General features: G+C 57.5%; 40 protein-coding genes (2 of these 40 cut by a window edge). 6 read left to right on the top strand and 34 right to left on the bottom strand.

Annotation, left to right across the window (positions count from 1 at the left end):
• From F1529_RS03845 to F1529_RS03755, 19 genes are all read right to left on the bottom strand, one after another.
• Positions 1-254, bottom strand: partial view of a PhoX family phosphatase gene (locus F1529_RS03845; protein ID WP_155132254.1) — the start only. Its footprint begins 1903 nt before the window's first position; the window shows 254 of its 2157 coding nt (coding positions 1-254); the start codon lies at positions 252-254; its stop codon lies off the left edge, out of view.
• A gap of 252 nt (positions 255-506) precedes the next feature.
• The gene (locus tag F1529_RS03840; RefSeq protein ID WP_155132252.1) at positions 507-1799 is read right to left on the bottom strand and encodes an adenylosuccinate synthase; all 1293 of its coding nucleotides are present in this window, start codon (positions 1797-1799) and stop codon (positions 507-509) included.
• 41 nt (positions 1800-1840) lie between these two features.
• The gene (locus F1529_RS03835; protein ID WP_007149078.1) at positions 1841-3016 is read right to left on the bottom strand and encodes an ATP phosphoribosyltransferase regulatory subunit; all 1176 of its coding nucleotides are present in this window, start codon (positions 3014-3016) and stop codon (positions 1841-1843) included.
• Positions 3017-3208 carry a DUF2065 domain-containing protein gene (locus F1529_RS03830; protein WP_039926404.1) on the bottom strand — a complete coding sequence of 64 codons (192 nt, stop codon included), beginning with the start codon at positions 3206-3208 and terminating at the stop codon, positions 3017-3019.
• 118 nt (positions 3209-3326) lie between these two features.
• The gene (locus F1529_RS03825; RefSeq protein ID WP_155132250.1) at positions 3327-8138 is read right to left on the bottom strand and encodes a CshA/CshB family fibrillar adhesin-related protein; all 4812 of its coding nucleotides are present in this window, start codon (positions 8136-8138) and stop codon (positions 3327-3329) included.
• A 4-nt stretch (positions 8139-8142) separates the two neighbouring features.
• The gene (locus F1529_RS03820; protein ID WP_370456946.1) at positions 8143-11022 is read right to left on the bottom strand and encodes a hypothetical protein; all 2880 of its coding nucleotides are present in this window, start codon (positions 11020-11022) and stop codon (positions 8143-8145) included.
• Between the two features lie 13 nt (positions 11023-11035).
• The gene (locus tag F1529_RS03815) at positions 11036-11656 is read right to left on the bottom strand and encodes an OmpA family protein (protein ID WP_230457701.1); all 621 of its coding nucleotides are present in this window, start codon (positions 11654-11656) and stop codon (positions 11036-11038) included.
• Complete coding sequence (locus F1529_RS03810) at positions 11653-17880, bottom strand: hypothetical protein (RefSeq protein ID WP_155132248.1); 6228 nt, start codon at positions 17878-17880, stop codon at positions 11653-11655. The genes F1529_RS03815 and F1529_RS03810 overlap by 4 nt, the downstream gene beginning before the upstream one ends.
• Positions 17881-18071: 191 nt before the next feature.
• A complete protein-coding gene (locus tag F1529_RS03805; RefSeq protein ID WP_155132246.1) occupies positions 18072-21062 on the bottom strand; it encodes a DUF11 domain-containing protein in 2991 nt (996 codons plus the stop codon).
• 179 nt (positions 21063-21241) lie between these two features.
• Positions 21242-21679, bottom strand: coding sequence for a DUF11 domain-containing protein (locus F1529_RS03800; protein WP_230457700.1), 438 nt, complete (start codon positions 21677-21679; stop codon positions 21242-21244).
• 374 nt (positions 21680-22053) lie between these two features.
• Entirely contained in the window at positions 22054-23118 is a 1065-nt protein-coding gene (hflC, locus tag F1529_RS03795) for a protease modulator HflC (protein WP_039926407.1), read from the bottom strand.
• Positions 23118-24290, bottom strand: a complete 1173-nt coding sequence (gene hflK / locus F1529_RS03790; RefSeq protein ID WP_155132244.1) for an FtsH protease activity modulator HflK — start codon at positions 24288-24290, stop codon at positions 23118-23120. The genes hflC and hflK overlap by 1 nt, the downstream gene beginning before the upstream one ends.
• A 37-nt stretch (positions 24291-24327) precedes the next feature.
• The gene (hflX, locus tag F1529_RS03785) at positions 24328-25701 is read right to left on the bottom strand and encodes a ribosome rescue GTPase HflX (RefSeq protein WP_155132242.1); all 1374 of its coding nucleotides are present in this window, start codon (positions 25699-25701) and stop codon (positions 24328-24330) included.
• Between the two features lie 133 nt (positions 25702-25834).
• Complete coding sequence (gene hfq, locus F1529_RS03780; RefSeq protein WP_007149110.1) at positions 25835-26116, bottom strand: RNA chaperone Hfq; 282 nt, start codon at positions 26114-26116, stop codon at positions 25835-25837.
• A 246-nt stretch (positions 26117-26362) separates the two neighbouring features.
• Positions 26363-27349 carry a tRNA (adenosine(37)-N6)-dimethylallyltransferase MiaA gene (miaA, locus tag F1529_RS03775; protein WP_155132240.1) on the bottom strand — a complete coding sequence of 329 codons (987 nt, stop codon included), beginning with the start codon at positions 27347-27349 and terminating at the stop codon, positions 26363-26365.
• 73 nt (positions 27350-27422) lie between these two features.
• Positions 27423-29294, bottom strand: coding sequence for a DNA mismatch repair endonuclease MutL (gene mutL, locus F1529_RS03770; protein WP_155132239.1), 1872 nt, complete (start codon positions 29292-29294; stop codon positions 27423-27425).
• Positions 29295-29395: 101 nt separating this feature from the next.
• On the bottom strand, positions 29396-30748 hold the full coding sequence (locus tag F1529_RS03765; RefSeq protein ID WP_155132237.1) for an N-acetylmuramoyl-L-alanine amidase: 1353 nt from the start codon (positions 30746-30748) through the stop codon (positions 29396-29398).
• Positions 30749-30768: 20 nt separating this feature from the next.
• Complete coding sequence (tsaE, locus tag F1529_RS03760; protein WP_007150034.1) at positions 30769-31197, bottom strand: tRNA (adenosine(37)-N6)-threonylcarbamoyltransferase complex ATPase subunit type 1 TsaE; 429 nt, start codon at positions 31195-31197, stop codon at positions 30769-30771.
• Positions 31194-32732, bottom strand: a complete 1539-nt coding sequence (locus F1529_RS03755) for an NAD(P)H-hydrate dehydratase (protein ID WP_370456945.1) — start codon at positions 32730-32732, stop codon at positions 31194-31196. Before F1529_RS03755 ends, tsaE begins: the two co-directional genes overlap by 4 nt.
• 99 nt (positions 32733-32831) lie before the next feature.
• Between F1529_RS03755 and queG the strand changes: the two genes are divergently transcribed.
• Positions 32832-33887, top strand: coding sequence for a tRNA epoxyqueuosine(34) reductase QueG (gene queG, locus F1529_RS03750; protein WP_155132235.1), 1056 nt, complete (start codon positions 32832-32834; stop codon positions 33885-33887).
• 174 nt (positions 33888-34061) lie between these two features.
• Here queG and orn read toward each other — a convergent pair whose 3' ends face one another.
• Positions 34062-34607 carry an oligoribonuclease gene (gene orn / locus F1529_RS03745; RefSeq protein ID WP_007149150.1) on the bottom strand — a complete coding sequence of 182 codons (546 nt, stop codon included), beginning with the start codon at positions 34605-34607 and terminating at the stop codon, positions 34062-34064.
• A 100-nt stretch (positions 34608-34707) separates the two neighbouring features.
• Between orn and rsgA the strand changes: the two genes are divergently transcribed.
• The 5 genes from rsgA to F1529_RS03720 all read left to right on the top strand — a co-directional run bounded on the left by rsgA (position 34708) and on the right by F1529_RS03720 (position 40380).
• Positions 34708-35757 carry a small ribosomal subunit biogenesis GTPase RsgA gene (gene rsgA, locus F1529_RS03740; protein WP_370456944.1) on the top strand — a complete coding sequence of 350 codons (1050 nt, stop codon included), beginning with the start codon at positions 34708-34710 and terminating at the stop codon, positions 35755-35757.
• Positions 35758-35855: 98 nt separating this feature from the next.
• Positions 35856-36671: a sulfurtransferase gene (locus F1529_RS03735; RefSeq protein ID WP_155132233.1), complete on the top strand. Its 816-nt coding sequence runs from the start codon at positions 35856-35858 to the stop codon at positions 36669-36671.
• A 38-nt stretch (positions 36672-36709) separates the two neighbouring features.
• Positions 36710-37576 carry an archaetidylserine decarboxylase gene (gene asd / locus F1529_RS03730; RefSeq protein WP_155132231.1) on the top strand — a complete coding sequence of 289 codons (867 nt, stop codon included), beginning with the start codon at positions 36710-36712 and terminating at the stop codon, positions 37574-37576.
• A gap of 158 nt (positions 37577-37734) precedes the next feature.
• Positions 37735-38880 (top strand): alpha/beta fold hydrolase, encoded by a 1146-nt coding sequence (locus F1529_RS03725; protein WP_007148887.1) that lies wholly within the window; start codon positions 37735-37737, stop codon positions 38878-38880.
• 483 nt (positions 38881-39363) lie between these two features.
• The gene (locus tag F1529_RS03720) at positions 39364-40380 is read left to right on the top strand and encodes a glycosyltransferase family 9 protein (RefSeq protein WP_230457699.1); all 1017 of its coding nucleotides are present in this window, start codon (positions 39364-39366) and stop codon (positions 40378-40380) included.
• A 146-nt stretch (positions 40381-40526) separates the two neighbouring features.
• On the opposite strand, the gene F1529_RS03715 is transcribed toward F1529_RS03720, so the two are convergent.
• The 14 genes from F1529_RS03715 to F1529_RS03650 form a co-directional block, all read right to left on the bottom strand.
• Positions 40527-42647, bottom strand: coding sequence for a metallophosphoesterase (locus F1529_RS03715; protein ID WP_155132227.1), 2121 nt, complete (start codon positions 42645-42647; stop codon positions 40527-40529).
• Entirely contained in the window at positions 42644-44371 is a 1728-nt protein-coding gene (locus F1529_RS03710) for an alkaline phosphatase (protein WP_155132225.1), read from the bottom strand. Before F1529_RS03710 ends, F1529_RS03715 begins: the two co-directional genes overlap by 4 nt.
• A gap of 186 nt (positions 44372-44557) precedes the next feature.
• Positions 44558-45202: a dethiobiotin synthase gene (gene bioD, locus F1529_RS03705; protein WP_155132223.1), complete on the bottom strand. Its 645-nt coding sequence runs from the start codon at positions 45200-45202 to the stop codon at positions 44558-44560.
• A 287-nt stretch (positions 45203-45489) separates the two neighbouring features.
• Complete coding sequence (bioC, locus tag F1529_RS03700; RefSeq protein ID WP_230457698.1) at positions 45490-46311, bottom strand: malonyl-ACP O-methyltransferase BioC; 822 nt, start codon at positions 46309-46311, stop codon at positions 45490-45492.
• Positions 46277-47089 carry a pimeloyl-ACP methyl ester esterase BioH gene (bioH, locus tag F1529_RS03695; protein WP_155132221.1) on the bottom strand — a complete coding sequence of 271 codons (813 nt, stop codon included), beginning with the start codon at positions 47087-47089 and terminating at the stop codon, positions 46277-46279. The genes bioC and bioH overlap by 35 nt, the downstream gene beginning before the upstream one ends.
• Positions 47090-47152: 63 nt before the next feature.
• Positions 47153-48298, bottom strand: a complete 1146-nt coding sequence (gene bioF, locus F1529_RS03690) for an 8-amino-7-oxononanoate synthase (protein ID WP_370456943.1) — start codon at positions 48296-48298, stop codon at positions 47153-47155.
• Between the two features lie 9 nt (positions 48299-48307).
• Positions 48308-49459: a biotin synthase BioB gene (gene bioB / locus F1529_RS03685; RefSeq protein WP_007149089.1), complete on the bottom strand. Its 1152-nt coding sequence runs from the start codon at positions 49457-49459 to the stop codon at positions 48308-48310.
• A gap of 326 nt (positions 49460-49785) precedes the next feature.
• Complete coding sequence (locus F1529_RS03680; protein WP_035245098.1) at positions 49786-50004, bottom strand: MbcA/ParS/Xre antitoxin family protein; 219 nt, start codon at positions 50002-50004, stop codon at positions 49786-49788.
• Positions 50005-50046: 42 nt separating this feature from the next.
• The gene (locus F1529_RS03675) at positions 50047-51384 is read right to left on the bottom strand and encodes a TniQ family protein (protein ID WP_084573383.1); all 1338 of its coding nucleotides are present in this window, start codon (positions 51382-51384) and stop codon (positions 50047-50049) included.
• A gap of 2 nt (positions 51385-51386) precedes the next feature.
• Positions 51387-52484: an ATP-binding protein gene (locus F1529_RS03670; protein WP_035245096.1), complete on the bottom strand. Its 1098-nt coding sequence runs from the start codon at positions 52482-52484 to the stop codon at positions 51387-51389.
• The gene (locus tag F1529_RS03665) at positions 52474-54864 is read right to left on the bottom strand and encodes a TnsA endonuclease N-terminal domain-containing protein (protein WP_155132219.1); all 2391 of its coding nucleotides are present in this window, start codon (positions 54862-54864) and stop codon (positions 52474-52476) included. Before F1529_RS03665 ends, F1529_RS03670 begins: the two co-directional genes overlap by 11 nt.
• 886 nt (positions 54865-55750) lie before the next feature.
• Positions 55751-56530, bottom strand: a complete 780-nt coding sequence (locus F1529_RS03660; protein WP_035245091.1) for a response regulator — start codon at positions 56528-56530, stop codon at positions 55751-55753.
• Positions 56531-56561: 31 nt separating this feature from the next.
• Positions 56562-56855, bottom strand: a complete 294-nt coding sequence (locus F1529_RS03655; protein WP_035245089.1) for a hypothetical protein — start codon at positions 56853-56855, stop codon at positions 56562-56564.
• Positions 56856-56864: 9 nt separating this feature from the next.
• On the bottom strand, positions 56865-57671 hold the 3' portion of the coding sequence (locus F1529_RS03650) for a hypothetical protein (protein ID WP_035245087.1). 171 nt of this gene lie beyond the right edge of the window; only the last 807 of its 978 coding nucleotides appear in the window; the start codon falls outside the window, past its right edge; it ends in the stop codon at positions 56865-56867.

Below are 57671 nucleotides of genomic sequence, written 5' to 3'. Positions count from 1 at the left end.
AACACCACACGATCCTCCAGTGACCGTGGTACTGAAGCAAAGCCCAGCTCGGCAGGCATCTCGCCACCCGTATCACCGCCATTGCTGCGATTGCTGCTGTCACCACCACAGGCCACCAGGCTGGCACCAGCCACCACGGTGGCCGCAGTGGCGCCGCCGCGCAGAATCTGGCGACGGGAAACGTGCTGCTCCAGCACAGAATTAATGGAGGTGTTATCGGAACGATTACTGTCTTCTACGGGATGGTGCCCCATCTCTATTCTCCCTGTTTCTGTTTTCGTTGCCTGCCTGCAGTAGCCAGCCATTGGTCGGTAAAAGTTCGTCAACGAGACTAGACAGAACGAATGACAAAAAGGGGTACAGACCGTGTCATTTTCAATGCACGGATATGTCTATCAAAAGACAATAATTAGAGAGGAATAATCAGGGCGGAGCGGAAGGGGAAATAAACATAAACCGCTCCGCCATCGACCCCCACAGGCATCGATGGCGGAACAGCATAAAGATCAGGCGAACGGGTGCCGCTTGATGATGGTTTCCACCCGGTCCGGGCCAGTGGAAATAATGTCGATGGGCGCGCCGGTGATTTCCTCGATGCGCTGCAGGTAAGCCTTGGCGTTGGCCGGCAGATCGTCTTCCGACTTCACGCCCAGGGTGGATTCACTCCAGCCCGGCAGGCTTTCGTAAACCGGCTTCACTTCTTCGTAGCTATCCGCATCCCAGGCGCACTCCAGCGAGTTGCCGGCCGCATCCTGATAGCCCACGCAGATGTTGATTTCTTCCAGGCCGTCCAGCACGTCCAGCTTGGTCAGGCACAGGCCGGTGATGGAGTTGATCTGGATAGAACGCTTCAGCGCTACAGCATCGAACCAGCCGCAACGACGAGCGCGACCGGTGGTGGAGCCGAACTCGTGACCTTTCTCGGCCAGGTAACGGCCATTTTCGTCAAACAGCTCGGTGGGGAACGGACCGCTGCCCACCCGGGTGGTGTAGGCCTTGGTAATACCCAGCACGTAGTCCAGGTATAGCGGGCCGAACCCGGTACCGGTGGCAGTGCCACCGGCGGTGGTGTTGGAGCTGGTCACGTACGGGTAGGTACCGTGGTCGATATCCAGCAGGGTGCCCTGAGCGCCCTCGAACATGATGTTTTCGCCGCGCTCGCGGGCACCGTGCAGCACAGCAGTCACATCGGTGACCATGCTGCGCACGTCTTCGCCCAGCTGCAGGGTTTCATCCAGGGTTTTCTGGAAATCCACCGGCTCGGCATTGTAGTAGCTGCGCAGAACGAAGTTGTGGTAATCCATCACTTCGCCCAGCTTGGCGGCAAACAACTCACGCTGGTACACATCACCCAGGCGCAGGCCCCGGCGAGCCACCTTGTCTTCATAGGCAGGGCCGATGCCACGGCCGGTGGTGCCGATTTTCTTGTTGCCTCGGGCCGCTTCGCGGGCCTGATCCAGTGCCACGTGCACAGGCAGGATCAGCGGGCAGGCCGCCGACAGACGCAGGCGCTCGCGTACCGGTACACCCTGATCTTCCAGGCCACCGATTTCCTTGAGCAAAGCCTCCAGGGAAAGCACCACGCCGTTACCGATCAGGCACTGCACATCTTCACGAAGAATGCCTGACGGAATCAGGTGCAGGACCGTCTTCTTGCCATCGATCACCAGGGTATGGCCGGCGTTATGGCCGCCCTGAAAGCGGGCCACCAGTGAGGCCTGATCGGTCAGCAGATCGACGATCTTGCCTTTGCCTTCATCACCCCACTGGGTGCCGAGAATGACTACGTTCTTACCCATGATTGCTTGCTGCCATCTGTTCAGGAAAAAGGAAATTCAGTTTAAAGGTCGGTCACAACCCAGCCATCTGCCTGGGCGACCAGGCGACGCTGGCAACCCAGCTCGGCCGGATCATTATCGGCGCCGGGCAAGGCCAGCACTACGCGCTCACCCTGCTCACGCAACGCGGAAACCGTAGTGGCAAAGGTCGCATCCTGCAGCGAACCTTCCGCCAGAATACCGGTGAGCGCGGCGGATTCCGCCCGCTCCGCCAGCATCTTCAAATCTGCACTGAAACCGGTGGCCGGACGGGCCCGGCCAAACACTTCACCAATGTGATCGTAACGGCCGCCCTTGGCCACCGGCTCACTCTCACCGGGCAGGTACGCCGCAAACACGCAACCGGTGTGATAGTGGTAGCCGCGCAGCTCACCCAGATCCAGGTGCAACTGCACACCGCGGGCACCCAGCACATCGACCAGCACGGCCAGCTCATCCAGGGCCGCCAGCGCGCCGGGGAAAGGCGACAGCAGCGCCCGTGCTTCGGTCAGCACGTCCACGCCCCCCGCCAACCAGGGCAAGGCTGCCAGGGCTTTACCGGCAGCGGCGGGCATATCATGGCTGGCAATAAAGGTGTCCAGCTCTACCCGCGCCTTGCGGACATAAATGTCTTCCAGCTGGCTCTGCTGACTGTCACTCAAGTCGCAGCTGTCGAGCAGGCCACGGAACAACCCCACGTGCCCCAGATCCAGCACCACATGCTGGTCCACACCTGACAGGGTCAGCGTTTCCAGCAGCAGTGAGATCACTTCCAGGTCACTGTCGGTGCCGGAATGACCGAACAGCTCCACGCCCAGCTGATAAGGCAGGCGCGTGCCACCGGCCACGACCGGGCGGGTACGCAGGGCGCTGGAGCAGTAACAAAGGCGGGAAGGCGCATTGCGGCGCAGACTGTGGGCATCCATACGCGCCACCTGCGGAGTAATGTCCGCACGGACCCCCATCAGGCGCCCGGTGAGCTGGTCGGTAATCTTGAAGGTTTCCCGCTCCAGATCACGGCCACCGCCGTTCAGCAGGGATTCCATAAACTCGATCAACGGCGGGAAGACGAGTTCATAACCCCAGCGCTGATACAGATCCAGCGTCTGACGACGCAGCTGCTCGATGGCCCGGGCGCGACCCGGGAGGACTTCTTCTACCCCGTCGGGCAGTAGCCACTGTTCTTCCTGATTCATCATTTACGACCGCATCAGTAATAACAGGCCCGCACCCAATACCATGAGCACCAGCCCCATAATTCGCAGCAGGCGACCATCCAGACGCGCCACCTGAAGTGCTGCCTGACGCGCACGCATAGGCGCCAGAAACAGCGGAAGGCCTTCTATGATCAACACCAGACATAGCGCCTTGATCAATAAACTGAAATCCATTGTTCCTGCCAGACAGCCACAAAAAAACCGGGAGCCTGCGCGCCCGGTTGCGGCATTCTACCACGGTCTCCCCGTGGCAGATAGGTTACCGGCGGATGGATCGAACAGCACCTGCCCGCTATGGACTCACCCGCACATCGTAGCTGACAACCCCTTGATTCCCGGGCAATAACTGCCCGGAAAACAGCCACTGCAGAGCCCCTTCATAACCCGGCCCATTGCTGCCATCCGGCGCACTCAGGCTACAACCGGACAAATCCGCCGGCAGCGCAGCCGGGCAGGCCGCGGCCGCATTCAGGGCACTGAAGGCCGGCGTGCTGTCGTTAACGGTTACCTCGGTCAGCGCCCGCACGCCCTGGTTGGAGAACACCAATCGATAACGCAGCACATCACCCGGGGCTGCCTGGTTGGCCGTGCCATCGCTGCTGTCCACATCATCCGCCGTTCCCTGCAGCCCGTCCGGGCCAATGTTGCGCACCTGCTTCTGCAGCAACAACGTACCGGCAGAAAGGCGGGTGGTGTCGCGCACCTGCACACCGGCCTGCAGCGCGGTGCCGGTGAAGGTCTGGGTCGCTTGCAACGGCCGGGCATGCAACGCCTCCAGCGGCGCATCCGCCGGGGCGAAGACTTTCACCAGCAGACACAGGCTATCGCCTGCCTGCACGGCAACGCCGGTGACTGGCTGAGCGGCCTCACCGCTGTCCAGAACACCATTACAGTTACTGTCCCGATAGAGCGTATCCGTCCAGGCCGGGGCAGCGGGCACGGTGTCAGCCGCCCCGAAAGTGAAGTCCACGGTGCCGGCGGTGCGAGCGCTAAAACGGTGATCGTAGAACAGGCTGTTGCCCGCATCGACCACCCCCTGGCGATCCGGCTCCAGCACCGGCAAGCCCACATCCCCAAACAGGATGTCGCTCCACACCGTGCCACTGGGGGGCACCGACAAGGTCATGGTGTCGTCATCGGCGGCACCGACCGCCAGGCTGCCACCAGCGGTGCCCGCACTTTCGCTGATGGATTGATAACCGTTGGGGGTCTGAACCAGCAGGCAGGCGCTCTTGCCCACATCCGCTAACGGCGGGGTCAATGCCCAGGCCCCATCGCCGTCCGTGGTGGTCTCCGCCAGCACCGTATCCGTCTGTGCGCACACACCATCGTCATCCGCATCGTGGTAGAGACGCACAGGCAGATTGGCCAGCCCGGGTTCGTCATCCCCCTTGTCACCATCGTGCGCCACCGCACCGGTACCATTATCCTCGAACACCCACCCCGAGAGCGTCCCCGCCGTATTGGCCGAGGCCACGGTGACCTTGTAATCCTCCACTTCACCATCGAACACCACCTGACCGCCAGCGGCCACGTCCGGCGTGCTGGACAGACGGAAGCGGGCATAGGTATCACCGATAAAGGCACCGGGCGGAACGAATACGCTCAGCTCAATGGTGCCGTTGGCCGGATTACTGTCCTGGGTATCGTTGTCGCGCACATTCAGAGCCACCTGCTCACTGGCATCGTCAAAATCGTTATCCCGATTCCAGTCGATCCAGCCTTGCACGAAATTGGTGCCTGCAGTCTGTTCTGTCAGAGTGATCGAGATCACCGCGTTACCGCCGGGAATCAGTGGGGAAAAACTGACACCGTCTTCTTCCGGACCATCCGCATCCGCGTTGGCCGAGTTCTGGTCGGCATCTTCCGGGTCCGGGCCGGTATCCCCCAGGTAAGGAACGGCAGGCTGCAAGGTGGCTACGGTGAGTGTATTCACATCCGTATCCGTCTGGGGCTTGCTGCCACCGGTGGCGTCCCTGCGCGACACATGGCCGCCGCTTTGCGGGTAACCACCGGCAATATCACCATGATCCACCTGCAGGAAAACCCCGAACGCGACCGCCTGGACACCAGAGCCATTCACGATATGAGAGGTGCGACGGGCATCTTCGGTTAAGCCCAGAACCGTGCCGGTCCCAATGGGCAAGTCGCCGGTGGTCAACACCATGCGCTGATTGGCATTTTCAAAGCGCACCTTCAAGTCCGACGCAGGCGACACCGAGAAAATTTCCCAGGGCTGGCCATCGGTTTCCCATGTGAGGCTTTCGTTCTGATCGGTGTCTTCCGCATCAGCCGCAATGATGTCGGCCGGCACCCGCTGACCATTGAGGTAAACCTGCCAATCAATATCAAACGCTGGCGCCAGCCCGTTGGTGTTGGACAACCCGATGGGGTTCACGCCCTGATAAAGGTCATCCAGGCGGTCGCCAGACCAGCTGCCGGTGTTATAGACATTGACCGCATCAGTCAGGTTGTCCAGCGTGGCGCGAATTTCCACCGGACCAAACACCCAGCTCTTGCGAACAATTTCCCCGGCCTGGTAGTTATTGCGAGCACCACAGGACCAATCCAGCCAATAGATCGCATCACGAAAATCACCGGCGCCGCCACTGGCAATACCGCCACCGGTGGCCTCGGAACCCTGTGGGCAGCTCACCACCGCCCGGGTAGACACCTGGTAGTCCTCCACTTCACCATCATCCGCACCTTCATAGGGGTCGATGGAGGGCGTGGTTGACCAGCGGAAACGGGTGATCACATCATTGGCATCCACTGTGCCGGTTGCCGCACTGGCAACAATATCGATCTGCCCATCGCCATCGGTGTCCTGAAGATCCTCGGCAATCTGCTCTCCGGCATCATCAAAATCCCCATCCTGGTTCCAGTCCACCCAGGCCTGCAGATAGCCACCATCACCTTCCACGCTGACCGAAATCGGGTTGATGCTCGGCAGTACGGAAGGAAAGGTCACCCCGTCATCAAAGGTGTCTGCATCGGCATTGGCATCCGCGTATCCGTCCACATCCTCTGACACATCAGCGCCAAGCTGAATGCCATCGACCAGAACATGAGACGGGTTCTGGTAACTGGCCGGCGCATCGCCGTAATCAACCAGCACCTGGGGAGGAGCATCGATCACACAGACTTTCTGCAGGTTGCTGGAGCCCCCGGTGGAGCCGGTAAAGCCGAAGAACACATTCGGGTCGCCGGCAAAATCCAGAGAGGTAAAGTCGCGATTCACAACAGCAACCAAAGCACCATCAAAACGGTACTGCAGTTGATTGGAGACCGGATCCCAATCCAGCGATACCGTGTGCCAACCTCCATCCTCAATATTGCCCAAATCCACCACGGGACTTAGCAGACTTCCTCCACCGTTGTTGCTGGTATAGTTAACCGGGTCATAAATAACCGTATGGTCATTGGCAATATCGCCGTAATCACCGCCATTGCTATAGGTATCAAACTCCACCGCCACGGCCGGATCCAAACCGCCCACCCCCAAGGCACCACCAAACACACCGGTGGCACTGCTGCCGGCATCGTCATTCTGGAAGGCAAAGGCAATCCCGTCCGCACCACTGGCGTCTTTTGTCCCCAGGTAGATGGAAAACTCCACCGTAAAGGGGGAAAGCAGACTAATACGGTTCTGTGACCAGGCAGAGCCGGACTGATTGCCACTATCCTGGGTCAGGGTAATTTCATTACTGGAGGTATTTCGCGTAGCACTGCCACTGAGCGACAGGTTTGCGCTGATTGCCGCATCACAGGTTTGGGAGGTGACATTCAGACGGTAATCTTCGACCTCACCATTGCCGCCATTCACCCCCACTCCGGGGTTCGTTGATTCGGTAAATTTGAAACGCGCATAGGTCACGCCGGACGCAGCAGAACCCGGCACATTAATGGTCACAGGCGTGACCGTAACGAAATTGGAGGAATTATTGCCGCTGGATGTTTCACCGTTATTGGTGATCTGGCGATTGGATACCATGCGCTCGCCGGCATCACTGAAATCCCCATCCCGGTTCCAGTCGAACCAGACGTTCAGGTAACCCGAACCGTATGTGGTCACCGACAGTTCGCTTTGCTGCCCCGGAAAGATGGATTGATCATTCAGAGCGCTTCCGGCCAGGGTAACGCCATCTTCATCGTCGAAATTGACAACCGCCCCTCCCGACCCGTCCAGGTCATCACCATCCGCTCCCGCACTAGCTTGCTGTGCGCCTTCATGGTCCGCCACCAAACCGCCCCCCAAACCGAGAAAACTGCTAACAGCCTGTCGGGCAGCCACATAGGGCGAGGGGGCATCGCCGTAATCCGTATTGCCGTCCACCACATCATCGAAATCGTCAACACGCAGAGACAAATAGGTAACACGCCGGGTTGTACTCGACGACCCTTCTGTTCCGTACGCATTATCATTCTGAACCCGAAAAGACGCATTGGATGTTTCCGAAAACACCACACTGGCTCGGCACTCAGGTTCGACGGTGGCAGCACCGTCTGTGCAGTCCGTGTCCCGCCCTTTTATGCGCGTGTTATAGCCGCCAGACGCCGATGAAGAAACGGTCGTTTCCGTGTTAACAGACACATAGGAACGCGTTTTTTCACCGGTATTGAAGTAAAGGTCATCACTGCCTGTGCGTGAATTGTCCGAGTTTCTGTCAAGATCGAACCCGGTAACGATGAGCCGGTCCACAACAACCGGCGTGGTGGTTCCCTGACGAACGACTGTTAACCGCAAATCCTGATAGGCGATATTTTCGCCGTTATCCTTGTCACGCAAACTGGCAAACAGTACCCCCTCTTCCACCCCCAGGCACTGGAAACTCCCGGCCTGATCATTGTCTTCCTGCAGAACCTGAACCAGAACATCCAGCGCCTGACCGTCGTAGCTTGCGGATGTACCAAACCGGTATGTCGCCTGAGAACAGTCACTGCCGCTAATGATTGTCCGCGAACCATTCAGCGGCAAACTGATCGCGTCTGCTGTCCCACTCACCAGGCACAGGCCGACAAAAAGCATGACAATCAAAGCCTGCGTCGCCAGCAGCCCTGCAACCAGCTTGCCTTTATTTTTTTTCGGTCCGGTTGTCTGCATCGTTTTACTCCACCCGTAACCCGAAAATAAGAACGGCAGCTTCGCCCGCTTTTAATTCACCCACATTCACCGACACATCACCGGTACCGCCCTCGGCTGGTGCAGCCACATCAGCGCTGCAATCCCCCGAGGGAAGCTGGCAACGTGTGGCAGCAGACAGCATGGTTGTGAACGGCTGGGTGCGATCATTAATAGTGACTTCATACATGCTCTGCGCGCCGGTGTTGGCCGCCGTCAGACGATAAATCACGCATTGCTCGCCAGGTGCTGCCGTGAATCGGGTATACACGAAACAACCATCGGCGGTACAGCTGCCCGGGCCATCGGGGACACCATCACAATCCGCATCCAGCGCCTGCTCCTTGGTCACCGCCACATCGGTATTGCTGGTCGTGGTGGAATCCGTCGCAGTGTCTGTCACCGTCTGCCCGGCACCCTGTGCCGTGACGGTGAGCGTCTTCAGGTTGGTAATGCCATAACCGGCCGTTGCCGGGGCAAAGACCCGGGCAAACACGGACAGGCTCTCGCCCACGGCAAGCACACCATCCGCCCCGGCAGTCTGCAGAGGCGTGCCATCGACAATCAGGGTATCCGCCGTATCCCATTGGCCATTGCCATTACTGTCCTCGTAGAGGGTAATCGACCAGCCATTGTCACTGGCGCTGTCAGGCGTGCCACTGAGCAACACATTGGTCAAATCCACATTACCGGTGTTGGTGAGCTGATGGCTGTAGAGCACGCTGCTGCCCGGCCCCACTTGCCCGGTCTGGTCCGGCTGCAGTGAAAGTGCTGGCCCCGCCACCACGACCACCTGGTCCAGCTTGATGTCGCTGGCATTGCTGGTCGGCGACAACGCACGCAGATACAGCGGCAAGGTATCGCCCCCGCTGGCCGATTCCGGCACCGTGACCTGGGCACACACCAGCCGCTGGCTACCTGCCGGCACCAGCCCGGTATTGGTAATAGTGACGCCATTGGCACTGCAGTCACCCGATCCACCGTCACGGTAAAAAGCCACAGCCCACCCCGCGGGTAATTGCCCCGGATTGAAATTGCTGTTGCTGGCGTGCAGGTCGTAGCTGTCCTGCCGCGGCCCGGTGTTATTCACGTACAACACAAAGGTGCCACGGCTGCCCGGCGCCACAGACAAGCTTCGCACCGGCGAGGCTTCCGGCCCCGGCCCTTCACCCGGAGCGCTACCGTTAACCGGCTGATCATTGGTGAGGTCCACACTGTTGGTCGCAATGCTGATGAGCGTGTCGGTCACCGCATTGCGCACCTGGGGATCGGTGACTGAACTGGCCACCTTGGTGACCTGGAAGGGCCCACCCAGTGCATTGGGCGGCAGAATGGCCTGCAGGACAACGCGCACGCCGCACACACCATTACCGGCATCGCGGACAAAGCGGGCCGGACACTGGCCACCTTGATCGACCAGCGGAATCGGGCCGGTGTCAGGCACCCCGTTGCCATCGGTATCCACCAACGGAGTAGCACCATCCGCCTTGAGTAACTGGAAGACGGTACCCTGGGGGAAGGGATCGCTTAGTGCCGCCCCGGAACGGTCGTTGGCGGCATTGATGGTGATATCGAAACGGTCTTCACCATCGCCGGTATTCCAGATCACGTTGTTGAACAGCACGGTGCCACCCTGCCCGGCACTGGCAATCTCGACACGGTTACCGGTATCGCTCACGTCATCGCTACCGGTAATGCTGTCATTCTCACTGTTGTTGGCCACCACCGCTGGCGCCAGCGCCCGGTCGATAACCCGGTAGCTCACGGCATTGGTACTGAACGGAGACGGCGTACCGAAATCCGTATTGCCGGCTTCATTGGAATAGCGGAAACGGCCGGTATTGCGAACCCGGTCGCCGGCACTCAGGCCCGCATCCAGGGTAACCTCGAAGGTGATAGTGCCCACACCACCCGGTGGCAATTGCGTCACGACCGCCCGCACCCGATCCTGACAATCCGGTTCAGCAGCATCTGTATCGTAGGCACAATAGCGGATCAGGTTAGGGGCATTGCCCTGATCACCATCATCGCCATCGTCTGTGAGCGGGGTGTTGCCGGTAAACGTCCAGCGAGCGGAATCCGGCACATAGGTCATGCCTGCTGACACCCCATCCACGGAAACCGTCGGCAACACATCTTCAATGATGATATCGGTGGCCGCCTGGTCCGACGGGTTACGGTAATCCAGGGTGACGGTGATCGGCCCGTCCGGAGAACGGCCTTCCCGCTGGCTCAATGACTTGACCACTTCAATCACCGGACCATCGATGACATCCGCTTCATCCGTATTGATGGCCAGCAGGGTGTTATCCGCATCACTACGCGCACGAACCTGCAATGACGGCTGTTGGCCCGCCACCGTTCCCGCCGACAATTCAGCTTCCACCACCAGCGAGAATGTTTCGCCGGAAATCATGTCCGGGGTCAGATTATCCCAGCAGCCATCCGCGTCGGACTGGGTAAACAAGGCACCGCCCGCATCGGGTTGGCCATCGCCGTTGCCGTCGGCGTAAACGGCCCAGGCATCAATGTCGCTATCCACATTGGTAATACACAACTGATACTGGTCGCGCCCATTACCGGTATTGGTCAATACATGGGAGAAATACACCAGCCCACCGGGCACTGCTGGCTTGCCCTGATCACTGACCAGTTCAATACCCGGAACGTTCTGCACCAGCGTCTGCACCAGGTTGGAGGTAACCCGCTGTGCTTCCGCCTGCTCCGTACAGCCATCATCAAGACAGGCCCGGTAACTCGCCGACGCCTGGTTTTTGATCACGGTGCCTGCCGCAGGTGTGGCCGCCTGAACACTGGCTCCCAGCATCAGCAACACCATCAGCCCTGTACGTTGCAGTGTCTTCACCCCAACTCCCCCTTTACTTCACTGGCGCCGGCGGCACGAATTCATCGCCGCCACTGCGGGCAAAATCAGCCCGCAGTACCAACGGGCGACTCTGCGCATCCAGCGGCATCAATTCAACACGACGATTGATGACCCGCTGTTCGTTATTCGCGTCAGGCAGAATAGGCAGCTCTTCGCCCAGAGCGACACGCTTGATGCGGCCATTGCTGATGCCCCCATCACGCAGGTACTGCACAACCCGGTCCAAACGACGTGCCGCCAGTTTCTGGTTATAGCTGGCCGCGCCCTTCTCATCGGTGAACGCCTGCACGCTCACCTGCAGGGTCGGATACTGTTTCAGCACCGCCAGATTGCTTTCCAGCCGGCGCGCTTCAGCGTCCGCCAGCTCATTCTGGTCAAACCCAAAATACACCGCCGGCTCCCAGACCTGGGTGCGACTTTCACCGGCCACAAGGCCTGCTCCGCCGCCAGCAGCAATACCGGTGACCGTCACCAGGCCGGTGCTCGTTACCCGAGCCTCCACCGGGCACAGTTCATCATACTGTGCATACAGTGACTCGGTGCTGGCACAGCCGGCCATTGTTGTCATGCCCGCCAGGATCAGCAGAGCGAACCGCGCTTTCATCGTGTTCATCGCGCATCTCCCAGATAACTGCGCTGCCCGGCGGCTTTACTGCCCAGCCAGCTCAGGTCATCTTCATCGAATTTGTATTCCAGTCCAACAAACACGCCTTCCGCGTTATAGCCTTCCGGGTCCAGGTCATCGTCACGGAAACCGGTAAAGTTATAGCCCACACCCATGCGCAGATTACGGCGCACCAGTGCATTGACGGTAAAGCCGTAGCTGTAACGGCGCTCTTTAACGCCTTCCGTGGTAATCGCACCACCATGCAGATCCAGATCAAAACGGCGGGTGATATCCCAGATAATCCGGCCATCCGCCACATAGGCATCCGATTCCACATCCAGATTGCCCAGTTCGGTTTGTTGCCATTTGGCACCCAGGCGACCAGAGAAAATCCAGTCGTCATGGGCCTGATAGTTATGGTGCGTGGAGAACAGGTGCACAGTGCGGTCGCTGCCACCGCTGCCGCCCCACTCTTCTTTCCATTTGTACATGAACAGCATGTGGTGACGATTATCCCGACGGGGACGGCGGGCCATCCCCAGGGTGACAATGTTGTCGCCTTCCTTGGCTTCAGTATCAAAGTACTGCAGGCGCAGGTCATCACGTACCACCGCAGACCAGTCGGTATTGACTCGCCAGATATTGGCCGCACTCAGACCATAGTACTCGCGATCATCACCAAAACGGGTTTCCACCCGGCCCAGGGTCCGGCGGTTTTCATTGCGCTTGTCTTCTGCTCCCACGGACAAGGCCGTGGCGTCCTGATTGGTCTGTCCGTCCAGTGTCTGAATCCATTCCATGGACGGCGATACGGTGAGCCCCGGTTCAATTTCAATATCCGACTTCACACCATTGGCCGCGGCCACATCACGGCCATCCACGGCACCGCGCAAACGGTACTCGGAATACACATCCGTATTACGGGTGACCGCAGAACGCACACCGGTGGTGAACTGCTGCGTTTCCACGTCATCATCCAGCGTATTGATGCCATTCAGGCTGTTGATGATCTCGTAACGGCTGTAGAGGCTGGTTTTCTCGGTGAGCTGCATGTCCGCATCGGCCGCGATACGACGGCGGCTGGTATCGTTGAAAGCCTGCTCGTATTCCGCGCCAATCTGGAAGGGCTTGCCCAGCAGATTAAAACCCCGGTCAGCGCCGAGAATATAGGTGCCGAAATCTTCACTGCCCTGCGCATCCTTCTGCTCGATACCGCGCACCCCGCCGCGCAAGGCGGTGGCACCGATACGTTTTTCCCCGATCACGCCCAGGCTGTTCTGCTCTTCCGTCCCGTCCAGCTGCTTGGAGCGAATGCCTTCCACTTCCACGGAAAAATCCCGGGCCAGCATCTGCTCGTGCCCCAAACGCATTTCTTCACGGGCGGCACTGATACCCGCCGACGGATTATCAAACCCGGCCTCCGCGCGCGCCCAGCGCAATTCGGTACGCGAACCATCCACCCACAAACGCTCACCATTAATGCTGTAGGCGCGCCCTTCCGGGTCATTGTTTTCATGGGCCATGGAGCCGGAAGACACATTGATGCGGGTGTTCTCGTCCAGCTTGTATTGCGCGGAAACGCTGGTCAGGTCGAAACCTTCGGTTTCATGGTCATCCTGGGTGCGGCTAACGCCCAGCTGCAGCTGATCGGTCAGGTCGTAGTTCAGGCGCGCGCCGAGAACATTGTATTCCTCGGCATCGCCTTCCACGTTATAGCTCACGCGGACGAACACCGGGTTCAGGTTGGCATCCACCGTGGGGACCACATCGTGGAAGCGAATATCACCGGTAAAATAATTCACCGAGTAATCCACGTAGCGGGTCAACGGTGTGGTTTCGATGACCAGGCCCCGGTTGTTGCGGTCACGCACAATGATTTCCACGGTCTCGCTGTCACGGGCCGGATCGTTACTCAAGGTGAACAACAGCGCGGTACCGTTACCCGGCAGCTCTTCGGTCACCTGTTCCATGTCCGGGCGGGCAGCGAACACTTGGAAGCGGGCACGACCGTTATCGTAGACGCCATTCAACCCGGTCAGGGTGCGCTGGGTACGGCCCAGATCGTAGAAGTCGTTCTGCGGGTCGGTGAGATAATCCCCCCACATGATGCTGCTGCGGTCCTTTTCCAGTTTCGCATACAGCTTGCTGCGGCTGCGGGCATCATAGCCACGCACAGACGCATCGCCGGGGATCGGGTAGTAATCTGCGGGATTCAGATCACGGCGCACTTCGTCTTCGGTGTCCAGATCCTTGTCGGTGTCGTAGGCCAGGGTCAGGTGGGCATCGCCGCGGACCTGACCTTTCATAAACACGGCAGCCCGGCCGTCCACGCCATCGTCAAATTCATCGGCCACATCCGTGGGTGCATTGCCGTTGTCACGCAAGCCACCGGCGCGGCTTTGCACCTGTAAAAAACCCGTGGCCAGCAACGGACGCAGAGGCGCAATCTGTTCGATCTGGATGCTGTCACTGAAACGGTCCAGGGTGGCACGCAGTCGCACCGGACCGGTGTATTCCGTGCTGCGCAGATGAGCCAGGGCCACACCGTCCACCAGTTTGATTTGATGACCCGGCGTACCGCTCTGCAAATCCTCTTCCAGCCACTGGCCGCGATCGGTTTCCAGTGTCACAAAGTGGCTGCCCAGCGCCGGGTTGCCTTTGGCATCATTGAGACGAACACGCACACCCAGGGTTGAGCGCCCACCGTCCGCCGGCAGCGTATCGGATTCCGTTTCCAGGGTAATGGACTGCGGCGCCGCCGGGCGCACCACGGTTTTTTCTGCCATCACCCGCTCGTTGCCAAACATGTCGCGTGTGCTGACTTTCAAGGTGTTTTCCCCTTCATCCAGGGCGACGCCATACCAGGTGACGACCTGGGCACGCTCACGCTTGTTGACGACCTGCTCACCCAATTGCGCCTTGGCCACTGCCTTGCCATTCACGCTCAGTACCGGATCCACGCCGGCACGCACCACCACCTGAAAACGGCCATCACGGCTCACGCCGCCACGCGGCCACAACCAGGCACCCTGCTCCGCCTGCTCGCGGGTAATGCTGGCAGCCACTTCCTTGGTGTTCTGCATGGTGGCTTCCGGGTTGGCCGGCAGCACCGCGGCCGTGTCGGTTTTCTCGCCCTGGGACTGGGAAACTTTTTCCCAGGCATCGGTGAGTCCGTCATCCCCGGTCTGGGTATATACACCGCTGCCCAAATCGCCGCTGCCGTCGGCCTGACGCAAAATCGGATTGATGGTCTGCTGACGCAGGGGATCAAAGCGCGCCGCTTCATCCAGCATCCAGTCACCGTTCATGGAGGCATTGCGGGCTTTAAGCTGTTCCGCCAGCGCTTTCGCGTCATCGCCAGTGGGGCAAATGGCGGCAAAATCCGCACGGTGGTATTCACCGGAACGCAAATCCACAAACCGGCTTTCCGGGTCCGCCGCATGACGGTTGTCGATGGGCTTGAGTTTGACGCCGGCCGGCAAGGTCAACGGATCCACCTTGATGGTATGCAACCCCGGGTTCAGGCCGTAGACACTGTACTGGCCGTTCTCGTCGGTAATCACCCAGGTGCCGTCCTGCAGATACAGCTTCACGCCACCAATCGGCCACTCACCATCGTTCTGCAGGTTATTACAGTCAGCATCCACATAGACCTTACCGAACAGCATGGCCTTGTCTGACAGCACGCCTTCGTTGCGGATCTCGACTTCGGCTTCATCCTGGTTGGAACGGTAGGTAAACCCGGAGGCCGTGTTGGCCTGGGCCGTGGCCCGGTTGATGCCATCGCTGTCCACCGCGCCCGCCGACAACCGCAAACCGTAGTGCAATGTCACCGTTTCACCCGCCTGCAACGGCAGCGCCACCACGGAGCCATTGCTACGCTCGCGCTCCAGGCGGAAGGTCAGCTGCGGCCCGGGGCGGCCCGCCGGGTCCGGCATTTCGACACGCTGCCCGCCCACGTCCAGCCAGGCGCTGTCATTGATATAGCGGAAGCCATAGGGCAGCTGATCGATAATTCTGCCGGCGTAAAGCGCATCGGTGTGATTGTTGGTCAGGTTGATGCTGTAGGCCAACACATCACCCACGGCGGCGCTGTCCTTCTCCACATTCTTGTCCAGCACCAGAATCCCGGCAGCGGTATTGGCACTCGGATCCAGCGGGATGTTCACAAACACATTGGAGGTGCCCAGCAGGAAGGCCCCGTTGTTACTGCCCGCCACCCGCGCGGCTTTGCGCCCCACCGGCGCCTGGTAACCTTCCAGGCCGTAGGAGCTGTCATTCACATCCGAATAGAAACTGCCCGCTGCAGCAGCCGACACCTCTGACGGAAAGGTGTAACCCGGCGGCGGCAGCACATCCAGGTAATAGCAGTGACCCGGGGTGGCAAAGGGGTACTGGTAATCGCCCAGCACCGAGGTGTTATCCACGTTGACCGTGTTGGTGTTTTCGCCGTCCAGGCTTTCGCCGGTGTAAGGATCTGTGCCGACTTCATAATCGCTTTGCGCCAGGTCCGCACAGCTGCCCGCACCACTGGCCGATAAGGTTTGCCGGGACTGGTACAGGATCACCTGCGCACCGCCCACCGGGTTACCGTTGCTGGAATCAAAGACCGTGCCGGCCGGATCTACCGCCGCCACATCAGACACCACTTCGTAACGCTCCACATTGCCAGTGGGGCCATAAATCGGCATCTGAAAACGGGCGGTCAGGGTATCGCGGGCCTCACTGCGCAGCGCACAGGCTTCATCCAGCGCCTGGCTTGTCGTGGTATTACTATCGAATTCCTGCGCCTGGGAGGTATTCGCAGTGGAGGGGCACTGGCGGCCATAACCGTTTTCATCCGCGCTGAGTACAAACGGGCGAATGCTGCGGAAGACACCAGAATCCGGCGTCGTCTCACGCATGACTACGCGCAAGGTGTCACCGGTCAGGGCCGACTCCACCGTCACGATGATCAGGCGCTCACCGGAGGGAGTACGCTCCAGGAACTCCCGCTGAGTCGGGGACACGTTAAGCTGTGAGGCGTTCAGGCGCAGGTAGACGCCATCGGTGAGCACTTGATTGTTTTCAGCCGGCAACAGTGCATACATATCGGCCAGCTGAAAATCGCTGTCTTCGCCGTGCCGCGGCGCTTGCCCGGAACGGGACACCTGCGGCGTGGGGCGCTCAAACACCAGAGTCGGACGAACCGAGCCCGCCAGGGTGTTGCACACGGTATTACTGGAAAAATCGTCCGTGCCATCGCCATCGGTATCAACAACCGCCTGGTTGTAAATCCGCGTATTGCTGGTCAACCCGGTGCCAACCTGCACACCGAACGTAAAGCCGCCGGACTCATTGGACTCCATGGCCGACGCGGGAACCAAAACGCCAAAGCGATCCACGGGTGTAGACGGTGACCACTGATCAAAGCGGATCCATTCATCATCCGCATCGCCGGAACGGTGCACCACCGCGACAGATTGAATTGGAGAGATACCGGCAGCACTGCCCGGGCGTAACTGCACGTTCGCCGGCAAGGCATCTTCCAGCATAACGCCCTGCTCCACCTGACCACTGATCAGGAAACGTCGTTCTGCCGGGGCATTGCTGCCGGTATTGGTATAGCTGATGCTGTAGTCCAGCGATTGCCCTTCCTGGGCAGGGTTATCACAGCTCTGGCTGCTCGACTTGGTCAGATTCAGGAAGGCACCGGAGGCCACCGTGACACTGTCTTGCCGGGAGTCGGACACATCAACATCCGTTTGTGACTCGGCCAGTACCGACGCTCTCAGCACATCATTCTGACCTTGCCCGGACGCCACCGTGCCAGCCACCACGAGAGAAAGTGACGCGCCGGCAGGCAAGCTCACCGGCGCCGTAATTTCCGGTTCACCGGCATCGACCACACCATTGCCGTTCACATCTTCATACAGACGCAAGTTCAGCAGGTCACCATCGTCGCCGGCACTGTTCACCGCCGTCAGGCTGTAGTCATCGTCCACATTGCCGGTATTGGTCAGAACATGGGGCAGGTTAACGCGCTGACCGGCGGCCACCGTCAACGCATTGCTGTTACCCAGCAGCACATCACGGTATGGCGCCACAACAAGCTGGGACACATTGGAGTTCTGCGTTACCACCTGCCCGGTGAGCGGGTTCAGGTAGCGAACCTGGGCCTGGTTACGCAGAACGGTGCCGGCCGAGGTGGCAGCCGCAATGGCGCCGCTGGCAATCGCCAGCAGCGTCATTACGCTGATTGTCCAAACCCCGATCCGATTCAATTCACGATGCCCTGTCGTTCCCACGCGGTGCTTGAGCACCTTTTTTGACCGCCCCGGCGGCCATGTTTTTAAGAGCTTTCTCAGACGTTGCGCACAGCGCCTGAGAAAGCTCTCCCCCTTCCCGCAAGGGGAAGAGGAAGAGCCCGGGAGGGGCTTGCTTAGTTCACTCGCACACAGAACTGCGCTGTGGCGCTATCACCCGCAGGCAAATCACCAATCTCCCATTTCACCTCCGGATCAGTGCCGGAGTTGGCCACCGAGTTGTTATCCGAGTTGGCGGTCAGGAAGCTTGTGTACGGGGTGGTTTCATCAGTGATGGTCACGTTCTTCGCCGTGGCCGCACCTTCGTTGGTGGCCGTCAGATTCCAGATCACACACTGAAGCGGCTCCACCTTGGTGGTTTGACTTGCAGCAAAACCAGAGTCCGGGGTCCAAAGCGCCTCCGCACTACCGGTGTTACAACTGCAGTCAGCATCGACGCCCGCCGCCTTGTCGAGGCGCACCTGACCGAGAATCACGTCAGTCACATCCGTGGCCGTCGCCGAAGCCGTAGCTCCCGCACCGGCATCGGTGTTGGCTGCGGTCAGGTTCAGCGTGTCCTGAGTGCCCAAGGCAGCTGTACCCGGTGCAAACACAGTCACCTGCAGTTCCACTTTCTCACCGGCTTCCAGCGTCAGCTCCGGCGCGTTATCGCCGTCTGCATCCGCCACACCGATTTGCACCGGGTTGCCCGCCTGATCACGCACCCACAGCTGGCCAGCCGTGGCCAGAGCGGCGATCTGGCTCAGCTCACGGTAAGCGTCGGGGGTACCGTCGTTGTTGGTGTCCACATACAGCTGGGTGGTGTTTGTCCAGTCCGGCGCATTAGAGTTAGCTGCGCTCAGCTCAACGGTTTCGGTGGAGTTACCATCGTTGGAAAGTACATGCTGGTAATCCACATTACCGCCAGGCTGTACCTGGTTGGCGCCGTCCGGAGTGATGCTGATATCACGGTTAGCAACAACGTCTACCGCATCTAGCTTGGAGTCGTTGATGCCGCTGTCAGAGGCGGAGACCACGGTGAAGGTCACTGGATAATCACCATCTCCATCCGTTGGGCTCGTGGCTGAACCAGCCCCATCGACAGCGTCCGCACCAGTGTAATCCGCTTCGGCCTGGGCCACGTTGGAAGACACCTTGACTTCCGCGGTGTAGTGGTAAACCGCGCCGCCAGGCAGGTTCGGGGTGGCCGTTACCGATGCATCGGCATTAGTGGTGTTATCCAGGGTGCCATTGCCGTCGGTGTCGATACCCACTTCCTTGAATACCACGGACCAGCCGGAAGGCAGCGCAGAGCCGAGGAGGTAAGACTGGGGGTTACCGGATTCATTGGCGACAAACAGACTGAAACTGGTGGTTGCACCGGCCGCCGCTGAATTGGTGGTGATTGGAGTGCCTGCCATGTATTCATCTGCATCATCTGCACTGTCACCCAGGCCAATGGCCGTGGCGCTGTTGGCAATATCCACGTTTGCGGCAGTAATCGCTGCCAGCACACCTTGAGTGTCATCGCTCTCATCATTCTTACCAGCCGATGTAGCCGTCAACGTGTAAGAGTAAGGCGCCACAGCCCCGTTGATGTCGGCGGGCAAATCCGCTTTCACGGTAATATTCAGCGCATTCGTTGCACCTGGCGCCAGGGATCCGGTATCCGGGTTGCCATCGCCATTGGTATCGGTGATTTGCACTGTGCCAGCCGCATTCCAGAAGCTGTAAGTGGTGCCCGCGGGGAAAGTGCTGCCCGCAGTATCCACGCTCAGTTCAAACACATCGTCGCCGTTACCGTTGTTGGTGATGGTGTGCTTGAAGTCCACCACGGCACCGCTGGCGGCGCTGGCAACATTGAACACGTCATCATTGGTGGTATCGGGGGCGATTTCGGTGTCGTCCGCATCCACGGCATAGGTCTGACCGATAACGGTCGTTACCGTGTTGGACTTGACTGCGTCCTCAGTAGTTGCCGGATCGTTATCAAGGTCACCTTGTGCCGCGAAGGTGTTCTTAATTTCAGTGCCAGCCCCGGCAGTAGCCGGATCGAAGCTCACCTGATAAACGATGGAAACGGTGGTGTTTACACCCAACGATTTATCCGTCAGCAAGATACCGGGGATATCGGAATCAAGAGAGCCGTTGCCATCCAGATCCACTCCCAGCTCACTTTCATCAACAGTGGTCAAAGTCGCCGGCGCATACATGGTGGTCGCATCCGTCGGGATGTCCTGAGCCAATCCTGCATTATCTTCGTAGGTGTCATCATTGGAGGCCAACAGACCATTCACCGAGAGGATATCCACGAAGGCCGCGTTAGCTGGAACCGCATCGTAAATATTCACATCGGTTGCCGCACGGCCACCATTGTTCTTCACCGTCAAGGTGTAGGTAATGGTGTTGGCAGTCAGATCAACGGACGCCGCCTTGGTGGTTACCAGCACCGCATCGGTGGTCACCGTCACCTGGTCACTGTTGGTATCGTTACCGTCTGCGCCGTTAACACCGTCAGAATCATAGTCGCCGTCATCGTCGTTGGCGCCGATATCCTGCACCAGGCCACCGTCATTGGCGTCGAAGCTGCCATCGCCCCGGGTCGAACGCACCAGCAAGGTGCCATCGATGGTGGCGCCCGCTGCGGTTCCGGAGGGAACCGGCACGGCCAGGATCAGCTCGACCTGGTCACCAGCATCAACGCTCACAGACGTGGCGGCGCTTTCACCGGCATCAGGCTGACCATTGCCGTTGGCGTCGATAAACACCTGATAGCTGCCCGCTGCACCGGCACCATTCAGTCCGTCCAGGGTGAAGGTATCGGTGGCATTACCGGTGTTTTTCAGAGTGTGGCTGAAGTAAACGGTTTCACCCGGCGCACCGGATTTGTTGCCGTCATTTTCCAGCGTACCCGCATAGACTTCTGCAACGGTCACTACCGCTTCATTGGACTGTGCGGAGTAGCTGTTGCCGTTGGCATCTTCATAGGTAACGGTTGCCTTGTTCTTGATGTCCGTCCCTGCGTCAGTCAGCGCCCACGCTTGCCCTGCGGCAAACAATAGACCCCCAGACACAAGGGATGCGGCCATTTTCGAAGACAACACGCCCTTATTGAAGGCATGTTTCATGGCTTCATTCCTTTAATGGATTGTGTTTTGGATTACCCTCGGTTTCGAAAGCCTTGCGAGAGCGGCCCCTCGTTATTCACAAGCGGTCCGCCCCTCCCCATGCGGCCGATCGCTGACGATCAAGCCGCTCGCACAAGACTTCCCGGGACCTTTCGATCCCGCGTCTGCTTCTCCCGGAGCTACTGCACCCGCACCCGGTAGCGATATTCCTGCACCTGGTCAGGTTGCAGGCTGCCTTTCGGCTGCCAACGCACCTGGGTGTAGTCGCTGGGAGAAACCTCGACGTTCTTGGACTGGCCATTTTCGCCAGTAACGGTTTTGGTGACCGGCTCAGCCTGGAAGCTGTCGCCGTTATCAATGCTGACGGTGAAATCGGCGCTCACCTGGGTGGCAGCACTGTCTTTTAGATAAACGGTATTGGCCGGAACCGGTCCGGTAATAACCAGACCGGAAAGCGGCTGGTCCCCGTTATTGGTATAAGTCAGGCGGTATTCGACAATATCCCCGGGACTGGCCTGTTCGGCTTCCTCCACCACTTCCTTGCCGTCTTGACTGGTCACCAGATAGGAATCCATCTGACTGGATAACGGAGCATCCGCCCAGACAGCAGCGGACATCAAGAGCATCAAAGTCGAAAAGAACAGTTTCATGAGCAACATTGCCGGTATAAATCAGGGGGCCACCCTGACCTTTACTCAATACATCGCACCGCGCGACATACCCCTTTATGAAAATATTTTTCGTGATGGAGATCCCACAACGGAACCCTTTCACTGTAATTCTTTGTGACAACGTACGCATTTTGCACAAAAAATGTCGGCTTTGGGTGAAGAAAATGTAAAAAGACTGCAAAGAAAAAGTGGTACGGTCGCGCCACAAAATACCCGCAAGGCCCGCAGTCAAAGGCTTACAGACTTGTAAGCAAAAGCTTACAACCAATGAAAAACCCGCCAGCGGCGGGTTTCCTACGACAAACGGTATGAGCCTCTATTCAGGGTCTGCCGCTTGCCCCTTTCAAATACCGGAAGAAATCACTGTCCGGCTCCAGTATCAGCACATCCTCGGGCTGATCGAAGCTTTCCTTGTAGGCTCGCAGGCTACGGTAGAAACGGAAGAATTCCTGATCCTGATTGTAGGCCTGTGCGTAAATCGCGGCAGCCTGGGCATCCCCTTCACCGCGGGCACTCTGGGCCTTGCGGTATGACTGCGCCAATGTCTCAGTGCGTTGACGGTCTGCGGCGGCACGGATTTTTTCCGCTTCCTCGCGACCCTGAGAACGATGCGCAGCGGCATCACGCTGGCGCTCGGCCCGCATGCGGTCGAATACCCGGCCACGCACCTGTTCCGGCCAGTCCACCTGCTTCACCCGGATATCCACCACTTCGATACCCAAATCCTCCAGGGTGGACTTGTTCACCTCTGCACGCACCTGGTCCATCAGCGCTTCACGCTGATCATTGGCCAAATTGCTCGCTGGCGATTCATCGCTCTCCGTCTTGTTCGCTTCCGCGTCGCGCAATACCGACTCGTCCAGCTGGTCGACGGGCACTTCCACGGTTTCACCGGTGGTCGGGTCGCGCAGGATAGCGGTATCACCTTCCACTTTTTCCACGTCACTTTCACCAGCCACCACCTGGAACACGGTGCGCGAAGCGAACTCGTTACGCAGCCCCTCGTTCACACGGGGATCCAGCAGCTCACGGGCACGACGCTCCATCACCTGGGGGTTGGAGGACCCGCCGCCGACGCTAACGATATAACGCTGCACGTTGCTGATACGCCAGATCACAAAGGCATCCACGTTCAGCAGCTTTTTCTCAGCGGTCAGGAACGACTGGGTACGCACGTCATAAACCAGCGCACGCCCGTCTACCTTCACCACCTCTTCCACCATCGGCCATTTGAAGTAAAGGCCAGGCTCAATGTCGGTCTTGTCGATCCGGCTAAACTGTTTCAGCACTGCCTTTTCTGTCTGGTTAACAATGAAAAAGGAATCCATCGCCAAAAGGACCAGTACCCCCAGAGCCAGTAGCGCCATCCATCCACGATTATTCATTAGCGCAGCTCCTGGTTGCGGTTGTTGTACAGGCTGCGGCCGGTATTGCGGCCACTGCCACCATCATCCGCGCCGGCACTTGAGGTCGAACCGGAAGACGTCGCGTTCTGGCTCGGTGCCTTGGCCTTGCCGTCCTGGTTCTTCATCAACTTGTCCAGCGGCAGGTAAATCAGGCTATCGCCCTTGTTCACGTCCACCAGCACTTTACTGGTGTTGCTGAACACCTGGGTCATGGTTTCCAGGTAGAGCCGCTCGCGGGTCACGTCCGGCGCCTTGCGGTACTCGGTGAGCAGATCAGTAAAGCGGTTGGCATCACCCTTGGCCTCATCAATCACCTGCTGCTTGTAGGCAAAGGCTTCTTCCTCAATACGCTGGGCTTCACCACGGGCCTGGGGAATCACTGAATTGCTGTACGCTTCGGCTTCTTTCTTGAAGCGGTCTTCGTCTTCCTTCGCCTTGGACACATCATCAAAAGCATCACGGACCGCATCCGGTGCTTCGGTTTTATCCAGTACCACCTGACGCAATACCAGCCCGGTGTCGTAGCGGGTCAGGTAATCATCCAGGCGTTCACGCACCTGAACCCGGATCGCCTCACGGTTATCCTTGAGCACATCATCCATGGAAGATGACCCCACCACATGGCGCAAGGCCGAGCTGGTAGCGTGTTCCAGAATTTCTTCCGGTTGCGCAACTTTCAACAGGAACGGGCGCGGATCGAGCACCTGGTATTGCACCTGCAAGGTCACGCTGACGATGTTGGTGTCCTTGGTGAGCATTTCCTCGGTGATTTCGTAGCGGCGGTTCTGCCCCACGTCCACCTTCTCGTATTGCTCCAGAATGGGTGCTCGCCAGTTCAGGCCCGGCTCCACGATGCGATCGAACTTACCGAACCGCAGCACCACGGCGCGTTCGCGCTGATCCACCTGGAAAAAACCCATCAGGCCATAGCCGATAGCCACAATCACCAGCGCGATGACCAGCACCGGCCAGGGAGACCCGCCGCCACTGCTGCTTCCGCCACCGCCGGACTTGCCGCCTTTGCTGCCGAAAACATTGTTGATCTTGTCTTTCAGGTTTTTCAGGGCTTCATCCAGGTCCGGCGGCCCCTGGTCGCCACCACCACCCCAAGGGTCCTTCGGCTTGTTGCCGCCGGGTTCATTCCACGCCATGTAGATCTCCAGTCCGCCAAAGCCAATGGGCTCCGGCCTAATGATGACTCGCGTTTGACGAGCGTTCTGAATTGTAGGAAGGGGTGTCGTCACCTGCAACCGCAGGGGCCGGAATTACCAGCTCTTCCTCTTTTAATCCCTGTTCACGGAGCAGTCGTTCGAAGTGCACCCGATTCACATTGATACGCAGTAACATGCTGCCGTCGGTAGCGGTCTGCTCTTCCAGCACCTCACCGGCCTCGTGCAAGCGCGCGCGCAGGCGCCCTGCTGAAGCCGGCAACCGTACCCAGCAATCCACCCAGCCCGCCGCCAGCCGCTCTGCGATGGCCTCAAACAGCAGGTCGAAACCGTCACCGGTCTGTGCGGAAATCCATACCCGCCAGGGCTGTCCATGCTCGTCGCGCTCAATCCGGGGAGGCTGGTCCAGGTTATCGACCTTGTTGTAGACATGCAGCACCGGCAGCTTGTCGCCGCCAATCTCTTCCAGCACTTCGTCAACCGCGGCCACATTGCTGTCACGCTCTTCCGCGCTGCAATCGGTCACATGCAGCAGCAGGGTGGCGTTGACGGTTTCTTCCAGAGTCGCCCGAAATGCCTGCACCAACCGGTGCGGCAGGTGGCGAATAAAGCCCACGGTGTCCGCCAGAATGGCGGGGCCGACGCCCGGCACCTTCACCTTGCGCAGGGTCGGGTCCAGCGTGGCGAACAACTGGTCCGCCACATAGACATCCCCGGTGGTGATGGCATTGAACAGGGTGGATTTCCCCGCATTGGTATAGCCCACCAGGGAAATCAGCGGGGTCTCCGAGCGCTGTCGTGCACGACGCCCTTGAGCACGCTGCTTACGGACCTTGTCCAGGCGCGATTCAATACCGCGAATACGGTCACGCAATAAACGGCGGTCCGTTTCCAGCTGGGTCTCACCCGGGCCACGCAGGCCGATGCCGCCTTTTTGTCGCTCCAGGTGAGTCCAGCCCCGCACCAGGCGGGAGGACAGGTGCCGCAACTGCGCCAGCTCAACCTGCAAGCGCCCCTCGTGGGTACGCGCCCGCTGGGCGAAAATATCGAGAATCAACCCGGTGCGATCCAGCACCCGGCATTTCACCACACGTTCCAGGTTACGTTCCTGGCCCGGGCTGAGTGCATGATTGAACAGCACCACGTCAGCCTTGTACTCACTCACCATGGCGGCCAACTCATCGGTTTTGCCGGTGCCGATGAACAGAGCCGGGTCCGGGCGGTCGCGCTTGCCGGTTAACTCGACCACCGGCAGCACACCGCTGGAGGTGACCAGGTGATGAAATTCGTCCAGATCTTCACGCCCCATGGCATCGGGCAGCTCCAGGTGAACCAGAATCGCCCGCTCACCAGCTTCGGTACGTGTTTGCTCTGTACGATCAAATAATTCCATAGGATCCGGATATGGGGACAGGTGGCCCTAGTTTAAACCAGGATGACGGTGGAAAGGCAGGAAATACGCACAGGTCACAACGCACAGAGCCACCCGAAGGTGGCTCTGTGTAACTCAGGCACGGCAAACAGCGTTACTGATTGCCATATCCTTCGTCGGCAGCCGGAGCAGCCGTTGCCCCTGCGGCCATGGCCGGGTTACCGGTTGCGCGCGGGTTGCGGGCCGGCACCACGGTAGAAATCGCGTGCTTGTACACCATCTGGCTGACTGCATTTTTCAGCAGCACGACATATTGGTCAAAAGACTCAATTTGCCCCTGCAGCTTTATCCCGTTCACCAGAAAAATAGATACCGGAATACGCTCCTTACGCAGCGCGTTCAGGAAAGGGTCTTGTAGCGAGTGCCCCTTTGACATGGCAGATCTCCTTGAAATAACAGTAAAAAGTAGCGCCCAACACTTCGGGCAATCAGCGCGTTAAAGCAGCGAAACCGTCCCAAACGGCCACCACCTTCGCCCGGTGCGCCACCGGGCAAATTTTTGTCAACAACCCAGGCAAAAGGTTCCAGGTCCCGACCCATCCATGGCCGCGACACCATTCCCAAGCAACGTCGCCGACCTATGCAGTCATTGCATTATAAACCAAAACGCATGCTTTCTGGGCTAACTAAACACAGATTTACAGTTCTTCGCAAGCAGCTCAAACAGCGCCTTTCGCTGTGACAGATCATTACTGTCGAACCACTGCAGATCCGGCCATTTTCGCAACCAGGTGAACTGGCGTTTGGCCAGCTGGCGGGTGGCGATAATGCCCCGCTCCACCATGGTGTCGTAGTCATACTGGCCGTCCAGATATTCCCACACCTGGCGGTAGCCCACCGCCCTGATGCCCGGTAACGCCGGATGCAGCTGTGTTTGCTGCCGCAGCCCTTCCACTTCGGCCAGCAAACCGGCGTCGAGCATGGCCCGAAAACGCAGGGCAATCTGCTCGTGCAGCCAGCCCCGGTCCCGGGGCGCCAGCGCCAGGCTAAGCACGGGATACGGCAACCCACTGAACTGACTCAAACCATCCCGATTCTTTATGACAGTTGTATGATGCTCCGCGTGGAATGCGGACAGCGGCCGACCGGTGAGGCGAAACACTTCCAGCGCTCGCTGTAACCGCTGCCGGTCCGTGGGCTTGAGCCGCGCCGCTGTCACCGGGTCTACCTCGGCCAGCGCCTGATGCACCGCCGGCCAGCCTTGCGCATCGGCCAGGGCTGCAATCTCCGCCCGCACCTGCGGGTCCGCTTCCGGCAACGGCGCCAGCCCCTCCACCAGGGCCTTGAAATACAGCACCGTGCCGCCCACCAGCAACGGCAACTTGCCGTTGGCGTGGATCTGTTCGATATGCCTGAGCGCATCGGCGCGAAAATCCGCAGCGGAATAGGGCTCGGTCAGATCACGAAAGCCCAGCAACCGGTGTGGCGCCAATGCCAGCTCTTCTTCAGTGGGGCGGGCAGCACCAATATTCAAGCCCTGATAGACCAGCGCCGAGTCCACATTGATGATTTCGATGGGCAGGGACTGCACCGCCTCGATAGCCAGCGCCGTCTTGCCGGAACAGGTAGGCCCCATCAGCAATAAGATAGGCAAGCACGCTTCAGGCATCACGCTGACACGCGAAAGACCGCGCGCCCTCCGCGTGTTGCCTGTCTGCGTGTCGCGTGCAAGCGGCCATGATTCATTGCCCCCGCATAAACAGTCGATCCAGATCCTTGATGCTCATCTGGGTCCAGGTGGGGCGACCATGGTTGCACTGGCCGGAACGCTCGGTGGCCTCCATGTCGCGCAACAGGGCGTTCATTTCCGGAATCGTCAGGCGCCGATTGGCGCGCACACTGCCGTGGCAGGCCATGGTGGACAGCAGCTCATCCAGTTTCTGGGCAATGCGCTCACTGCTGCCTTGCGCCAACAGGTCCGACAACACATCGCGCACCATGGATTCACTGTCACCGTTGCGCAGCAAGGCCGGCACTTCGCGCACCACCAGGGTTTCCGGGCCGGCGCGCTCGACACCGAACCCCAGCCGGGAAAACACCTCCGGCTGCTGCTCGGCGAAATCCGCTTCCCGGGAGGACACCGCCAGCGACACGGGCACCAACAACGGCTGGCTGCGCACCTTGTCGTCCGCCCAGCTCTGCTTGAGCCGCTCATAGGTAATCCGTTCGTGGGCGGCATGCATATCCACCACCACCATACCTTGCTGGTTTTCCGCCAGAATAAAAATGCCGTGCAGTTGCGCCACCGCGTAGCCCAGCGGGGGAACGGTTTCGTCTTCGCTGGCCGGCGGCATCATCGACGGCGCTGACTCGCTGACCTGCTGCCCCACCAGGGCTCCGTAGGCATCCGCCTGACGGGCGCCCTGGCCATAGCCAAACGCACTGCCACCCGTGGGCGGATAGGCCTGCCCGACCGGGCGAGACAGGGAAGACATGCCCGCACCCGCCGGCGAAGTCAGCGACATATTGCCCTGGCTGGGCGCCATGGCCGTATCCATGCCGGCGGCTGGCGCACCTTCATCGACCACGGAACCGGCCAGCTCCTGCCCAGGACGTACCCCGGCAATGGCGCGATGCAATGAGCTATACAGAAAACCATGCACCATGCGCTGTTCGCGGAAACGCACTTCGTGCTTGGTGGGGTGAACGTTCACATCCACCATGGCCGGGTCCAGCTCCAGAAACAGTACATAGGCCGGGTGGCGGCCGTGGTAGAGCACATCCGCATACGCCTGGCGCACCGCATGGCTGACCACCTTGTCGCGAATCACCCGGCCATTCACATAGAAATATTGCAGATCCGCCTGGGAGCGGGAAAAGGTGGGCAGGCCCATCCAGCCGTGCAGACGCAAGCCATCGCGCTCCACATCCACGGCTACCGCCTGCTCCATAAAGCCCTTGCCACACAGCTTGGCCACCCGGGCCGCCCGCAGGGTGTCATCCAGCCCGGCGGGCAGCTGATGAATCACTTTCTGGTTATGGGTGAGCCGGAAAGCGGTATTGAATTCACTCAGGGCAATGCGCCGAAACACTTCTTCGAGATGATTGAATTCGGTTTTTTCAGTGCGCAGGAACCGGCGTCGGGCCGGGGTATTAAAAAACAGGTCGCGCATGGTCACGGTGGTGCCACGGGGATGACCGGCCGGAGCCACGGTGGGCGCCATATCGCGCCCTTCCACGGTCACTTGCCAGCCTTCCGCTTCGCCTTCCACGTTACTGGCCAAGCTCAATCGTGAGACGGAGCTGATCGCCGCCAGGGCTTCACCACGAAAACCCAGAGTACCGATGGCCTCCAGATCATCCAGCCCACGAATTTTGCTGGTGGCGTGCCGGGACAGGGCCAGCGGCAGGTCATCGCGTTCGATGCCGTTACCGTTATCGCGCACCCGCACCAGCTTCACCCCGCCCTGCTCCACATCCACGCTGATGGATTCCGAGCCGGCATCCAGCGCATTTTCCAGCAATTCCTTGAGCACAGACGCAGGGCGCTCAACCACTTCACCGGCGGCAATCTGGTTAGCAAGGCGGGAATCAAGCAGCTGAATCTTGGACAAAACAAATCCTTTAGGAAGTTATCTGACCCCGCCACACCGGGCACCCGGCACGCCTGGAATTCAGCGTGCCGGCATGCTGCCTGTTGCGTGCAAGCGGAAGGTCACGAACGAGGGATTTTCAGTACCTGGCCGACCATGATGCGGTCGCCATCCATGCCGTTGGCCGAACGGATCGACTGCTCGGAAACACTGTACTGCCGGGCAATTTCCGACAGTGTATCACCGGGCTGAATACGATACTCATCACCCTGCTCACGGCGCTGGGCCGCATACCAGCTATTGGGCGCCGGGTGGCTACGGAAATAGGCGTCGATGCCATTGAGCACCGAGCGGGCCAGCTTGGTCTGGTGCGCCGAGGAGCGCAAATTCCGCTCTTCGGTGGGGTTCGAGATAAAGCCGGTCTCCACCAGGATGGAGACCATTTCCGGCTCTTTGAGCACCGCAAAACCGGCCTGCTCTACCTTGTCGCGGCCACCGTGCAACTTGGTCACCTTGCCCATTTCCATCAGTACCTGACGCCCCAGATAGAGACTGCCGGCCATGGAGCCGTTCATCTGCAGATCCGCCAGCACGCTGTATAACGAACTGTCGTCTTCCTCTTCTTCATACACCCCGGCCACGCGGTCAGACTCGTTGGCGATCTTGGCAAGATAGCGGGCCCGGGCACTGGTGGCCCCCCGGTTGGACAGGGCAAACACAGAGGCGCCATGGGCGCGGGCGTCGGTGAAGGCATCCGCGTGAATAGAGACAAACACATCCGCACCGTGCTTTTCCCGGGCGATCTTGCGGCGCTCGACCAGGGGCACGTAGTAATCGCCATCGCGCACCATCACCGCGCGCATGCCGGCCTTTCCATTAACAAGCGCCTCCAGTTTTTTGGCAATCTGCAGAACGATGGTCTTTTCATAGGTGCCACTGGGACCACGGGCGCCCGGGTCTTCCCCGCCGTGCCCCGCATCAATGGCCACAATCATCAGCCGCTGCGCCTTGGGCTCCGCCGGCTTTTGCGGCTTGGGCTTGTCGGCTTTGGCGGTTTGCAGTTCCTTGTCGAACAGGTCGACCACCAGTCGCCAGCCGTGGGGGTCGATGGGCTTGAGTAGATTGGTGCGGGTACGCACGGACTCGTTCATGTCCAGCACCACCCGGGTTTTATCCGTGTGTTTGCCCACCCGGATATTGGCAATGGGGCTGCTGTCGTAATCCAGCGTTTTCACGTCGAAATCCAGCGCCGCATCCTGTAGATCCAGCACAATGCGATCCGGGTTGGCCAGCTTGTCGAGCTTGTGATCCACCGGCGCCGGCAAATCAAACACGATCCGGGTGTGGTCCGGCGCCCGGTGCAGGCGCACGGAATCGATGGTGGTCTGGGCAAACGCCAGCGAACTCCAGCATAACGCTGCCAGAGTGAACAAAACGGTCGAAACGGTTTTCTTGTTGTGAATGCGTGTTGTCATAAGCGTTTAGTCATAGGCGTTTAGTCACCACCCCATTTCAGGGTCGCTTTTCTTCCGTGGCCATTCACGGCCAGTGTAATGGTCAAATCCGGCGTTGGCACCACTCCAGCGCCCCGCTCCGGCCACTCCAGCAAACACAGGGAGCTGGCATCGAAATAATCCCGTACGCCGATCAGCTCCAGCTCTTCCGGATCCGCCAGACGATACAGGTCAAAGTGATAGATATGGACGCCAGCAATCTCGTAGGGTTCCACAATGGTGTACGTCGGGCTCTTTACGGCCCCTTCATGCCCCAGGCCACGGAGCATACCGCGAACCAGGGTGGTTTTCCCCGCGCCCAGGTCACCTTCGAGATAAACGCAGCCGCCCGCCGCCAGGCGGTGGCCCAGCTCCGCGCCCAGCGACAGGGTCGCCGCCTCATCCGGTAAATCGTAAAACTCCTGACTCATTTCTTGTCTGCCCCTTGCGGCAATTCATGGCCCTGCAGCCTGTGGTTCAATTGCTGACGCAGGGCCCCGAGCAAATCGGTAGCCAGCAAACCCCGCTCACCCTGCGCCGCCGCACAATGGTCTGCCGCCCGGGCGTGCACCATGGCACCCAGCCGGGCCGCATCAAACCCGTTCAGCCCCTGGGCCCGCAACGCAGCAATCACCCCGGTCAGCACATCGCCCATGCCTCCGGACGCCATGCCCGGGTTGCCATCGCGAATCAGCGCCCGGCCCGGCCCGGCCTCTGCAGGCTCACCCTGCACCAGAGTACCCAGCCCCTTGAGTAGCACGGTACCGCCATAGCGGGCAGACAAACTGTCCAGTGCGGCAAATCGGTCCTGCTGAATGTCGCCAGCGGACACACCCAACAGCCGGCCCGCCTCACCCGGGTGCGGGGTGAGCACCCAATCCGCCGTGCCGATATCGGCCTGCCCGGCGATCAGGGTCAGCGCATCCGCGTCCACCACCATCGGCTTGCCCGTTGCCAGTGCCGCATCCAGCAAGCCTCGGCCCCACGCATCCAGCCCCAACCCGGGGCCAATGGCAATCACCGTGGCCGCCTCCATCAGCGCGACAGCGTCTTCCGGGCGATCCACACCGCGCACCATGATTTCCGGCTGGCGGATCAACGCCACCGCCACATGGGCCGGACGCGTAATCAACGTCACTTTGCCCGCCCCGCAACGGGCGGCGGCCTGGGCACTCATGACCGGCGCGCCGGCAAAACCATGATCGCCACCAATCACCAGCACATGGCCATAATGGCCCTTGTGGCCATCCACCCGGCGGGCGGGCAAACGGCGCTGGAGCGTCTCGGCGCCGGGGCTAAGGCAGTCCGGCTGCACCTGGGCGTAGACATCCCGCCCCACCTGCAAATCGAAAAAACGCAGCGCGCCGCAATGCAACGGCCCTTCGCCGGTGAGCAGACCGCGCTTGAAACCAATAAAGGTACAGGTCATCTCCGCCTGCAACACTGCCCCCAGCGGCATGCCGCTGTCGGCGCTGAGCCCCGAAGGAATATCCAGCGCCAGCACCGGAAGCGACAACCCATTCAGGGCGCGCAGCAAGGCGGCCACGTCATCACGCAACGGACCTTTAAGACCAGTACCCAGCAGGCCATCAACCAACAGGTCCGCAGAGCGCGGCAGGTCCGAGTGGGTGAGCGGCTGCATGGGAATGCCGGCTGCCTGGCAACGTCGGGCCATGGTCAGGGCATCGCCCTTGAGCTGATCCGGCGCGCGGGTAAACCAGATCTGCGGCTGCAGGCCGGCCTCCGCCGCCAGCCGCGCCACCACATAGCCATCACCACCGTTATTACCGCCACCACACAACACCGCCAGCTTGCTGGCCTGGGGCCAGCGCTCGCAGAGGGCATCAAAGGCCGCCTGCCCGGCCCGCTCCATCAGCTCGGCGCCCGGAGTGCCGGCGGCAATGGCCAGTCGGTCCAGCTCGCGGGTTTGCGCCGCGGTGTATAAAGCAGCAGGTAGCTCGGTCACCTGTTATCCTTCGCGTTATTTCGTGCGCCCCCGTTTACCGGGGCGCCACAACACATTTCCCGCCATTATACGCACGAGAGCCGGTTGCCCCGAAACGTCATGGATCTGAATCAACTGAAAGCCCAAATCCAGCAATGGGGCCGCGAACTCGGCTTCCAGCAAATCGGTATTGCCGATACGGATCTGCACGCCGAAGAAGCGCAGTTGAAAGCGTGGCTGGCAAAAGGTTATCAGGGGCAAATGAACTGGATGTCGGCCCACGGTAACAAACGCTTTCGCCCCGGGGAGCTGGAACCGGGCACCCTGAGGGTGATTTCCGCGCGCATGGATTACCTGCCCCCGGACACCCAACCGGTGAAGTTGCTGCAACAGAAAGACAAGGCCTATGTATCCCGCTATGCCCTGGGCCGTGACTATCACAAGCTGATCCGCAAGCGCCTGGCGATTCTGGCCGGGCGCATTCGTGAGGCCGTGGCGGACAGCGAGCTGGCCCGGGCTTTTGTGGACAGCGCCCCGGTAATGGAAAAACCGCTGGCGGCGAAAGCCGGGCTGGGCTGGCAGGGCAAGCACACCCTGGTGTTGAACCGGGAAGCGGGCAGCTGGTTCTTTCTGGGCGAGATCTACACCGACATTGCCTTGCCGGTGGACACCCCCGGCGAAGACCATTGCGGCAAGTGCAAAGCCTGCATCACCGTCTGCCCCACCGACGCCATTGTGGCGCCCTATGAACTGGATGCCCGGCGCTGCATTTCCTACCTGACCATCGAACACGAAGGCAGCATTCCCGAAGACCTGCGCAAAGGCATCGGCAACCGCATTTTCGGCTGCGACGACTGCCAGCTTATGTGCCCCTGGAATCGCTTCTCCCAGCACACCGGCGAAACCGATTTCCACCCCCGCCACGGGCTGGGCGACAGTGATCTGGTCTCACTGTTTTCATGGAGCGAAGAAGAATTTCTGGAGCGCACGGCGGGATCAGCGATTCGTCGCGCCGGGTATCTGAAATGGCTGCGCAATATTGCCGTGGCACTGGGAAATGCGCCCACCACCGAGGACATCGTGCAGGCGTTGAACACCCGGGTGGATTACCCGGATGAGACGGTGCGCGAGCATGTGCTGTGGGCGCTGGAGCAGCACAGCGCTGTCAATCCCTGACAACGCTTCGGCCAACTTTCGCGTTGACGCGCGGTTCGCACCTCGAGAGGTACTCCTACAGGCGCTCCGGATTCGGGGTTCCGCAGGGCGAAGACAGGCTCACGCCTATTCACCCTGCGCTTCTTTCCTGTTTTGCATGTCAGCGTGCTGCGTGAAGCGTGCCAACGGCGCCGGTCAGGCGCTAATAAAATGCTCGCGGTAATACACCAGCTCGGCGATGGATTCGCGGATGTCATCCAGTGCCAAGTGTTTGTTCTCCTTGCTGAAGCCCGGCAGGATTTCCGGCTTCCAGCGGCGGGCCAGCTCTTTCAGGGTGGACACATCCAGGTTGCGGTAATGGAAAAAAGCTTCCAGTTGCGGCATGTAATTGGCCAGGAAACGTCGATCCTGGCAGATGCTGTTGCCGCACATGGGCGACATGCCCGCTTCCACGTACTGCTCCAGAAACGCGATGGTCTGGGACTCTGCTGCCGCGTCATTCACCATGCTGGCTTTCACCCTGGCCACCAGCCCGGAGTTGTTATGGTGGGTGGTATTCCATTCGTCCATGCCATCCAGTAGCGCATCGCTCTGATGCACCGCCAGCACCGGCCCTTCTGCCAGCACATTCAACTCGGCATCGGTAACAATGGTGGCGATTTCGATGATGCGATCGTTTTCCGGGCTCAAGCCGGTCATTTCCAGATCGATCCAGATCAGGTTATTGCGCTTATCGGTCATGGGCTCGGCATCTCTTTGCTACGCGGAATTAGGCCTCCATGGTAGCATGGCGCTACTCACATACCAGATTGCCTACCTGAAGACAGGACCGTAATAACCCGTGGCCAAACGCAAGCTTAATCGCCGCCAACAATGGCGCATCGAAAAGATCCAGGCGGAAAAACGCGACCGCGCCAACCGCCGCAACGACCAGCAGGAGAACCTGGTGGCCGATGATCTTGGCGATGAGCAACACGGGTTTATCACTGCCCATTTCGGCCAGCAGGTGGAAGTGGAAAATGCGGACGGCCCGAACGGGGAAAACAGAAAGACACGGCGGTGTCACTTTCGCGCCACCCTGGAGCAGCTGGTTGTTGGCGACAAGGTGATCTGGCAGCCGCCCAAAAGCGAAGGCCTGGGTGTGGTAGTCGCCATCGAGCCCCGCGACACGGTACTCAAGCGCCCGGACCTGTACGGCAACCTGAAGCCGGTTGCGGCCAACGTGGAACAGATGCTGGTGGTGTTCGCGCCGCTTCCCACACCCTCAAGCGCCCTGCTGGACCGTTATCTGGTCGCCGCCGAGCTGTCCAATATCCCCGCCACCCTGGTGCTCAACAAGGCCGACCTGATCGACGAAACCCTGCGCCCCTTTGTGGATGAACTGTCCGACATGTATCGCCGCCTCGGCTATCCGGTGCTGGAAGTCTGCGCTCACCAGAGCGAAGGCCTGGCGCCACTGCATGAAGCCCTGGCAGGCAAGACCAGTGTGTTTGTCGGGCAGTCCGGGGTGGGCAAGTCCTCACTGGTCAATGGGGTGATGCCGGAAGCGGACCTGCAGGTGGGCGAGCTGTCCAGCAACTCCGGCCTGGGCCAGCACACCACCGTCACCGCCCGGCTGGTTCATCTGCCCACCGGCGGCCAGTTGATTGATTCCCCCGGCATCCGCGAATTCGGCCTGTGGCATATCAGCGAAGACGACCTGCTGCACGGCTACCGGGAGCTCTCCGAGCTGGCGGGTTACTGCAAATTCCGCAATTGCTCACACCGCAACGAACCCGGCTGCGCGCTGATCACTGCCGCCGAAAACGGCGATATCGATGAAGAGCGGCTGAGTAATTTCTACCAGATCGCCGACACCCTGGACGAGGAAGGACGGGAGAGGTATCAGTGAACCAGTTAATAATGAATAATGAATAGTTAATAATTGGACTTCGCTGCGCGAAGTTGTTTCGCTATTAATTATTCATTATTAACTATTCATTGCCTCTTATGTTGCCACTGCTGCTCGAACCCACCGAACTCGCCAACCGTCTTGAGGATGACAACCTGCTCATCCTCGACCTGAGCAAACCGGCCGTTTACGTCCAGGCCCATGTTCCCGGCGCTATCCATCTGGACTTCAAGCGACTGCAGACCGGTGCCCAGCCTGCACCAGGCATGATCCCTTCCGATGACGCCCTGAGCGACCTGTTCTCCGAACTGGGCCTGACTCCGAACACCCATGTCATCGCCTATGACGACGAAGGCGGCGGCTGGGCCGGGCGCCTGCTGTGGACCCTGGACGCCATCGGCCACAAGCACTACAGCTACCTGAACGGGGGCATCCACGCCTGGCTGGCAGAAGGCCTCCCCACCAGCAGCGAAGCCCACGAACCCAGCCCCAGCGATTATGAAGTCGGCCCCCATGCCCCCCTCACCGAGGTGGATCTGGATTACCTGCTGGCCCACTATCAGGATGACGATGTGGTGATCTGGGATTCCCGCTCCCTGGATGAGTTCGACGGCGTACGCGCCTTCGCCCAGAAGGCGGGGCACATCCCGGGCGCACGCCACCACGAATGGACTGAACCCATGGACAAGCAGAACAACCTGCGCCTGCGTCCACTGGAAGACATCCGCGCAGAATTGGCCGCCCTGGGCATCACCGGCGACAAGGAAGTGATTACCCACTGCCAGACCCACCACCGCTCCAGTTTTTCTTGGCTGGTGGGCAAACTGCTGGGCTTTGAACGCATGCGCGGCTACGCCGGCTCCTGGGCCGAGTGGGGCAATCACCCCGATACTCCCGCGCAGAAAACCGAATAATCCGGGCCAATGGCTCCCTGAAAGAGTAAGGATTCCCCTTGAATAACTGGCGCGACAAACTGTTCGTTACCCTGCAGTACCTGGTCCCCCAGCACAGCCTGTCCCGACTGGTGGGCATGCTGGCCCGCAGCGAAGTGCCGTGGATCAAGACCACCTTTATCAACCTGTTCATGAAACGGTTCGGTATTGACCTGTCCGAAGCACAAATTGAAGACGCGGATCAGTTTCCCTCTTTCAATGCCTTTTTTACCCGGGCGCTGAAAGCCGACGCCCGCCCACTGGAAGCCAGCGGCGATAACGAGATTGCCTGCCCGGCAGACGGTGCCGTAAGCCAGCTTGGCGCCATTCGTGCCAACCAGATCTTCCAGGCCAAGGGTCACGATTACTCCCTGTATGACCTGCTCGGCGGTGACAGCGCGCTGGCCAGCGAATTTACCAACGGTCAGTTCGCCACCATTTACCTGTCGCCCCGTGACTACCACCGGGTGCACATGCCCTTTACCGGCACCCTGCGCGAAACCCGCTACGTGCCCGGCGACCTGTTCTCGGTGAACGAAGCCACAGCCAACGGCGTGCCCAACCTGTTTGCCCGCAACGAACGGCTGGTGTGCATCTTTGATACCGAACAGGGCCCCATGGCGGTGATTCTGGTGGGTGCCATGATCGTCGCCGGCATTGAAACCGTCTTCAGCGGTCAGGTGACGCCGCTACCCAAGCAGGTGGTCACCACCGACTACCTGCGCACCGCCTCCATCACCCTGCAAAAAGGGGATGAATTAGGGCGCTTCCTGCTGGGCTCCACCGTGGTCATGCTGTTCCCGGAAGGAAAAGCCGGGTTTGCCGACAATCTGAAAGCCGGCAGCCAGGTACAGGTACTCGGCAAACTGGGTGCTTACGCTCACTAAGCAGCACACAGGCCAGCACATCCTCCGCCCCGCCGCAATGACCAGAATTGCGGCGGGGCGGGTATCCCCCCTGACAGTCATCACGGTCCGCACGGCAACTGCGCCCGCCCGCATCTTCCCTACAATAACCGGCCGTTGATCCATAGCCGGTAGACTTCATGCTCACTGACACACTGCAACAGGCCGTTCAAACCCGGACCCGCCCCTGGCGACAGCGCCTGGACAATGGCCGCGCCCGCCTGTTCGATGCCCGGCAATTAAGCCAGGCCGAACAGACACCCTACGACACCCTGTTCGACGATGGCCTGGTGAAACTGCGCTACTACCCACCGTTGACGGAAAACGCCATTCCCCTGTCCGACGGCACGGTGACCCCGGTCAGCCAGACCTCCCAGCGCACCCCGCTGGTACTGGTGGCACCGCTGGCAGTGAACATGCTGATCTACGATCTGTTCCCCCAGCGCAGCCTGGTGCGCTACCTGCGCGCCCGCGGGTTCGAGCTGTACATGGTCGACTGGGGCCGGCCCGGTCGCCATCACAACCACCTGAGCCTGAGCAGCTACTTTGCGGACTATTTACCCAAACTGCTGGTGCAGGTCCGCCAGCACAGTGGCCAGCAAAAACTGAGTCTGCACGGCTGGAGCTTCGGCGGGCTGTTCAGCCTGTGCTACACCGCCCTGGGCAATGACCCGGACATCAAGAACCTGGTGCTGGTCGGTGCGCCTACGGATTATCACCGCAACGGCGCCCTGGGCGGCCAATACCGTGCCCTGAGCCGCCGGGCCAAGTGGATTCGCAAACGCACCGGCCTGCGTATCCATGATGTGCCTGCGGATCTGTTGCGCTCACCGGGTTGGGTAAACAGCCTGGCCTTCAAGCTGACCAACCCCATTGGCAGCCTGCAAGGCTACTGGAGCCTGATGAAGAACCTGCACGACCGGGACTTCGTCGCCTCCCACGCCACCAACGGCGCCTTTCTGGACGACATGGTGGCCTACCCCGGCGGCGTGATTCAGGACATCATCCGCTACCTGTGGACGGACAACGTGGTCGCCCATGGCCAACTCCCCATGGAGGGAACTGACGGGCACCTGAACCGGGTTACCGCCAACGTGCTCAACATTACCGGCGCCAACGACCCCATCGTCACCCCGGAATGCAGCCAGGCCATGAAGCCATTGATTCGCAGCAAGGATAAAACCTTTGTCACCATTGAGGGTGGCCACATGGGCATCCTGGGCAGTGCCGCCGCGCAGAAACAGAGCTGGGGACGCATTGCGGACTGGTTGATCGAGCGGGATTAAAAGCAGCGACGAGCTACTAGTGACTAGTGACAACGCGGGTTAGGCGCGGTGCCTCACGGCGGCCGCTCTGCCCGCGGGATCCAGTTGAAAGTTCAACGTTTAAAGTTGAAAAGGAAAACCGGAGCGACACCAGCCTCTCCGTTGGCCCTACTGTAGGAGCCCAACTTGAGGGGCGAACCGAGCGGAGCGAGGCGACAGGGATCCAGGTCTACCCGCAATGTTTCCTGAAACCTGTCGAGCCCAAGGAACTTTTCTGGCTTTCCCTATCTATTTTCGCAACTCGCAACTCGCAACTCGCAACTCGCAACTCGCAACTCGCAACTCGCAACTCGCAACTCGCAACTCGCAACTCGCAACTCGCAACTCGCAACTCGCAACTCGTCATATAACCGTCATCCTTACCGCCTAGTCTGAAAGCAGTTTCCGCTGACAACTGTGTTCGCTTTCATGCCTCGCCTGTTGATTCTTTTCCCTTGCAGTCACATGGGCAATCTGCTGATTGCCCTGCCGCATTTACGCGCCATGCTATCGACACATCCGGATGCCTTGTTGGTGGTTGATGCGCGTTACCAAGCATTGGTGGCGCAAAGTTTACCCGGCGAAACACGGCTTCTCTTTTATCCGGAACAGGCGCTCTCTTCATCCCGGCCTTTATGGCAACGGATAAAGCACTACCTGATGTTTGTTCATGCCATGCGACGCTTTCGCGCAGAGCACTGCGTGGACATTGAAGGCGAACAGAAATCCGCCACGCTGAGCCGACTGTCCGGTGCGACAACACGCATTGGCCCACCGCGCCGCCATGGCCACTGGTTCTATAACAAGCCGCTGGAACCGGACTGGCAAGGCCACCGCTGGTACGGCTACGCCAGCCTGAGCCAACCCGCAGCAACCGCGCCAGCGCATTACCTGCCGCTCACCGAATGCCCGGACAGCAACGCGCGCATCCGTGCCTTGTTGCCCATGCACGCCGGTGACACCCGCCTGATCCTGCATGTGGGCGCAACCAAGACTTACAAGATGTGGCACGCGGAACAATTCGCCTCCCTGTGCCAACAGGCGCGCCGGGCCGGGCTCACTCCCATCCTGGTCGGGGCCGGGCACAAGGACCGTGTGCAAATCGCCCGTGTGCAATCCTTCCTCTGCGAACCGGTGCTGGACCTGTGTGATCAACTCAACCTGTCGGAACTCATCGCATTGCTGCAACACAGCCGGGCCTATGTGGGGAACGACAGTGGCCCCATGCATTTGGCGGCCGCCTGCGGCATTCCCACCGTCGGTCTGTTCGGCCCCACCAACGACAACCTCTGGCACCCACTCTCACCCCTCGCCCGCGTATTGCGCTGGCAAGCCTGCGCTGCGGAATGCGAGCGCAGCAGCTGCGTGCAGGACAGCTACCCCTGCCTGCAGCGCATTACTGTGAATCAGGTGATGGATACGCTATCGGCCCTGGGCGTCCCTGTCGGCACACAGGCCACCACACCCCGCCGCGCGGTGTGACGCCAAGCGCACTCTTTTAATTAACCCTTCAATAATGGCATTTTCCTGAAGCCGAAAAAAAGAAAACGCAGCCCGTCTCCGGACTGCGTCATTGTCAAAAAATGGATCTGCCTTTGTTGTTGTGGGAATACGTTTTCTGCTTCCGGTTACAGGCCGTCGAACAAACCAGCCAACAAGCCAGTGATCGGCGACAACAAATCCAGCAAGGGAGCCAGCGGGCTCAACAACCGCTCATCCAGCTGCTCCGTGACTTCACGGACCACCGTGAGCAACACCGATGACAAGGCATCGCCAGGCAAGGTGGTGTATTCCTCTGCGCCGGGAATCTGGTTAAGCCACAGCACATCATTCACCAGGTGTTCCAACGTTGCCTGCACCGTACCCACCAGCTGCTCACCGGTGGCGCTGCTATCCAGCATCACCAACTGCTCCAACGTATTGGCAAGCCCCAGCGACACCGTGGACAACACGGAGGTAAGCCCGGCGAACACGGGCACTTCGCCCGGCACCTGCTCCTCAACGCCATCCAGAATATTGTTCAGGTTGCGCGACAGAGACACCAGCGGCGCAGCAATAAAGGCGATGTCGTCTACCGTGCTGCCGTCGCCACCCAGGCCCACATCGCCGCTACCCGTACCGACGCCGGCGGCCAGGGCATCAAAGGCGCTGCCAAGCTGGTCAAAGGGTGCCGGCAGGCCACTGGTATCGATGGCCTGCAACTGCTCGGAAGCCGCCAGTACCGCCTGTACCGATTGCGTCATTTCACTGCTGTCGCCTTCCAGAATCGCCGCGGTTGCCGCATCCATGGCATTGAACAGGATGTCGGTACCGGCAATGATCTGGTCGAACACCTGACGTTGTTCTTCCGGCAGGTTGGCCCCCACTTCGGTAAAGCCGGACACCAATGTCTCGCGCAGTTCTTTCAGCGGGCCGGTGAAGTCCGCATCGAAACCATCCGGCAGCGGCAACGGCAATGCACCATCACCCAGCGGCTGACCGGAGAAATCGTTGTTGCCACTGAGCAGCACCATGGGCTGCTTCTCATAACAATGGGTATAGGCCGGCGTCAGCTCACCGCCACTGATAACACCCAGGCCTTCCGCTTCCGGGTCCACCGTATAGGCTTCGATGCAGAGCTGAGCCGGAGCCATGGTTTCGGCATTCGCCTCCACCGCTTTCATCCAGAAAAAGCCGTAGGTATCGCCCTGCTGAAAACGGGCGGCGTTACGTTCCGGGTCATCAATGGAGCGAGTCTTGCCGGCGGCACCGCTCACCACAAATTCCGTGCGCCCACAGGACGGCACAGCATTGAGAACCTGTAAATCGTGGTCATGGCCGGCGAAGAAAAAATCGGTCTGGTCGCAGACCGCTTCTTCCATGAACGCCTTCCAGCGCTCACCGGCCAGCACCGGTAACAGTTCACTGGGTACGCCATCGTAGTTGCCCGCGTTACCGTGGCTGCCATTGGACAAGTACGGATGGTGCGCCATGCCAATGCGGAATACTGCATTGGAACCAGCAATGGCATTCACTGCCCAGTTACGCTGGTCAACACCATAGGTGTGATACGCGTAGGCAATATCCGGGTCGGCGAAACCGCCGGCAATGGGGTTGGAATCCAGTGCAAAGAAATCCACCAGAGGGCGCTCCCCCTGAGAGGTATTGCCCGCACTGTGTTTGAAATAACGATCCGGCATATTCCAGCGGTCGGACAGGCGGCCATCGAAATAGGAGTAATCCACCTGGAATTCGCCACGGGCATTGCCCGCCCCGTCGCCTCCCACGTAACCAGTATTGTCGTGGTTACCCAGCACCATGTAGAACGGCAGCTGTACCGGCTCAAACGGTTTTTCGAATTTTTCCGCGAACTGGGGATCATCCACGCTGGTGACCCCGGCCTCATAAATGTTATCGCCCAGCCCGACCACCAGATCGCACCCTACAAAGGCCATGTCACCGACAAATTCATCCTTGCCGTCACAGACATCGGCTATCGCCTGCCCCACGGCATACTGACCCGCAGAGCCGCTGCCGGAATCGCCAATCACAATAAAGCGTACCACCGCTGGCGGGTTGCCGACGGTTTCATCACCGCCGCCGTCATCCGGGTCACCGTCCCCTTCACCACCATCACCGGGGCCATTGGGGGTTTCCACATTGCCGCCTCCAGCGTCGGCATCCACGCCGCCACCGGAGGAGCCTCCTCCACCACAGGCCGTCAGGGTAATCGCCGCCACCAGGGGTAACAGTTTCCAGTAAGCGCTCATGAGATCACCTCTTCAGTATTCAGCACGGGGGGATGGGAGAATGCGGTGCGCAACGTGCGCGGTCGGGATAATGGCTGATCTTCGATAATGCGACTGTCGCCACTTTTTACCGTCACCACCTTGGTTTTTGCCGTATTGATCTGTCCACGCAAATCGTAGGACTCAATGCTTTGCGCGTAATAGAACTCACCCTGGGCACGCTGGCGAGTGACATCCACCAGAATGAAGCCGCGGGATTTGGCTTCCACATAGCGGATATGCGGATTGGCCACGGGAATCACCACGCCGGCAAGCTCTGCCACGCCTTCCGGAAAACCGGGACTGGTCACCGCGGGGGTGACAAACTCTGCCGCCAACGCCTTGTCGAACAGATCGCCCAACAGGGTGCCCGGATTGCGGTAAATTTCGCTGGCCCAGGAGGTGTGGATATCGCCGGTGAGAATCACCACATTGTCGATATCGTTATCGTCGATGTGGTTCAGGATTTTCAGCCGATCCGCCGCATAGCCATCCCACTGATCCATATTGATGGCAGACAAATTGCCGCGCAGTTGCGCATGGCGTTCGCTCAGCGAAGGAATCTCGGCAATATTGAGCTGCGCAAACATCACCTGCTGACCAATGAAGCGCCACTGGCTGTTCGATTCACTCAAGCTGTTGAGCAGAAAATCCATCTGCTGCTCACTGATCAGGTGTCGATCCTCATCGTTACGGCCCGGATCGGCGGGTATGGTCAACTGCTCATCGCGACCTTCCAGCCGGGTATCCAGCATGGTCAGATCAATCAGGTCACCGAAGGCAAAGTTGCGGTAGATCACGCTGTGATTGCCTGGCTCACGGGGCCGGATCGGCAACCATTCGAAGTAGGCCTGCTGGGAAATCTGTTTGCGGGCAGCCCAATCCCCTTCGGTCAGCGGATCATGATTGCCCGCCCCATCGCGGTAGCTGTTGTCGGTGGATTCGTGGTCATCCCAGACAGCAATCATCGGGAATTGCTGATGCACGGCCTGCAGATCTTCGTCGGTTTTATACTGCGCATGGCGTTGACGATAATCCACCAGGGTGATCATTTCGTGGGGAGGCTGCGGATCGCGCTCGGGGAAATCACCGTACTCGCCGGCCCCGTACTCGTACAGGTAATCGCCAAGGTGCAAGACAAAATCCAGATCCGCATGATTGGCCACGGCCCGGTATACGGAGAAAAATCCGTAGGGATAGTTGGAGCAGGAAACCACCGCAAAACGGGCCCGGTCGATAAACGTTTCCGACGCGGGGAAGGTCCGGGTCCGCCCCACAGGGGAGACTTGATCCCCCACTGAAAACTGATAGTAGTACCAACGGTCAGGCTGCAGCCCCGTGGCATCCTGCTTCACGCAGTAGTCGCTGGACGCACTGGCGGTGGCGGTATAACTCGCCACCGTTTGCTGCATGGCCAGATCACTGGCCACAGTCACGGTGACAGCCACATCCTCACCGCTATCCAGATCCGGAGTGACGCGGGTCCAGAGAATCACCCGGTCAGACAGTGGATCACCGGAGGCCACCCCATGCAGGAAAGACACGCCGGGCAGAGCGTCCGGGGCATCCGGTTCGTCCGGCAGACTGGGTGTAGGCGTATTGGCCGGCGGCGCGGCTGAAGAGCTGCTGCCACCACCACAACCCGCCAGTGATAGCGCGCCCCCCGCGCCCAGCGCCTGCACCAGGGTACGTCGTTTGCGATCCATGAGAATTCCCCCTAACCATAAAAGGCCATCGCCCTACGGCAACAGCACGTCAAGATTAGGCAGGAAATTGCACGGAAACAGTGGACCTTGGGTAGTCGCACTGTAGTGCTATGTAGCTCCCTGTAACCGCCCAGTTAAAGGTGACAAAACGAGGAAAGTAGCAGGAAATTTCAGTGATTGTGCCGGTCAGACCAGCGCAAAGGCACCGGGTAAATGCTGACGCAGGGTGAGCAGATTTTCTTCCTGCACCGCCATCTCACCAAAACAATTGGCCATGGTGCCGGCGTACCGCAGGCCATCCTTTTCAATGGCCTCTGCGGTCAACAAGGCATGATTGATACACCCCAGCTTCATGCCGACAACCTGGATCACCGGCACATCCAGCTCCTTGGCCAGCCCGGACAACATTTCTCGACTGTTGAGCGGCACGCGCCATCCGCCGGCGCCCTCAATCAGAATCAAGTCCGCCGGATGGGCACTCAAGGCACCCCGCACATACCCCACCAGCCGGGACAGGCTGACATCTTTTCCCTCTTGCTGGGCAGCGATATGTGGCGCTATCGGCGCCTTGAATGCCACCGGGTTGACCATCTCGTAGGGCAGCTTCACTGAACTGGCCGCCATCAGCTGCAAGGCATCTTCATTACGCCACCCATCCGGTGTCTCATCACAGCCTGCAGCAACCGGCTTGAGCCCATAGCAACTCAACCCGGCTTCCCGGGCCCGCTCCAACAGGCGACAACTCACCCAGGTCTTGCCGACTTCAGTGTCGGTGCCGGTGACAAAGAAGATGCCCTTGAGGGCGGGAAGAGGGGGTTTAATGTTTTCCATGGGGTTCCTTAGGTTCAGCTTCTAGCCTTTATCATCCTGCGGTCGATGACCTGCTGCGCACAGTTCCAGAACCTCCCACAAACCGCCGAAGCTTCCGTCTTTGTAGGAGCACCACTTGAGGTGCGAACCGAGCGCAGCGAGGCGACCAAAGGGAGGTCATTCTTTGGAGACCTGTCGAGCCAGGAAATCCCTGATCGCCCTACGGTCGATTCCGCGCTTCGCACGGTTCGTCCCCTGGAAGGGAACTCCTACAGCGGCTTCGCAGAAAAGCCAAGCAAGCTCATAGCTCAGTATTTCTCCGCTTCCAGAAACAATACATTCCAGGTCAACGGCAGGCCCTGTTGCGTTCGCTGGTTTTCATATTCTTTCACCATGGCCTGCCAGGCATTTTTGCCGGTCAGACCGGAGGCGCCGCTGACATGATCCGCGCCGGTGGCCTTGAGCCGACGGGCGATGGCCTTGACCGAATCGTAGTATTCCACCATCACCTGTTGCTGCAGCTCAGCGTCAACAAAGCCCGCCTGCAGGGCGGCGCTCTGCCAGTCCTTAAAATCCGGCAAGGCGTTCACGTGGGGGCGGCGATTAACCGCCTGCCAGCTCAGCTGCAATTCGTGCAGGGAACCTGCCAACGGCACCGCCAGCAACAAGCGCCCCCCGGGAGACAACACCCGGCCAACCTCTTTCAGGACCGCATGGGGATCACACCATTGCAGGGCAAAACAACTGAAGACCAATCCCTGGGAGGCGTCGCTCACCGGCAACTGTTCCGCATCCGCACAGAGAGGCTGATAGCGCTCATTAAACCGCCCACGCTCCGCAGCTTCGTGCAACATGGCCCGCGACAGGTCCACCGCTTGCCAATGAGTCTCAGGCAGCACTTGCTGCTGGGCCCGGGCAAAAGGTGCCGTGGCACATCCCAGGTCCAGCGCCGCATTCACTGGCAACCGCTGCGGCAACCGCTGCACCAGCGAACGGCCCACCGCCAGCTGCAAAATCGCATGCTCGTCATAGCTGTGCGCCGCCCGGCTGAAGTGGTCGCTGACCGCATGTTTATCCAGAGCGGACGCAGCCATCTCAAGCGACCAGTCGATATTCGCGATAGAAGTCATAAACCGCTCTCGTAAACGTCTCCGGTGCCGACAGGAAAGGCACATGAGCCACCTGCTCAATCAGGGCAGTGCGGCCGTTATGAATCAGCGGCTCGCTGGCCGCCATGGCCGCCGCCGGGACAATATGATCGTTCTCGCCAAAGACCATCAACACCGGCATGTCCAGCGCCGGCAAGACCGTTCGCATGTCTGCCTCGCGCAGAATGTCGAGACCACTGCGCAAGGCTTTCGGCGCGGGCAGCCCACAGAAATAAAGGATTTCCTTGAGCCGCGCCGTATCCTCGCGCATGGCTGCACTGCCCTTGCAGTTTAATGCGAGGAAACGCACTAGGGTGCCTTCATGATCCTCGTCGAACATTTCGGCAAACTTGCCGAGAATGTCCGGCTTCATGGCCGTATCCCAGCCCTCACCGGTCGTAAACCGCGGTGAGGTGGCCACCGTGACTACCGACTGCACCCTTTGCGCCGCTTTCCCAGCCATGGCCAACGCCACCAGCCCGCCCAGCGACCAGCCCAGCACGTGGGCCCGCTCCGGCATGATCGCCAGCACTTCGTCCGCGAGAAAATCCAGGGTGTAGTCCCCGTTGGGCATGGGGCTCTGGCCCATGCCGGGCAGGTCCACCACGGTGACCCGGAACCGTTCCAGCAAGGCCGGCACAATGTCGTCAAAGACAATGGCATGCAGCCCCCAGCCATGAATCAGAACGATGTCCTGCGCCTCGTCATCATTCACACCCGTGGCTTTGTAGGTATTGTGAAAGGGAATCAGTTTGGGCATAGCAATCCTGGTCAACTTGATGCCTGGCGCAGTGCGCCCGGCACAATAAAATCCAATAACGGGTCAGGCGTTCGCCAGCGCCAGCAGCAGCGCATCCACATCCTCAAGCTCATGGGCGGCTGACAGCGTTACCCGTAAGCGAGCCTCACCTTCCGGCACCGTGGGCGGGCGAATGGCCGTGATCAGCAACCCCTTTTCCCGGAGCGCACCACTGAGTGCCATGGCGTCGGCATCACTGCCGATCAGCAGTGGCTGGATCGGTGTGCGCGACGGCATCAGGGTGTAGCCCAGCTCGCTGGCACCGTGTCGAAAACGGGCAATCAGTTCTGCCAGCTTATCCCTGCGCCAGTTTTCCTCACGGGACTTGTGGAGACTGACCCGTGTGGCCGCCGCCACCGCTGCCGGCATGGCGGTGGTATAGATAAACGTGCGGGCAAACTGTATCAGGGTTTCGATCAAGTCATGGCTGCCAGCCACAAAAGCGCCGCCAGTACCCAGCCCCTTGCCAAGCGTTCCCATGAGGATCTGGGTACGCGGGTTAACCCCCTGGGCAAACAAGGAGCCACGCCCTTGCGGGTCGAGCACACCAAGGCCGTGGGCATCGTCCACCATCAGCCAGGCATTGTGAGTTTCACAGGCATCGGCGTAGGCCGCCAGCGGCGCTTCATCACCATCCATGCTGAAGATGCCATCGGCCACCACCAGTTTGCGACGGGCATCGCTACGCTGCAGCTGACGGCTCAGGGCATCGGCATCATTGTGGGCAAAGCGCCGGAAGCGGGCCCCGCTGAGCAGGCCGCCGTCCAGTAGCGAAGCATGATTGAGGCGGTCTTCGAATACGGCGTCGCGCTTGCCCAGCAAGGCGGACATGACGCCCAGATTGGCCATGTAACCGGTGGAAAACAGCAGCGCGCGTTCACGGCCAGTGTGCTCGGCCAGCGCCTCTTCCAGATCCTGATGCGGACGTTGATGACCGCAAACCAGATGCGACGCACCGCTGCCCACACCCCAGTCCCGTGCCCCCTGCCGGAACGCCTCGATAACATCCGCATCGTTGGCCAGGCCAAGGTAATCGTTACTGCAGAAATTCAGGTACTGCTGACCGCCCACAACCGCATGCCGGCCACAGGGGCCGTCCATGATTTGCGGCTGGCGATAGCGGTGCTGCTCCCGGCGGGCCGCCAGGTCGGCGGCCAGATCAAAGCCCACAGGCGAGCCTCAGTGCTCGGTGGCGGTGGGCCGACCGGTGTCCTTGTCCAGCACATGCTTGGCGGCCCGTTTAGAGTCCAGGGCGTTATAGAAAAGCCCGGCTTCCTCCGCTTGCTGCTCGGACACCTGCGCCTGGATGGCTTCTTCATGGGCTTCGTCGGATGCTTCGTGGCGCGGATCCAGCGGATGAATCCCCAGCCGCTTGAACAGGCGTTGGTCGTGGTTGGCTTCCGGGTTATCGGTGGTCAGCAAACGTTCGCCATAGAAAATGGAGTTGGCACCGGCCATGAAGCACAGAGCCTGGGCTTCGTCGTTCATTTCCTGACGACCCGCAGACAGCCGCACATAGGATTGCGGCATCAGGATCCGGGCCACCGCCACGGTGCGCACAAATTCGAAGGGGTCCAGATCGTCCACATCCGCCAGCGGCGTGCCTTCAATCTTTACCAGCATGTTGATGGGGACAGATTCCGGATGGTGCGGCAGGTTAGCCAACTGCTGAAGCAGGCCCACCCGGTCATTGCGCTCCTCGCCCATGCCGACGATCCCACCGCAGCACACCTTCATGCCCGCGTCGCGCACATTGGCCAGGGTGGACAAACGATCATTGTAGGTCCGGGTGGTTATCACCTGCCCGTAGTATTCCGGCGAAGTGTCCAGATTGTGGTTGTAGTAATCCAGGCCTGCCTCGGCCAGCGCCCCCGCCTGACCTTCATCCAGCATGCCCAGGGTCATGCAAGTTTCCATGCCCAGGTCTTTAACCTGACGGATCATGTCCAGCACATAGGGCATGTCCTTGTCGCGGGGGCTGCGCCAGGCGGCGCCCATGCAAAACCGGGATGCCCCGTTCTGCCGGGCAGCCTTGGCTTCTTCCACCACCCGGGACACTTCCAGCAATTTCTCTTTTTCCAGCTCGGTGTTGTAGTGACCGGACTGGGAGCAGTATTTGCAGTCTTCCGGGCAGGCGCCGGTCTTGATCGACAGCAAGGTGCTCACCTGCACCGCATTGGGATCGAAGTGGGCCCGGTGCAGCGCAGCCGCCTGGAAGATCAAGTCGTTGAACGGCAGGGCAAACAGGGCGTCGATCTCACTGCGTTTCCAGTCATGGCGTACAGCCATGTCCGTGGATGGCGATTGGGCGGTGCTGGCGATGGCGGGCATGCTTCATTCTCCTCGGGTAACGTCAGCAGGCTAAGGAGCCCCATGGCACCTGTCAACCTGAAAGCCGCAACAAAAGTTTACTGCAGTCTACTTTTTAACCACATCAACCCCTCGCCCTGTACTCTCTTGTGCGGTTCGGCATAAGTTGGCGAAAACTGCCATCTTATGCTGGAAAACCAAGTTAATCTTAATTTAAACAATGAGTTACGAAGTGCGCCTGCTTCTGTGGGATGGCTGTCGTCATTTGGAACCTGGGTATGGTCTTGTGAAAATGTTGCAATTTGTTACAGGTTGGCCTTCTAAGCAGTTAACCCGATAAAAGCGGGTTAACTAAATACCCCATGAAGAAGCCGCCCTATCAAATCCTGGACTTCTTTTAAGCCCTCTTCATTTTGAGCTCTTTCGTATGGGGCTTGCCCTCCTAGAATGGCCAATGGCGTTGATAGCCAGCGTTTGGTTTGTGCCTCATCTTCAGAAAAGAGAGGGGAGGCTTTTGCTAAAAGGTGCTTAAAAAGTGCGGAGTCATTTTGGTCTATGCTCTGCATAATATCGCTCCATTAATAAAATAAAATTGCTTTTCGAAAATACTAACGATCACCTTTGTTTTGTGGGAAAGGGGCAGTATCGAGGAGAATATTTTTTGCTGATACGAATAGTGTATTAAAGGGGATGGATGTGGACCTTGATAGAGATCTGGCGATGTAAGTCGGTGAGGTTGTAATGCCATCATTGATCAGTGTGCTGATCAATTGATGACACATTCTTTCAGCTTCTATATGTGATTGGATTTTGAGTCTCTGGCTGTGATTTTGATATCGAGATTTTGCTTTTTCTACAAGGTTCGGCCAATTATGTTTTATGAGCCGTATTGATAAATTGGAATCTTCCGCAAGTTGTCTGAGTGTTAGGGGTGGTTCGCTATTATTTATCAAATCAGAGATGCGGAGTCGATGCTTTTCTAAGAGTTGGGCGCGCTTATGCTTATTGGGAGATATCGGGCGCCCTCGTTTAGTAGCGAATCCGTGCTGGGCTAGATAAGGCTGGCCTGTAGGGAAGTTTAAGGGGAGCTGCGCGAAGTCGGACTTCCCATTTAATGCTTCCCAAATAGAAATGTCGCAGGAATGGCAAGCCAAAAAAATATCGTGGGTGTTACTTAAATGTATGCCGCCATGTATGGCTTTCTTGAAATAAGGGTGTGTTATTTTAGAGTGATTGGCTGAGTTTTTATATTTGGCGATAGCTGCTTTTCTAATGTTGTCTTTTATTTTGAGTATATCGTAATGCATGCCTTTGGATATTGTTTCAACAATATCACTGTAGCCCCAGAAAAAACTGCCAATGTCAGATTCAGAATAATGACTCCAGGATTCAGTTAACCGGTTGTTGCAGTGTCTACATTTAGATAAGTCTCTCCATGGAATACTGGCTTGGTTTTGATATCTGCCGCATGAGGGACATCTTGATTCAAGCTTTACCCAGTGTTTTTCGCAGGCAGTTATATCCCTTAGTTGCCAGATGAGCCTGAAATAAGGTGGTGCCTGTGAATCTACGTCTTCCTTTAGGCACAGTGGGCACCATCTGAGGTCATGAGCTGCTATGTCTCTACCAAACCTGGAAAGTTCGCGGATGGGCATATAAAGATATGATCGATGGATGTTCGATTCACCTACAAGATTTTGTATTAACTTGTGGATTTTTGAGGAGCCATAAGAAACTCTGTTAATGAAGGACATGTCGCTCAGGGAGGAATTAAGGGGGGGCTTTCTTAGTGGTAATGAAGAGTTATGATCATGGAATAACATCGCTCGGTGTAGTTCAGTGCCGGTAAGGCCGTGGGCTTCAGCAAGTCTTATATAATACGATGCGCAGCATTCAATATGCCTTGTCCCGACTCCAATTAGCTTAAGCGGGTAAAATATGCTCATGTTCAAACTCCCCTTTCCCCGGGGGGCTGCATAGCGCTAACTTTACGTGGCCTTTTTGAGGCGAACGATCTTCGTTTTGTTTTGTGCGGTTTTGCATCAGGTTTGCTAATGGATTGTTGTTTGCTTGGCTGCCAATTCCACCTCTCTAAGGATTCATCCAAGGGGGATGGGTAATATTGGGATGCAATAGCTGCTTCTCGTTCCCGAAGCTCGACGTCCCTTTTAGATGGGCTTTTGGCTAGTATGCATTCAAGAGAAAGCTCTGAAAGACCTAGAGATGCACATTTGCAGCAGGCAGTTGTGATCCAGTTTAAGGCGAAGCCCGGTGATCCAGCGGAGCCTTTCATCAGAATCCGCGAGAGGTCTCCTTGAGAATTTAAAGATGCCATGCCAGGTATATGTTCTTCGAATGATTTTATGAAGAAATGAAAATTTTTCCTGTCTTGCTCTATTTTTATGTCGTAGTGCTTAAGGAATATGTTATTAGACCTCCTATGCAAATGAGTGGTTTTAGATATCATGTCTAAAGTTTCGTGGGTCCCGGTCAAGATGAGGCAGAGCTGGTTGTCCTCTGCAAAGGTTTTTAATCTGCTCATAAGTGGAACAGGGTTGTGGCAGGTTGCGGGACTAAAGCCAAGATGGGATGCCTCATCTATGACGATAAATGCGGTTTTTTTGGATTTGATCTCATTTGATAAGGTTAGGTACAAATCAGTCGTAGATTTTCGAGGGTAAAGATCGATCTTTAGTCTGGCGGTTTCTTCGCCTATTTCAATGACAAATCCAGGATTTCCTATGTCAGACAGGAGCGACTTGGCCAGCCATTTGGGGTCGATCTGATTATTGTGATCAGAATTAAGGAATATCGATCTAATAGCGGGAACGTTGGTTTCAGTCCTTTTAAAAACTTTGCTATTGAAAAGCTTGTTTATCATCGTGGTCTTGCCGGTTCCTGATGTCCCGCTTAATACGATAATGTCCCCTGGCCTATGGATTGATATGGCTGTAATTAACTCTTGATAGGCTGAATCAAAATTAGGATGAGGGACATGTCCGTTAATAATGGGGTGTAGTGCATCGCTCCACTCATCAATGTTCATTGTCGACTCCGGGTGCTGTTAAATATAACAGCGTTGATTCTTCAGCGGGGTCCTGTTTGAAGTTGAAGTCGTAATCCTCTGGTTCGGTGCTATTTAGGGGGGCTGGTTCTAAAGGTGGGTTTTGGAACTCGCTTTCAATATCGATAAGAAGTTTTGCAGTTCTTAGTTTTGCCTGGAACTTCGCATGGCTTCTAATAGACTTGCCACCAGTTATCCATAAGTTGTAAAAGGCTTGCTGAGCAGGGCTGGAGTTTTCGAATGCATCAAGGTCTCTGTGTGACGCGGTGGTCCACTGATTATTGACTCTTACATAAACAAGGCAGGGGTTTTCAGGATCGATTCTTACTTCAGTATTCTTTTTGTCAAGCTGATGATTATTCAAGGCGCTGCTGAAATATCTTCGACCCGAGACATGAAGTCCGCGACGATAGTCGAAACTGTAATCGGTAATGTTAATGGCTGTGTCTAAGTCAAAATTAAAGCCTTGTTCGTATGGGATGCCAGCCAGGGATGTTTTTTCTATTGAGCTTTTAACAAGCTGCTCTGGGGATTGGCTTCTTTCCCCATGGATTCTTTTGTTTCTCAATTTTATGAATTCATCAAAGCGTTCAATAAAATTGAGAAGAGGGAGAACTGGAAGATTTGAAGGGTCTTTATGAGAATCCATTTCGCGCCTATTTATAATCGAAGGGGTGTATCCGGGAAGGCCTGAAACAAAATCATTAATGACTTCAGAAAATGAACGCTCCACCTCTCCTCCGCCCCGGCCATATGACTTAGGGCTCAATGTTTTTTCGATGCCTAGGTGTGCCATCAAATCTTCACTATGATGAGAGGTGAGATCGGATCCACGATCTGTTCGAATCGATACGGGGAGGCGTCCCCATTCTCGTAGGGTTTTTCTGATTAATATGCTGACAATGGATTGGCTTGGTTCGCAAATATCTATATGCCATGAGAGTACAGCGTTGGAGCCACGATCCAATAATATGCTTAAAATTGGTTTTCTTGTGATCGTTTCATATCCGTCGGAAGATATCTCAACTAAGCAATCAACAGTGTGATGATCTAAGGTCGTGTCAAAAAGCCCAAATGTTGAAACGATTTCTCTATTTTCTGGAAGTGAGGGTGGCTTTTCAGCATTGAAGCCTCTTCTTCCTTTGTGTGCCTGTGCTACAGTTTCGGGAGGTATTGAATTAAGTTTGTTATAAAAGCTAGTTTTTCCTATAGGCCTATAAAGTGGATGGTGGTTGGTTGCTTCCAAATAATACTTTGCATATAAAAGACTCTTTTTAATTGGTCTTCCCATTAGCCAGTTTTTTTTGACAAAGCAGTCCAAGTAGTCAAAAACAATTTTTTCTCTCTTGGGTTTCCTGTTTCCTTTTTTTGAATGATTCGGTGCCAGTGCTGCTATTGAAGGTATCCCGCGTTGCTTGGCATCGCTTATTGCTTTTCTGTAGCGATGTACAGTTCGGCAGTGCTTCTTGTGCGCCTTGTACTTGTTTGCGGTGAGCCACTTAAGCTTTTTTATCCCTTCATCAATTTCGGATTGTGATGAATTGAAGAAGTGGGACTGATATGCATGATTTGATTTATTCGATGGTGCGTACGGCAGTTCGGTGTTTTCACTATCAGCCCCCGCCAGGCGAATTTTGGATGATCGTATGTCTTCTAGTAGGCCGTTGTTTAAAGATGTAATAACAACCCCTTTGCCTATCATTTGATAAATAGTGACTGGATCGGCATGGTCGATAAGCCTTAGTGCATTATGAACTGTTATTTCATCCGTTTCTTTGAGAAGCAGAAGTAGCTTAACGATGCTATCTTCGCTGACTGATGATGTTCTGCGTAGCGATTGGTCTAGGATTCTTAAGTTGTGCATTCGAAGTTTTCCATAGAGATCGGGAATAACAATCGAATGGAGCATTCCAAATGACTCAAAGTACTCGGAATATGATCTGTGATGTGCCGTGACTCCATCAAACTCCCACTCGAATGGGTTGCTTATTGCTAACTCTTTTACTTTCTCGTGGGATTTAACTTCAATAACAGAAATTTCATTGTCTGATTTATATACGAAGTCAGGGGTGTAGGTTACGGTTCCTTTCTTCCCGTTTTTCTTGGTTATCTGGATATTGCATGCAGGTGGCTGGCAAAAATACGCATCAATGCTGGGGTTTATCTCTAAACCAATTGCTGCAATTCTTTCTAATGCAGATTCGCAGCGTATCAGGAGATCCATTTTCCTAGACGGGTACCCAATAACCTTATTCTCTGTGGCTTTTCCGCCTGGGATTCGGCTGGGTGAGATTTTGGCGGCCAAATAAAAGTATCGTTCGGCCTCTGTTATTGAGGGGTTCCATTCATCAAAGGTATTCATTCTATTCTCCTGCGTTAGGCACAAGTGTGTCCGAACCACAGTTTGAATTGTGGTTTCTAATAGACGAGCAATGCCGCAACAGTGATTTGCTCTGTTGACATTGGTGTATTTGAGGGGGGAGAATGAAATGACTGTGCCAACAGTCTTGGGCCCCGGTTGCAGCCGGGGTCCATCCTCCCTTCTAAGTTTATGTATTCATTCGCTATTTTCTCCTCGGGCTGCTGTTTACGGTGTTGCCCTATCTAAATTGTGACATAAAGGTTCACACCTAAATTTGCACAAAATAGAGTGCGGATATCAAGGGGTTTCAAAAAAAAGATAATGGAATCAATAAGGTGGAATCATCTTTGATTCTGGGGCGGGTATGGTGACTAGAGAGTTATCCTAACCTGGCAAGGGGGTTAAATTGCATTGTGGATGTACGGGTCACCATAAATAAGCAATAACAACCGCTTTTAGATGACCGCTGAACCGAGAACCTGTTTTCTAGTAGCTTCCGGTCTGAGAGCCCTTGCCTGTCTGCAATTTCTTACATCATGTTAATCCACCAGCTATTGCCGTCGATGCCTCTGCCTTATAGCCTTTCGTGAAAATTGCAAAATGGATTGACCTAAATGAAGCGTTACTACGCTAGCAGAACCCTTTCCAAGGAAGGATTCTATGAGGTTCATCGGCAAGGATGTGATTCTTTGCCAGAAGAAGAGTATAGGGTTTTCCTGGGGATCTGGGCTGCGAGCAATCATGCTGTAAGTGTGGCACAAAATTTATTCAATAGAGCCTGCCCTTGCTCATGCTGTCTGGCTGCTGCGGTTGCGAATATAGACAGCAGTAACCATGACCAATCATTGAAACAAAATGGGTAATTACAGATTTCGGTCTAGGGCTACTATGCGTTCAAGGCAGACATTACTGCGCTAAAGAGTTCGCTTGCGTTGTTTGTTGCTTCAAGGGCTCCCCGATCTTTGGCTTGCTGCTTGTATCGCTGAGAATTCGCACCTGCGTAGATCACAAATGGGGTGTTGTTCTTGGATTCTCTTAACTTATCAAGAAGTACATAGCCCTCAGAGCTTCCTTCCTTGCGATTCATATCTGAGATGATAACCCCGTATTGATTACGGTACTTATTTACTAGATCAAGTGCTTCTTCTGTCGATGTTGCTAAAGTGATCTCTATTCCCTGTGCTTCAAAAGCATTTCGCTCATAGATATTATTATCAGGTTTGTCATCCACCCATAAGATCTTCTTCTTTTTGCTCTTATGTAATGTCTTAGGTGGCTTGCTGATCAATTTGTTAACTATTGATTCAAGGTCAGATTCGGCATTTATGGTGCCGGATTCGTCATTTGTAGCATATTTCGCAGTCGCTGCTGCTAAGGATACAGCTGAAGCTAGGTTGGCTTTTAAAAAATTCTCTTCATTAGCAAAGTCGGATGGCCCATATAGCTTCGAGTGATGCTTGGCTACCAGCCAAAGAAAGCCAAAAAAAACAACGAACGGAAATATGAAAAGGAACCAGATAAGGGGGCGGGAGTTATCGCCTAGGGAGTTTCCGAAGCCGACAACTATTGAGGCAAAACCATAGACCAATACAATGAATAGCGCAATTATACCAAGGGGACTTTTGGTGAAGCCTTGTGCTGATTCAGCGAAATCCTTGACGCCCATATCCCCGCCCCTATGTATTGTGGCTTATGCATCAATCGAAGAGTTTTTGTACGGCGTTAACAACTTTGGTGACCTTGTCGATCATCTCTGCCGTACTGCTTAGGCTTCCAAGGCATCTGGTGACGGATTCTTTGGCTTCTGAGAGACACTCTATAGCCTCATGGTACCTTGTTGTGGCCTTTTTAATCTCGATTGCTTGCTTTTTCGAAAGTAATTCAAAAATACGTCTCCTCAAGGCTAGCAGCTCACTATCATAGCTGCCCCGGTCAATAAGCTTGTCTAGGTCATAAATAAACGATTGGAGCTGATCTGTTAGTTGGGGCATGGATCCACCTTATTCCTTGGTAATGAGCACTTTTAGCGAGGAGGAAAGCGACTTCAGATCCTTGCCTAGCTCTTTGATGTCTTTTGATTTGTAGTTTTTGTCTTTGGCTACTCGACCTAAGTCTTCAGCTGAATCTTTCAGCTTGCTTAAGAGTTTGACTCCTGTATTGGATATGATGAAGCCGTTGACTTGAGCATTATGGGCCATGACGTAAGCATCAACGGCATCAACGCGGATAGCGTGTGGTAAATCGGTGCTGTTTCGGCCGTCAATCAGAACCTTAGCATTTCGTTTAAGGTTATATGCAGTTGAACAATAGACATCCAGGATGCCGTCTTCCTTATCTGCACCAGTTGTTGGGGCATTATCTGCACGTCCGTCTCTAAAAGCTGGTCTACAGGGTGAATTCCACTTTATTGAGAGGTCTTGAATCAGCATTGGAGTCACTTGATCAATAACGGTGGCGTAACTTTCCGATATCTCGATCAGTGCCTTCTTTCTCTGCCTTTCGAGGTTCCAGCGTCCCGCAACATCTATAAGTGCGGATATCGCGTCTAATTGATCTTCAGACAGGCTAAGCTCATCGGATTTTTCTGAGGCAGAAGAAAGTGAGTCCTTCAAATCATTTGCTGCTTCGGCGATGTCTTCCTTGTGGTCTGCATTGATAAGGGAGTCAATGGCGTTGCCATAAGCTGCCAGTGCGTCACTAATAGCGACTCTGGGTGCTAGATCTTCAGTGGTTACTCCCTGGTCAAGAGGGATTGCACATGTGCCCACATCAGTGTCCAGGCACTTCGCGTTCGGATTGATCTTGTA

The organism is Alcanivorax sp. VBW004 (assembly GCF_009718865.1).
Classification (GTDB): Bacteria; Pseudomonadota; Gammaproteobacteria; order Pseudomonadales; family Alcanivoracaceae; genus Alcanivorax.
This window is presented reverse-complemented; position numbering and strand designations above follow the sequence as displayed.

Excerpts from the sequence above, each read along its gene's own strand:
- hfq (WP_007149110.1), bottom strand. The coding sequence starts at position 26,116 with ATGTCAAAGGGGCACTCGCTACAAGACCCTTTCCTGAACGCGCTGCGT.
- F1529_RS03810 (WP_155132248.1), bottom strand. The coding sequence starts at position 17,880 with ATGACGCTGCTGGCGATTGCCAGCGGCGCCATTGCGGCTGCCACCTCG.
- F1529_RS03835 (WP_007149078.1), bottom strand. The coding sequence starts at position 3,016 with ATGATGAATCAGGAAGAACAGTGGCTACTGCCCGACGGGGTAGAAGAA.
- queG (WP_155132235.1), top strand. The coding sequence starts at position 32,832 with ATGGATCTGAATCAACTGAAAGCCCAAATCCAGCAATGGGGCCGCGAA.
- F1529_RS03680 (WP_035245098.1), bottom strand. The coding sequence starts at position 50,004 with ATGCAGAGCATAGACCAAAATGACTCCGCACTTTTTAAGCACCTTTTA.
- orn (WP_007149150.1), bottom strand. The coding sequence starts at position 34,607 with ATGACCGATAAGCGCAATAACCTGATCTGGATCGATCTGGAAATGACC.
- F1529_RS03725 (WP_007148887.1), top strand. The coding sequence starts at position 37,735 with ATGCTCACTGACACACTGCAACAGGCCGTTCAAACCCGGACCCGCCCC.
- F1529_RS03800 (WP_230457700.1), bottom strand. The coding sequence starts at position 21,679 with ATGTCCGCTGCTGTCTGGGCGGATGCTCCGTTATCCAGTCAGATGGAT.
- F1529_RS03735 (WP_155132233.1), top strand. The coding sequence starts at position 35,856 with ATGTTGCCACTGCTGCTCGAACCCACCGAACTCGCCAACCGTCTTGAG.
- F1529_RS03715 (WP_155132227.1), bottom strand. The coding sequence starts at position 42,647 with ATGAGCGCTTACTGGAAACTGTTACCCCTGGTGGCGGCGATTACCCTG.
- bioD (WP_155132223.1), bottom strand. The coding sequence starts at position 45,202 with ATGGAAAACATTAAACCCCCTCTTCCCGCCCTCAAGGGCATCTTCTTT.
- hflK (WP_155132244.1), bottom strand. The coding sequence starts at position 24,290 with ATGGCGTGGAATGAACCCGGCGGCAACAAGCCGAAGGACCCTTGGGGT.
- bioB (WP_007149089.1), bottom strand. The coding sequence starts at position 49,459 with ATGCCCGCCATCGCCAGCACCGCCCAATCGCCATCCACGGACATGGCT.
- F1529_RS03660 (WP_035245091.1), bottom strand. The coding sequence starts at position 56,530 with ATGGGCGTCAAGGATTTCGCTGAATCAGCACAAGGCTTCACCAAAAGT.
- F1529_RS03675 (WP_084573383.1), bottom strand. The coding sequence starts at position 51,384 with ATGAGCATATTTTACCCGCTTAAGCTAATTGGAGTCGGGACAAGGCAT.
- bioC (WP_230457698.1), bottom strand. The coding sequence starts at position 46,311 with ATGACTTCTATCGCGAATATCGACTGGTCGCTTGAGATGGCTGCGTCC.
- hflC (WP_039926407.1), bottom strand. The coding sequence starts at position 23,118 with ATGAATAATCGTGGATGGATGGCGCTACTGGCTCTGGGGGTACTGGTC.
- miaA (WP_155132240.1), bottom strand. The coding sequence starts at position 27,349 with ATGCCTGAAGCGTGCTTGCCTATCTTATTGCTGATGGGGCCTACCTGT.
- hflX (WP_155132242.1), bottom strand. The coding sequence starts at position 25,701 with ATGGAATTATTTGATCGTACAGAGCAAACACGTACCGAAGCTGGTGAG.
- F1529_RS03710 (WP_155132225.1), bottom strand. The coding sequence starts at position 44,371 with ATGGATCGCAAACGACGTACCCTGGTGCAGGCGCTGGGCGCGGGGGGC.
- F1529_RS03670 (WP_035245096.1), bottom strand. The coding sequence starts at position 52,484 with ATGAACATTGATGAGTGGAGCGATGCACTACACCCCATTATTAACGGA.
- F1529_RS03840 (WP_155132252.1), bottom strand. The coding sequence starts at position 1,799 with ATGGGTAAGAACGTAGTCATTCTCGGCACCCAGTGGGGTGATGAAGGC.
- tsaE (WP_007150034.1), bottom strand. The coding sequence starts at position 31,197 with ATGAGTCAGGAGTTTTACGATTTACCGGATGAGGCGGCGACCCTGTCG.
- F1529_RS03815 (WP_230457701.1), bottom strand. The coding sequence starts at position 11,656 with ATGAACACGATGAAAGCGCGGTTCGCTCTGCTGATCCTGGCGGGCATG.
- F1529_RS03805 (WP_155132246.1), bottom strand. The coding sequence starts at position 21,062 with ATGAAACATGCCTTCAATAAGGGCGTGTTGTCTTCGAAAATGGCCGCA.
- bioH (WP_155132221.1), bottom strand. The coding sequence starts at position 47,089 with ATGCCCAAACTGATTCCCTTTCACAATACCTACAAAGCCACGGGTGTG.
- F1529_RS03765 (WP_155132237.1), bottom strand. The coding sequence starts at position 30,748 with ATGACAACACGCATTCACAACAAGAAAACCGTTTCGACCGTTTTGTTC.
- F1529_RS03720 (WP_230457699.1), top strand. The coding sequence starts at position 39,364 with ATGGGCAATCTGCTGATTGCCCTGCCGCATTTACGCGCCATGCTATCG.
- F1529_RS03655 (WP_035245089.1), bottom strand. The coding sequence starts at position 56,855 with ATGCCCCAACTAACAGATCAGCTCCAATCGTTTATTTATGACCTAGAC.
- F1529_RS03825 (WP_155132250.1), bottom strand. The coding sequence starts at position 8,138 with ATGCAGACAACCGGACCGAAAAAAAATAAAGGCAAGCTGGTTGCAGGG.
- F1529_RS03665 (WP_155132219.1), bottom strand. The coding sequence starts at position 54,864 with ATGAATACCTTTGATGAATGGAACCCCTCAATAACAGAGGCCGAACGA.
- F1529_RS03830 (WP_039926404.1), bottom strand. The coding sequence starts at position 3,208 with ATGGATTTCAGTTTATTGATCAAGGCGCTATGTCTGGTGTTGATCATA.